This is a genomic window from Streptomyces sp. NPDC107581 (assembly GCF_055657175.1).
In genome coordinates, this window is record NZ_JBVKBH010000001.1 from 452,967 (window position 1) to 509,685 (window position 56,719).

Annotated in this window: 50 protein-coding genes and 2 pseudogenes (1 of these 52 running past the window's edge); 26 read left to right on the plus strand and 26 right to left on the minus strand. The window is 72.5% G+C overall.

What is annotated here, in order from left to right; all coding sequences use genetic code 11:
- Positions 1-222: 222 nt before the first annotated feature.
- From ACZ7P3_RS02060 to pdhA (ACZ7P3_RS02070), 3 genes are read right to left on the minus strand one after another with little or no spacing between them, the layout of a single operon-like run.
- Positions 223-1,632: a dihydrolipoamide acetyltransferase family protein gene (locus ACZ7P3_RS02060; RefSeq protein WP_472078429.1), complete on the minus strand. Its 1,410-nt coding sequence runs from the start codon at positions 1,630-1,632 to the stop codon at positions 223-225.
- A gap of 11 nt (positions 1,633-1,643) precedes the next feature.
- Complete coding sequence (locus ACZ7P3_RS02065) at positions 1,644-2,630, minus strand: alpha-ketoacid dehydrogenase subunit beta (RefSeq protein ID WP_472078430.1); 987 nt, start codon at positions 2,628-2,630, stop codon at positions 1,644-1,646.
- A 2-nt stretch (positions 2,631-2,632) separates the two neighbouring features.
- Positions 2,633-3,847 carry a pyruvate dehydrogenase (acetyl-transferring) E1 component subunit alpha gene (gene pdhA, locus ACZ7P3_RS02070; RefSeq protein WP_472078431.1) on the minus strand — a complete coding sequence of 405 codons (1,215 nt, stop codon included), beginning with the start codon at positions 3,845-3,847 and terminating at the stop codon, positions 2,633-2,635.
- A gap of 323 nt (positions 3,848-4,170) precedes the next feature.
- On the opposite strand from pdhA (ACZ7P3_RS02070), the pseudogene ACZ7P3_RS02075 reads away from it, so the two are divergent.
- Together ACZ7P3_RS02075 and ACZ7P3_RS02080 are read left to right on the plus strand one after the other, a co-directional pair.
- Positions 4,171-4,838, plus strand: a pseudogene (locus ACZ7P3_RS02075) (response regulator).
- Between the two features lie 130 nt (positions 4,839-4,968).
- Positions 4,969-6,012, plus strand: a complete 1,044-nt coding sequence (locus ACZ7P3_RS02080) for a phosphotransferase (RefSeq protein ID WP_472078432.1) — start codon at positions 4,969-4,971, stop codon at positions 6,010-6,012.
- 193 nt (positions 6,013-6,205) lie between these two features.
- Here ACZ7P3_RS02080 and ACZ7P3_RS02085 read toward each other — a convergent pair whose 3' ends face one another.
- On the minus strand, positions 6,206-7,807 hold the full coding sequence (locus ACZ7P3_RS02085) for a protein kinase domain-containing protein (protein ID WP_472078433.1): 1,602 nt from the start codon (positions 7,805-7,807) through the stop codon (positions 6,206-6,208).
- Between the two features lie 343 nt (positions 7,808-8,150).
- Here ACZ7P3_RS02085 and ACZ7P3_RS02090 point away from each other — a divergent pair, with 343 nt between their 5' ends.
- Positions 8,151-9,791 (plus strand): Stk1 family PASTA domain-containing Ser/Thr kinase, encoded by a 1,641-nt coding sequence (locus ACZ7P3_RS02090; protein ID WP_472078434.1) that lies wholly within the window; start codon positions 8,151-8,153, stop codon positions 9,789-9,791.
- 188 nt (positions 9,792-9,979) lie between these two features.
- On the opposite strand, the gene ACZ7P3_RS02095 is transcribed toward ACZ7P3_RS02090, so the two are convergent.
- On the minus strand, positions 9,980-10,525 hold the full coding sequence (locus tag ACZ7P3_RS02095) for a bacterial proteasome activator family protein (RefSeq protein ID WP_472078435.1): 546 nt from the start codon (positions 10,523-10,525) through the stop codon (positions 9,980-9,982).
- Between the two features lie 173 nt (positions 10,526-10,698).
- On the opposite strand from ACZ7P3_RS02095, the gene ACZ7P3_RS02100 reads away from it, so the two are divergent.
- Positions 10,699-11,403 carry a hypothetical protein gene (locus tag ACZ7P3_RS02100; RefSeq protein WP_472078436.1) on the plus strand — a complete coding sequence of 235 codons (705 nt, stop codon included), beginning with the start codon at positions 10,699-10,701 and terminating at the stop codon, positions 11,401-11,403.
- A 140-nt stretch (positions 11,404-11,543) separates the two neighbouring features.
- Here ACZ7P3_RS02100 and ACZ7P3_RS02105 read toward each other — a convergent pair whose 3' ends face one another.
- The 7 genes from ACZ7P3_RS02105 to pdhA (ACZ7P3_RS02135) are packed head-to-tail and all read right to left on the minus strand — an operon-like array spanning position 11,544 to position 19,495.
- The gene (locus ACZ7P3_RS02105; protein WP_472078437.1) at positions 11,544-12,524 is read right to left on the minus strand and encodes an NAD(P)H-quinone oxidoreductase; all 981 of its coding nucleotides are present in this window, start codon (positions 12,522-12,524) and stop codon (positions 11,544-11,546) included.
- 47 nt (positions 12,525-12,571) lie between these two features.
- Entirely contained in the window at positions 12,572-13,669 is a 1,098-nt protein-coding gene (locus ACZ7P3_RS02110) for a potassium channel family protein (RefSeq protein WP_472078438.1), read from the minus strand.
- A complete protein-coding gene (locus ACZ7P3_RS02115) occupies positions 13,666-15,018 on the minus strand; it encodes a molybdopterin molybdotransferase MoeA (RefSeq protein ID WP_472078439.1) in 1,353 nt (450 codons plus the stop codon). Before ACZ7P3_RS02115 ends, ACZ7P3_RS02110 begins: the two co-directional genes overlap by 4 nt.
- On the minus strand, positions 15,015-15,914 hold the full coding sequence (locus tag ACZ7P3_RS02120) for an NTP transferase domain-containing protein (RefSeq protein ID WP_472078440.1): 900 nt from the start codon (positions 15,912-15,914) through the stop codon (positions 15,015-15,017). Before ACZ7P3_RS02120 ends, ACZ7P3_RS02115 begins: the two co-directional genes overlap by 4 nt.
- A 46-nt stretch (positions 15,915-15,960) precedes the next feature.
- Entirely contained in the window at positions 15,961-17,349 is a 1,389-nt protein-coding gene (locus tag ACZ7P3_RS02125) for a dihydrolipoamide acetyltransferase family protein (RefSeq protein WP_472078441.1), read from the minus strand.
- Entirely contained in the window at positions 17,349-18,353 is a 1,005-nt protein-coding gene (locus ACZ7P3_RS02130) for an alpha-ketoacid dehydrogenase subunit beta (RefSeq protein WP_472078442.1), read from the minus strand. The genes ACZ7P3_RS02125 and ACZ7P3_RS02130 overlap by 1 nt, the downstream gene beginning before the upstream one ends.
- Positions 18,350-19,495, minus strand: a complete 1,146-nt coding sequence (pdhA, locus tag ACZ7P3_RS02135; RefSeq protein WP_472078443.1) for a pyruvate dehydrogenase (acetyl-transferring) E1 component subunit alpha — start codon at positions 19,493-19,495, stop codon at positions 18,350-18,352. Before pdhA (ACZ7P3_RS02135) ends, ACZ7P3_RS02130 begins: the two co-directional genes overlap by 4 nt.
- Positions 19,496-19,670: 175 nt before the next feature.
- Here pdhA (ACZ7P3_RS02135) and ACZ7P3_RS02140 point away from each other — a divergent pair, with 175 nt between their 5' ends.
- Entirely contained in the window at positions 19,671-20,171 is a 501-nt protein-coding gene (locus tag ACZ7P3_RS02140) for an Lrp/AsnC family transcriptional regulator (RefSeq protein WP_472078444.1), read from the plus strand.
- A gap of 95 nt (positions 20,172-20,266) precedes the next feature.
- Here the strand turns inward: ACZ7P3_RS02140 and ACZ7P3_RS02145 are convergent, their stop codons facing one another.
- Positions 20,267-20,854, minus strand: coding sequence for a TetR/AcrR family transcriptional regulator (locus ACZ7P3_RS02145; protein WP_472078446.1), 588 nt, complete (start codon positions 20,852-20,854; stop codon positions 20,267-20,269).
- Positions 20,851-22,365 carry a 3-hydroxyacyl-CoA dehydrogenase gene (locus ACZ7P3_RS02150; RefSeq protein ID WP_472078448.1) on the minus strand — a complete coding sequence of 505 codons (1,515 nt, stop codon included), beginning with the start codon at positions 22,363-22,365 and terminating at the stop codon, positions 20,851-20,853. Before ACZ7P3_RS02150 ends, ACZ7P3_RS02145 begins: the two co-directional genes overlap by 4 nt.
- 158 nt (positions 22,366-22,523) lie before the next feature.
- Here ACZ7P3_RS02150 and paaN point away from each other — a divergent pair, with 158 nt between their 5' ends.
- Complete coding sequence (paaN, locus tag ACZ7P3_RS02155; RefSeq protein ID WP_472078449.1) at positions 22,524-24,215, plus strand: phenylacetic acid degradation protein PaaN; 1,692 nt, start codon at positions 22,524-22,526, stop codon at positions 24,213-24,215.
- A gap of 103 nt (positions 24,216-24,318) precedes the next feature.
- On the opposite strand, the gene ACZ7P3_RS02160 is transcribed toward paaN, so the two are convergent.
- The 3 genes from ACZ7P3_RS02160 to ACZ7P3_RS02170 are packed head-to-tail and all read right to left on the minus strand — an operon-like array spanning position 24,319 to position 26,842.
- The gene (locus ACZ7P3_RS02160) at positions 24,319-25,074 is read right to left on the minus strand and encodes a TrmH family RNA methyltransferase (RefSeq protein ID WP_472078450.1); all 756 of its coding nucleotides are present in this window, start codon (positions 25,072-25,074) and stop codon (positions 24,319-24,321) included.
- Complete coding sequence (locus tag ACZ7P3_RS02165; protein ID WP_472078451.1) at positions 25,071-26,294, minus strand: HTTM domain-containing protein; 1,224 nt, start codon at positions 26,292-26,294, stop codon at positions 25,071-25,073. The genes ACZ7P3_RS02160 and ACZ7P3_RS02165 overlap by 4 nt, the downstream gene beginning before the upstream one ends.
- Positions 26,291-26,842, minus strand: coding sequence for a DUF5819 family protein (locus tag ACZ7P3_RS02170; RefSeq protein ID WP_472078452.1), 552 nt, complete (start codon positions 26,840-26,842; stop codon positions 26,291-26,293). The genes ACZ7P3_RS02165 and ACZ7P3_RS02170 overlap by 4 nt, the downstream gene beginning before the upstream one ends.
- Positions 26,843-26,848: 6 nt before the next feature.
- Here ACZ7P3_RS02170 and ACZ7P3_RS02175 point away from each other — a divergent pair, with 6 nt between their 5' ends.
- The 7 genes from ACZ7P3_RS02175 (at position 26,849) to ACZ7P3_RS02205 (ending at position 32,646) form a co-directional block, all read left to right on the plus strand.
- A complete protein-coding gene (locus ACZ7P3_RS02175) occupies positions 26,849-27,295 on the plus strand; it encodes a hypothetical protein (protein WP_472078453.1) in 447 nt (148 codons plus the stop codon).
- Positions 27,296-27,712: 417 nt separating this feature from the next.
- Complete coding sequence (gene paaA / locus ACZ7P3_RS02180) at positions 27,713-28,732, plus strand: 1,2-phenylacetyl-CoA epoxidase subunit PaaA (protein WP_472078454.1); 1,020 nt, start codon at positions 27,713-27,715, stop codon at positions 28,730-28,732.
- Entirely contained in the window at positions 28,729-29,016 is a 288-nt protein-coding gene (paaB, locus tag ACZ7P3_RS02185) for a 1,2-phenylacetyl-CoA epoxidase subunit PaaB (protein ID WP_472078455.1), read from the plus strand. Before paaA ends, paaB begins: the two co-directional genes overlap by 4 nt.
- Positions 29,013-29,732, plus strand: a complete 720-nt coding sequence (gene paaC, locus ACZ7P3_RS02190) for a 1,2-phenylacetyl-CoA epoxidase subunit PaaC (protein ID WP_472078456.1) — start codon at positions 29,013-29,015, stop codon at positions 29,730-29,732. The genes paaB and paaC overlap by 4 nt, the downstream gene beginning before the upstream one ends.
- On the plus strand, positions 29,726-30,253 hold the full coding sequence (gene paaD / locus ACZ7P3_RS02195) for a 1,2-phenylacetyl-CoA epoxidase subunit PaaD (RefSeq protein WP_472078457.1): 528 nt from the start codon (positions 29,726-29,728) through the stop codon (positions 30,251-30,253). The genes paaC and paaD overlap by 7 nt, the downstream gene beginning before the upstream one ends.
- Positions 30,253-31,317, plus strand: a complete 1,065-nt coding sequence (locus ACZ7P3_RS02200) for a 2Fe-2S iron-sulfur cluster-binding protein (RefSeq protein ID WP_472078458.1) — start codon at positions 30,253-30,255, stop codon at positions 31,315-31,317. Before paaD ends, ACZ7P3_RS02200 begins: the two co-directional genes overlap by 1 nt.
- Before the next feature lie 195 nt (positions 31,318-31,512).
- The gene (locus ACZ7P3_RS02205; protein ID WP_472078459.1) at positions 31,513-32,646 is read left to right on the plus strand and encodes an acyl-CoA dehydrogenase family protein; all 1,134 of its coding nucleotides are present in this window, start codon (positions 31,513-31,515) and stop codon (positions 32,644-32,646) included.
- 79 nt (positions 32,647-32,725) lie between these two features.
- Here the strand turns inward: ACZ7P3_RS02205 and ACZ7P3_RS02210 are convergent, their stop codons facing one another.
- The 5 genes from ACZ7P3_RS02210 to ACZ7P3_RS02230 form a co-directional block, all read right to left on the minus strand.
- Positions 32,726-33,055 (minus strand): rhodanese-like domain-containing protein, encoded by a 330-nt coding sequence (locus ACZ7P3_RS02210; RefSeq protein ID WP_472078807.1) that lies wholly within the window; start codon positions 33,053-33,055, stop codon positions 32,726-32,728.
- 49 nt (positions 33,056-33,104) lie between these two features.
- Entirely contained in the window at positions 33,105-33,917 is an 813-nt protein-coding gene (locus ACZ7P3_RS02215; protein WP_472078460.1) for a hypothetical protein, read from the minus strand.
- A gap of 150 nt (positions 33,918-34,067) precedes the next feature.
- Positions 34,068-34,544, minus strand: a complete 477-nt coding sequence (locus ACZ7P3_RS02220; protein ID WP_472078461.1) for a hypothetical protein — start codon at positions 34,542-34,544, stop codon at positions 34,068-34,070.
- Between the two features lie 40 nt (positions 34,545-34,584).
- A complete protein-coding gene (locus ACZ7P3_RS02225; RefSeq protein WP_472078462.1) occupies positions 34,585-36,009 on the minus strand; it encodes a DUF2252 domain-containing protein in 1,425 nt (474 codons plus the stop codon).
- A gap of 296 nt (positions 36,010-36,305) precedes the next feature.
- Entirely contained in the window at positions 36,306-36,893 is a 588-nt protein-coding gene (locus tag ACZ7P3_RS02230; protein WP_472078808.1) for a LuxR C-terminal-related transcriptional regulator, read from the minus strand.
- On the opposite strand from ACZ7P3_RS02230, the pseudogene ACZ7P3_RS02235 reads away from it, so the two are divergent.
- Positions 36,813-38,288, plus strand: a pseudogene (locus tag ACZ7P3_RS02235) (FtsX-like permease family protein); the annotation flags it as partial. The gene ACZ7P3_RS02230 and the pseudogene ACZ7P3_RS02235 sit on opposite strands and share 81 nt — an antisense overlap.
- Positions 38,289-38,494: 206 nt before the next feature.
- Here ACZ7P3_RS02235 and ACZ7P3_RS02240 read toward each other — a convergent pair.
- Positions 38,495-39,103, minus strand: coding sequence for a TetR/AcrR family transcriptional regulator (locus ACZ7P3_RS02240; RefSeq protein ID WP_472078463.1), 609 nt, complete (start codon positions 39,101-39,103; stop codon positions 38,495-38,497).
- A gap of 343 nt (positions 39,104-39,446) precedes the next feature.
- Here ACZ7P3_RS02240 and ACZ7P3_RS02245 point away from each other — a divergent pair, with 343 nt between their 5' ends.
- Positions 39,447-41,006 (plus strand): FAD-dependent monooxygenase, encoded by a 1,560-nt coding sequence (locus ACZ7P3_RS02245; RefSeq protein WP_472078809.1) that lies wholly within the window; start codon positions 39,447-39,449, stop codon positions 41,004-41,006.
- Between the two features lie 309 nt (positions 41,007-41,315).
- On the opposite strand, the gene ACZ7P3_RS02250 is transcribed toward ACZ7P3_RS02245, so the two are convergent.
- Positions 41,316-42,428 carry a hypothetical protein gene (locus ACZ7P3_RS02250; protein ID WP_472078464.1) on the minus strand — a complete coding sequence of 371 codons (1,113 nt, stop codon included), beginning with the start codon at positions 42,426-42,428 and terminating at the stop codon, positions 41,316-41,318.
- The gene (locus tag ACZ7P3_RS02255; protein ID WP_472078465.1) at positions 42,425-43,414 is read right to left on the minus strand and encodes a nucleoside-diphosphate kinase; all 990 of its coding nucleotides are present in this window, start codon (positions 43,412-43,414) and stop codon (positions 42,425-42,427) included. The genes ACZ7P3_RS02250 and ACZ7P3_RS02255 overlap by 4 nt, the downstream gene beginning before the upstream one ends.
- Positions 43,415-43,751: 337 nt before the next feature.
- On the opposite strand from ACZ7P3_RS02255, the gene ACZ7P3_RS02260 reads away from it, so the two are divergent.
- The 6 genes from ACZ7P3_RS02260 to ACZ7P3_RS02285 all read left to right on the plus strand — a co-directional run bounded on the left by ACZ7P3_RS02260 (position 43,752) and on the right by ACZ7P3_RS02285 (position 50,351).
- Positions 43,752-43,973 carry a hypothetical protein gene (locus ACZ7P3_RS02260; RefSeq protein ID WP_472078466.1) on the plus strand — a complete coding sequence of 74 codons (222 nt, stop codon included), beginning with the start codon at positions 43,752-43,754 and terminating at the stop codon, positions 43,971-43,973.
- Positions 43,974-44,081: 108 nt separating this feature from the next.
- Positions 44,082-45,314: a tRNA lysidine(34) synthetase gene (locus ACZ7P3_RS02265; RefSeq protein WP_472078467.1), complete on the plus strand. Its 1,233-nt coding sequence runs from the start codon at positions 44,082-44,084 to the stop codon at positions 45,312-45,314.
- Between the two features lie 22 nt (positions 45,315-45,336).
- Positions 45,337-47,367 (plus strand): FAD/NAD(P)-binding protein, encoded by a 2,031-nt coding sequence (locus tag ACZ7P3_RS02270; RefSeq protein ID WP_472078468.1) that lies wholly within the window; start codon positions 45,337-45,339, stop codon positions 47,365-47,367.
- Positions 47,368-47,381: 14 nt separating this feature from the next.
- A complete protein-coding gene (locus ACZ7P3_RS02275; RefSeq protein WP_472078469.1) occupies positions 47,382-48,692 on the plus strand; it encodes an LLM class flavin-dependent oxidoreductase in 1,311 nt (436 codons plus the stop codon).
- Entirely contained in the window at positions 48,689-48,901 is a 213-nt protein-coding gene (locus ACZ7P3_RS02280) for a hypothetical protein (RefSeq protein ID WP_472078470.1), read from the plus strand. Before ACZ7P3_RS02275 ends, ACZ7P3_RS02280 begins: the two co-directional genes overlap by 4 nt.
- Positions 48,894-50,351, plus strand: a complete 1,458-nt coding sequence (locus tag ACZ7P3_RS02285) for an amidase (RefSeq protein WP_472078471.1) — start codon at positions 48,894-48,896, stop codon at positions 50,349-50,351. The genes ACZ7P3_RS02280 and ACZ7P3_RS02285 overlap by 8 nt, the downstream gene beginning before the upstream one ends.
- Before the next feature lie 416 nt (positions 50,352-50,767).
- On the opposite strand, the gene ACZ7P3_RS02290 is transcribed toward ACZ7P3_RS02285, so the two are convergent.
- Positions 50,768-52,600, minus strand: a complete 1,833-nt coding sequence (locus ACZ7P3_RS02290; protein ID WP_472078472.1) for a M28 family peptidase — start codon at positions 52,598-52,600, stop codon at positions 50,768-50,770.
- A 201-nt stretch (positions 52,601-52,801) separates the two neighbouring features.
- Here ACZ7P3_RS02290 and ACZ7P3_RS02295 point away from each other — a divergent pair, with 201 nt between their 5' ends.
- The 5 genes from ACZ7P3_RS02295 to ACZ7P3_RS02315 all read left to right on the plus strand — a co-directional run.
- Complete coding sequence (locus ACZ7P3_RS02295) at positions 52,802-52,990, plus strand: hypothetical protein (RefSeq protein WP_472078473.1); 189 nt, start codon at positions 52,802-52,804, stop codon at positions 52,988-52,990.
- A 106-nt stretch (positions 52,991-53,096) separates the two neighbouring features.
- Entirely contained in the window at positions 53,097-55,295 is a 2,199-nt protein-coding gene (asnB, locus tag ACZ7P3_RS02300) for an asparagine synthase (glutamine-hydrolyzing) (protein ID WP_472078474.1), read from the plus strand.
- 14 nt (positions 55,296-55,309) lie between these two features.
- Positions 55,310-56,146, plus strand: a complete 837-nt coding sequence (locus tag ACZ7P3_RS02305; RefSeq protein WP_472078475.1) for a hypothetical protein — start codon at positions 55,310-55,312, stop codon at positions 56,144-56,146.
- Positions 56,146-56,430, plus strand: coding sequence for a PqqD family protein (locus ACZ7P3_RS02310; protein ID WP_472078476.1), 285 nt, complete (start codon positions 56,146-56,148; stop codon positions 56,428-56,430). Before ACZ7P3_RS02305 ends, ACZ7P3_RS02310 begins: the two co-directional genes overlap by 1 nt.
- A gap of 40 nt (positions 56,431-56,470) precedes the next feature.
- Positions 56,471-56,719: the 5' end (the start) of a diiron oxygenase gene (locus tag ACZ7P3_RS02315; protein ID WP_472078477.1), read on the plus strand. 888 nt of this gene lie beyond the right edge of the window; the window shows 249 of its 1,137 coding nt (coding positions 1-249); the start codon lies at positions 56,471-56,473; its stop codon lies beyond the right edge, outside the window.

Genomic DNA, 56,719 nt, shown 5'->3' on the forward strand with positions numbered 1-56,719 from the left:
AGGACCGGAAAGGCGGGGGCGGTCCGGAAGGACCGGAAAGGCGGGGGCGGTCCGGAAGGACCGGAAAGGCGGGGGCGGTCCGGAAGGACCGGAAAGGCGGGGGCGGTCCGGAAGGACCGGAAAGAGAGGGGGCGGTCCGGAAGGACCGGAAAGAGAGGGGGCGGTCGCAAGAAGAAGTTGCGGCCGCCCCCTTCAGCCTCAGAGGGTATCCGGCAAGTGCCGTCAGGCCCAGCTGATCAGCCGCTTGGGCTGCTCCAGGATGGCCGCCACGTCCGCCAGCACCTTGGAGCCCAGCTCCCCGTCCACCAGCCGGTGGTCGAAGCTCAGCGCCAGGGTGGTCACCTGTCGGGGCTTCACCTTGCCCTTGTGGACCCACGGCTGGAGCTTGATCGCGCCGATCGCGAGGATCGCCGACTCACCGGGGTTGAGGATCGGTGTACCGGTGTCGACGCCGAAGACGCCGACGTTGGTGATGGTCACCGTGCCGCCCTGCATCGCGCCGGGGGAGGTCTTGCCCTCGCGGGCGGTGGCCACCAGTTCGCCCAGTGCCTCGGCCAGTTGCGGGAGCGTCCGGTCGTGGGCGTCCTTGATGTTCGGGACGATCAGGCCACGGGGGGTGGCCGCGGCGATGCCCAGGTTGACGTAGTGCTTGAGCACGATCTCCTGGTTCGCCTCGTCCCAGGACGCGTTGATGTCCGGGTGGCGCTTGATCGCGACCAGCAGCGCCTTGGCGATCAGGAGCAGCGGGTTCACCCGCAGGCCCTGGAACTCCTTGTCCTGCTTGAGCTCCTCGACCAGCTTCATCGTGCGCGTCACGTCCACCGTCACGAACTCCGTGACGTGCGGGGCCGTGAACGCCGAGCCGATCATGGCCTGGGCGGTGGCCTTGCGGACGCCCTTGACCGGGACACGGGTCTCGCGGGCGCCGTCGTAGGCCACGACGGGTGCGGGTGCGGGGACGGCGGCCGGGGTCTCCAGGACGGCCGGCGCGGCGGCCTCGGCGGCCTTGGGGGCCGCCGCCGCGTGGACGTCCTCGCGGGTGATCACGCCGTCCGGGCCGGACGGTGTGATCATGGCGAGGTCGACGCCGAGGTCCTTCGCCAGCTTGCGCACCGGCGGCTTGGCCAGCGGGCGGGACCGGTCCTGGACGGCCGGGGCGCCGTGGCCGTTCAGCTCGGTCTGGATCGCCTGGGCGGCCGCCGGGACGGTGACCCCGGCGCCCTTGCGCGGGCGGCGCTTGGTGGAGGTGGTCGCCACGCCGTAGCCGACCAGGACCGGCTGGCGGGCCGCCGGCTTGGCCTCGGGCTCCTCGGGGGCCGCCTTCGGCTGCTCGGCCACCGGCTGCTCGGCCGGCTGCCCGGCGGGCGCGCCGCCCGCCAGGTCCACCGCGATGATGGCCGTGCCCACGTCCACCGTGGTGCCCTCGGGGAAGCGCAGCTCGCGCACCACACCGTCGTAGGGGATGGGGAGTTCGACGGCCGCCTTGGCGGTCTCGACCTCGCACACCACCTGGCCGTCGGTGACGGTGTCACCGGGCTGGACGTACCACTTGAGGATCTCGGCCTCGGTGAGTCCCTCGCCCACGTCGGGCATCTTGAACTCGCGTACGGATGCTTCCGTCATCGTCGTCACGAACCCTCTCCTCAGTACGCCAGGGCACGGTCGACGGCGTCGAGCACCCGGTCCAGACCCGGCAGGTACTCCTCCTCCAGGCGCGCCGGCGGGTACGGGGCGTGGTAGCCGCCGACCCGGAGCACCGGGGCCTCCAGGTGGTAGAAGCAGCGCTCCGTGATCCGGGCGGCGATCTCCGCGCCGGAGCCGAAGAACACCGGCGCCTCGTGGACGACGACCAGGCGGCGGGTCTTCTCCACCGAGGCCTGGACGGAGTCGAAGTCGAGGGGGCTGACCGAGCGCAGGTCCAGCACCTCCAGGGACTTGCCCTCCTCGGCGGCCGCGTTCGCGACCTCCTGGCACAGCTTCACCATCGGACCGTAGGCGGCCAGGGTGAGGTCCGTGCCCTCGCGCACGACCTGCGCCTTGTGCAGCGGGCCGGGGATGGCGTCGGTGCTGACCTCGCCCTTGTCCCAGTAGCGCCGCTTGGGCTCGAAGTAGATCACCGGGTCGTCGCTCTGGATGGCCTGCTGCATCATCCAGTAGGCGTCCGACGCGTTGGAGGGGCTGACGACCTTCAGGCCGGCCACGTGCGCGAACAGCGCCTCGGGAGACTCCGAGTGGTGCTCGACCGCGCCGATGCCGCCGCCGTAGGGAATGCGGATGACGACCGGCATCTTGACCTTGCCCAGGGCGCGGGCGTGCATCTTCGCGAGCTGCGTGACGATCTGGTCGTAGGCCGGGAAGACGAAGCCGTCGAACTGGATCTCCACCACCGGGCGGTAGCCGCGCAGCGCGAGGCCGATCGCCGTGCCGACGATGCCCGACTCGGCGAGGGGGGTGTCGATGACGCGGCTGTCGCCGAAGTCCTTCTGCAGTCCGTCGGTGACGCGGAAGACACCGCCGAGCTTGCCGACGTCCTCGCCCATGACGAGGACCTTGGGGTCCGTCTCCAGGGCGCGGCGCAGCGATTCGTTGATCGCCTTGGCCAGTGCCATGGTCTTGGTCTCGGCTGCCATGATCAGACCCCCTCTGCCTCTGCGTCCGCGAACGACGCCTGGTAGGCGGCGAACTGGGCTCGCTCCTCGTCGACGAGCGCGTGCCCGTCCGCGTAGACGTTCTCGAAGATGGCGAAGTGGTCCGGGTCCGGCATGGCACGGACCGCTTCGCGCACTCGCCTGCCCAACGCCTCGGACTCCGTCTCGAGTTCCGCGAAGAATCCGTCGTCCGTGTGGTTTGAGGCCTCCAGGAACCGGCGCAGGCGCAGGATCGGGTCCTTCGCCTCCCAGGCCAGCCGCTCCTCGTCGCCCCGGTAGCGGGTGGGGTCGTCGGAGGTGGTGTGGGCGCCCATGCGGTAGGTGTAGGCCTCGACCAGGGTCGGGCCCTCGCCGTTGCGGGCGCGCTCCAGCGCCCACTTGGTCACCGCGAGGCAGGCCAGCACGTCGTTGCCGTCCACGCGCACGCCCGGGAAGCCGAAGCCCTGGGCGCGCTGGTAGAGCGGCACGCGGCTCTGCTTCTCGGTGGGCTCGGAGATCGCCCACTGGTTGTTCTGGCAGAAGAACACCACGGGGGCGTTGTAGACGGCCGAGAAGGTGAACGATTCCGCCACGTCGCCCTGGCTGGAGGCGCCGTCGCCGAAGTAGGCGATGACGGCCGAGTCCGCGCCGTCCTTGGTGATGCCCATCGCGTAGCCGGTGGCGTGCAGCGTCTGGGAGCCGATGACGATCGTGTACAGGTGGAAGTTGTTGCCGTTCGGGTCCCAGCCGCCGTTGTTCACGCCGCGGAACATCCCGAGCAGGTTGGTCGGGTCGACCCCGCGGCACCAGGCGACGCCGTGCTCGCGGTAGGTCGGGAAGACGTAGTCGTCGTCGCGCAGGGCGCGGCCGGAGCCGATCTGGGCGGCCTCCTGGCCGAGCAGCGAGGCCCACAGTCCCAGTTCGCCCTGGCGCTGCAGGGCGGTGGCCTCGGCGTCGAAGCGGCGGGTGAGCACCATGTCGCGGTACAGGCCGCGCAGTTCCTCCGGGGTGATCCCGGCGACGTAGCCGTCGTACTCGGCGTTCTTGACCCGCTTGCCCTCGGGCGTCAGGAGCTGCACGAGGTCCGGGTCGGTGCTCTTCTTGGCGGTGGTGCGGGTGGTGCGCTTGGTGCCGGTGGTCCCGGCGCTGCTGCCGGTGGTGCCGGCCTTGCCTGCGGCGCTGCGTCGCGGCTTGCGCGCGGCACTGCTGTCCACGGTCACGTGTGCTCCTCCGTCGTTCCGGCCCCCGGGGTTGCCGGTAGGCCAGTGCGGCTCACCTGTTGTCGACCACCGGGCACGGGGTGGGTGCCACTCGGCCGGGAACAGGCGTGACAGGTGCCCCGGCGAGCGCCCTGCAACTTTTACGTTACCCAGTGCTCCACATTTCTGTGAAACCCCTCCTGACCTGCGTTTTTGCTTGGATTTCCAAGTAAATCCGCAAGGCTCGGAAGACCGCTGGTCACAGCCTTGCAGGAGGCCGGAGCTACGGCACGTTATCCCGGCGACCCCGGACACGGGAAGAGCCCTTGTGTGAGACTGACCTCGTGCACGAAGGCGGAAAAGTCCGGGTATTTCCACTCGACGGCCATGAGGTCGTCCGCCGCGGTGTCCACGAGACGCTGTCGGTCGAACCGGACATCGAGGCCGTCGGCGGGGCGGGGACGGCGGCCGACGCGCCGACGCGCGTTCCGGCCACGCGGCCCGACGTGGCGGTGCTCGACGTGCGGCTCCCGGACGGCAGCGGCGTTGAGGTGTGCCGGGAGATCCGCGCCCGCGACGAGTCGGTCCGGCGCCTGATGCCGACCTCGTTCGCGGACGACGAGGCCCTCTTCGACGCGATCACGGCGGGCGCCTCCGGGTACGCCCTCAAGGCGATCCGCGGCAATGAACTGCTGCGGACCGTGCACGACGTCGCCGCCGGAGGATCCCTGCTCGACCCGGTCGCCACGGCCCGGGCCCCGCAGCGGCTGCGGGAGGGGGCGGCGCGCGCACCGACGGCCGACCGGCCGCGCGCACCGAGCAGGAGCACAGGATTCTCGAACTGATCGGCGAAGGACTCATTGATCGCCAGATCGGCGAACGGCTCCGTCCCGCAGAGAAAACGATCAAGAATTACGTTTACGGACCGCTCGCGAAACTCGGCATGCAACGGCGTTCCCGGGCGGCCGCTTATGCGGCCCGAATGCAGGCGGGAAAATCCGCAAGTCACTGAGGGGCCGACGCATTTACGGCGCATCGTTTGACCGAATTTTTGACATGGTTCGTGACCGAAAGCGACCGTCGGCGACTACCTGTGACAAGCCCCAGCTCACGGGTCCTTTACGTGCCCTAACATCTGGCGCGTGCCGCGCTCATGTGTACCACCCCTGGTTTCCCACGCGCCCCCTCTGGGCGCCCTGCTGCGCCTGTACGCCGCCGGTAGCGCCCTCACCTGCGAACCGGTCGACCAGGGCCTGCTCAACCGCGGCTACCGGCTGCGCACCACGCGCGGCCGTTACTTCCTCAAGCACCATTTCGACCCGGACACCGCCGACCCGGCCGCCATCGAGCGCCGGCACCGGGCCACCCAGCGCCTGGCCGACCTCGGCGTCCCGGTCGCCCCGCCGCTCGCGCACCGCGAGGGCCGTACGGTCGCCGTCGTCGGCGGCCACGCCTACGCCCTGCACCCCTGGATCGACGGCCGGCACCGCCACGGCGGCCAGCTCACCCGCGGGGAGAGCGCACGCCTCGGAGCGCTCCTGGGCGCCGTGCACGCCTGTCTGGAGCGCGTGATGCCCCCCAAGGGGCGCACCCGCCCGGCCACGAGCCCCCATCCCGTGCGGAGCGCCGATCCGGCCGCCACCTTCGCCCTCATCGACGACCTGCTCGCCCACGTCCGCCGCCACCGCCCCGCCGACGCCTTCGACACACTGGCCCGCCGGCGGCTCCTGGAGCGCCGCGCCCTGCTGGAGCAGCACACGCACCGGCGCCCGCCGCGCGGCGGCTCGGTGGGCTGGGTGCACGGCGACTTCCACCCGTTCAACCTGCTCTACAAGGGCGACGCCCCGGCCGCCATCGTCGACTGGGACCGCCTCGGCGTGCAGCCGCGCGCCGAGGAGGCCGTACGCGCCGCCGCGATCTTCTTCCTACGGCCCGTCGGCGCGCTGGACCTGCCCAAGGTGCGGGCGTACGCGCGCGCGTACCGGCGCGCGGCCGGGGCCACGCCCTCGGAGCTGGCCGCGGCCGTGCACCGGGTGTGGTGGGAGCGCCTGAACGACTTCTGGATGCTGCGCTGGCACTACGAGCGGGGCGACACCCGCGCGGACTGCCAGTTCCCGGCCGCCTCGGCACTCGTGGCGTGGTGGACACGGGAGTACGACGCGGTGTGCGACGCCTTCGTCACGTAGGACCCTTCGTCGCCTAGGGCCCTGCGTCGCCTAGCTAGGGCCCTACGTTGCCTGGAGCCCTACGTCGCTCGGGGCCCGTAGCCGTCTGAGATCCCTCGTCACCCAGGACCCGTCGTCACCCAGGACCTGTCGTCGCCCAGGACCGTGCGGTTCTTCAGGGCGAAGCCGGGGCCGCCGGGATCGTCGGTGGCCTTCAAGTTCCGTCGCCGGCGGTGGCACCGCCGTCCGTGGCGCCACCGTCCGTGGTGCCGTCGGTGGCGCCCCCGTCCGCGCCGCCGTCGGCCGGGTCCGTCGGCTGCGTCGGCGTGGTCTCGGGATCCGTCGGCTCGTCGGAGGTCTCCGGGTCGGTCGGCTCGTCGGTCGGGCCGGAACTGAACGACGGGGACGGCGTGTACGACGGGGTGTACGACGGCGTGTAGTCGGAACCGGTGCCCGGGTCCGTCCCGGTGTCCGTGTCCGGGTCCGTGGGCTCGTCGGTGGAGTCGTCCGACGGCGTCTTGGAGGCCTTGTCGTCCTTGGTGGTCTTCGAATGGCTCGGGGTCGGACCGGTGTCGGTGCCGCTGCCGCCGGTGTTCTTGTGCTGGAGCGCGAGCGCGACACCCGCCGCGATCGCGATCACCGCGAAGACGGCGAGGATCCACAGCTTGCCGCGGCCGGTGCCGCCCTTGTTGCCGTGCCCCTCGAAGCCGCCGTCGTCCCCGTGCCCGTACCCGGTGGGCAGGATCGGCTGCGGGATCTGCGCGGTGCCCGCGCCGAAGTCGCCCGGGTGCTGCATCGCGGTCGTGCCCGCGAAGCCGCCCGCCGGGGTGCTGCGGCCGTCGTGCGTCTCGACCGGGCCGGTGTTCCAGGTGCCGGTGTGGCCTCCCTGGTCGTACAGCATCTGCAGGCCGTACTGGACCATGCCGCGCATCTCTTCGGCCGTCTGGAACCGGTCGTCGGGCTCCTTGGCGAGCGAGCGCATGACCATGCCGTCCAGCTCCGGCGGGCAGCCGTCGCAGAACCCGGAGGGCGGGGTCGGAATGTCCTGGACGTGCTGGTAGACCACCGACAGCGGGGTCTCACCGGTGAACGGGGGCCTGAGCGCGAGCAGTTCGTACAGCAGACAGCCCGTCGCGTACAGGTCGGAGCGGTGGTCGACGGCCTTGCCCAGCGCCTGCTCCGGGGAGAGGTACTGCGGGGTGCCCATGACCATGCCGGTCTGCGTCATCGTCGTGGACGCGCCGTGCAGGGCGCGGGCGATGCCGAAGTCCATGACCTTGACGGCGCCGTTGTGGGTGATGATGACGTTGGCCGGCTTGATGTCACGGTGCACGATGCCGTGCTGGTGCGAGTAGGCGAGCGCCTCCAGCACCCCGGAGACGATGATCAGGGCCTGCTCCGGGCCCGGCGCCTCGGCGTTCATCAGCAGGTCACGGATGGTGCGGCCCTCGACCAGCTCCATCACGATGTAGGGCACGGACTGGCCGCCCACGTAGTCCTCGCCGGAGTCGTACACGGCGACGATCGCGTGGTGGTTGAGCCCGGCCACCGACTGGGCCTCGCGCGTGAAGCGGGCCTTGGAGACCGGGTCCTCCGCCAGGTCGGCGCGGAGCAGCTTGACCGCGACGGTGCGGCCCAGGCGGACGTCCTCGGCGGCGAACACCTCGGCCATGCCACCCCGGCCCAGCCGGTGGGTCAGCCGGTACCGGCCGTCGCCGACGAGCCCTCCGTTGCCCCACATCTCCGGCGTGTCTGACATGCCGCCGCCAGTCGCCTCGGGGTCGGACGGGCCCTGGGCGCTGTGCGTCTGTGCCATCGGTCCTCGCCGTCGTTTCTGCCCGCGGTGCGCGCGGTGTTGTTACGGTCTCCGTCGGCCACGCTACAGCCTCCGCGCAAGCCTCCGGTCCGGGATCGGAACCTGGACCGGCCCGAGACGGACCGGCCATGAAACCTGTAGCACGCGCTGTCGTGCAAATTCCGTGTACCGGTCGTACGCCCGCTGTAACGCTTCCGCGACGCTTCTTTCGCGTACGGTCACGGAACGGGCACCGCGCTTGACGTGTCAGTGCCCTGGGGCAGACTTGGCCGGGAATGGGACATTCGATCAAGGCTTGTTCGCTCAATGACGGCGCCGGACGGCCAGTGGGGGACGCGGAGAGATGAGCCAGGACGGCGCACAGGGCCGGTACACGGGGTGGTCGCTGGCCGGCGGCCGCTACCAGCTGCGCGACTTGCTCGGTGAAGGCGGTATGGCCTCGGTGCACCTGGCGTACGACGCCGTGCTGGACCGCCAGGTCGCGATCAAGACGCTCCACACCGAGCTGGGCCGGGAGCAGGCCTTCCGCGAGCGCTTTCGCCGTGAGGCCCAGGCCGTGGCCAAGCTCACGCACACCAACATCGTCTCCGTCTTCGACACCGGCGAGGACGACCTCGGCGGCATGACGACGCCGTACATCGTCATGGAGTACGTCGAGGGCCGCCCGCTGGGCTCGGTCCTGGACGAGGACATCCGGCAGTACGGCGCGATGCCCGCCGACAAGGCGCTCAAGGTCACCGCGGACGTGCTGGCGGCGCTGGAGATCAGCCACGAGATGGGGCTGGTCCACCGCGACATCAAGCCGGGCAACGTGATGATGACCAAGCGCGGCGTGGTCAAGGTCATGGACTTCGGCATCGCCCGCGCCATGCAGTCCGGGGTCACCTCGATGACGCAGACCGGCATGGTCGTCGGCACCCCGCAGTACCTCTCGCCCGAGCAGGCCCTGGGCCGGGGCGTGGACGCCCGCTCCGACCTGTACTCGGTCGGCATCATGCTGTTCCAGCTGACCACCGGCCGGCTGCCGTTCGAGGCGGACTCCCCGCTGGCGATCGCCTACGCGCACGTGCAGGAGGAGCCGGTGGCTCCTTCGTCGATCAACCGCGCGCTGCCTCCGGCCGTGGACGCCCTGATCTCCCGCGCCCTGAAGAAGAACCCGAACGAGCGCTTCCCGACCGCCGAGTCCATGCGCGACGAATGCCTGCGGATCGCGGCCTCCCTCCAGGCGGCGGCGCCGAGCATCGTGCCGGGCTCCGGTCCGACGCAGAGCGGCTCGGGCGTCGGCTCCGCCGTGTTCCCTCCGGTCGACCAGTCGACGCCGGCGCCCACCGGCCCGGTCCAGACGCCGTACCAGCCCACTCCGGCTCCGGGCCCGTACGGCACCCCGGTGCCCGCCCCGGCCCCGGCCCCCGCGTACGGCTATCCGCAGCAGGGCGGCTACCAGACCCCTCCGGCGGAATACGGGCAGCAGGCGGCCGCGACACCGCCGCCGTACAACCTCACGCCCCAGCCCTCGGGCCCGTCCCAGGGCGGGGGCGGCGGCAAGAGCAACAAGCCGGTGGTCATCGGCTCGATCGTGGTGTCCCTGGTCGCGGTCGTCGGGCTGGTCGTCGCGCTGACGCTCAACAACGGCAGCGACGACGACCAGGGCGGCGGCGGCTCCAGCCCCTCGGCGTCGCAGCATCCCGCCGGCTACCGCGGCCCGGACACGACGAAGACGATCGACAAGACCGAGTGCTCGGAGCCCCAGGAGTCGTACAGCGACGCGAACAAGATCCGGCTGCCCGACTTCCGGTACAAGAACATCGACTCCGTGAAGGCCTGCTTCCAGGCCGCGGGCTGGAAGTACGAGATCAAGAAGGAAGACAACAACACCTGGGGCGACGGGACGGTCCTGGACCAGTTCCCCTCCTCGGGCACCGATCTCGATCCGAAGAGCATGCCGTCGATCGAGCTGAGCATCTCGACGGGCAATCCCGAATAGCGGACGGTCCCCGGCGGTCTCGACCGGCGATGCTGATGTGACAGAGATCACCACGTAGAGATCGCCGTACGGGGACCACCGCACGGGGATCACGACCTGCGCGAAGGGCCCGGCGGACGACCGCCGGGCCCTTCGTGTGTACGACTTGCGGACAGGGCGGACGATCGCCCGCCCTTCGGTTGTGCGGCTTACAGGTACGGTCCGCCCGTGCGGCCGACGGTCCGGGGGTCGTCCCCGTCCTCGTGGCCCCCCGTGCCCGGCGGGAGCGCACGGCGCATCTGCTCCAGCTGGGCCCGCGCGGCCATCTGCTGGGCGAACAGCGTCGTCTGGATCCCGTGGAACAGGCCCTCCAGCCAGCCCACCAACTGGGCCTGTGCGATGCGCAGTTCCGCGTCGCTGGGGGTCACGTCGTCCATGAAGGGGAGCGAGAGCCGCTCCAGCTCGTCGACCAGCTCCGGAGCGAGGCCGTCTTCCAGTTCCTTCACCGAACTGCGGTGGATCTCCTTGAGCCGGGCCCGGCTCGCCTCGTCCAGGGGGGCGACTCGCACCTCCTCCAGAAGCTGCTTGATCATGCTGCCGATGCGCATGACCTTGGCGGGCTGTTCCACCTGGTCCGTCACCGGCGTCTCGCGGGAGTCCTCGTCTCCGTTGCCGCCGCTGAGCGCCATGCCGTCCTGGCCCACGACCAGGATCTGCGGGTTCTCCGGCGACCGTTCGTTCCTCGGCATCTCCATGCCGCCATTCTCTCGCACCCGTACACCTCATCACCGTGGTGCCCCCTCTAGTGAGTGATCCACCGTTTGGATCCGACGGCCTAATAGGAAATGCCTGACTGATCCCGGAATGTGAGGCTGGATTCCGTCCGATTTTCGTCGGCACGGGGACTTGGCTCCGGGAGGTCACCGACGTGACTCCATGGCTGCGATGCACATGGCGCTTCGTGCGGCTGCTGCTCGTCCTGGCGACGGCGGCGCCGGTGTACGGCACGGCCGCCGCGTACGGCGCCGAGGCCGCCCCGCCGGATTCCCCCACGCCCGCGGCCCGGCTCGCAGACCGGCTCGCAGGCCATCCCGCGGACCGGCTCGTAGACCGGCTCGCAGACCGTCCCACGGACCGGCCCCTCGCGTCCGCCGCCCCGGCCGCTCGGGCCTCGGCCTCCGGTGTGGCACTGACCTCCGCCTCCGCCGCGGCTTCCCGTTCCGCCGCCACGTCCCGTCCCGTCGCCCCTGAGCCGTCACGGGCCGGGAGCCGGGCCGGTGAGGGCCGGATGCGGCCGGGCCGCCCGGACGGGCCGACCTCCGAGGAGGAGGGCGACGACGACACCGGCCCGGTCACGAGGGATCCGGAGGACGTCGACCCGGACGGCGCCTACCCGGAGGAGCCGGAGACCGCGGATGTCCCGGTCGGGCTCCCCACCCCCTCCGGCTCGCCCCGGGAGGCCGGGCTGGACCCCGCCCGGCCCGCGCTGCAGCCCGCGGACCAGAACGCCGTCCACCAGGGCGAGGCCCCCGCCGAGCCGACCCTGCGGATCCTCCCGCTGGGCAGCGGCCTGGTGCTCATCGGCCTGGGCCTGGGCCTCGCCCTCCTGGGACTTCGGGTACGCCGCAACTGACCCATCGGTTACGGCGGCCGGACCGATTGACCGGTCGGGCCGACGGCCTGATCCGCCGCCCATGGCAGCGGATCCGAGCCATCGGTCACGGCCGTGGATCCGAGCCGCCGGTCACGACAGCGGGGCCGGTCCGTCGTCGACTACGGCGCCACCAGCAGCACCTTGCCGATGTGGCCGCTCGCCTCCAGCACCCGGTGCGCCTCGGCCGCCTCCGGCATCGGCAGCTCGCGGTCGACGACCGGGCGGACCTGCCCGGTCGCGAGCAACGGCCACACGTGCTCGTGTACGGCTGCCACGATGGCCGCCTTCTCGCTCAGCGGCCGGGCCCGCAGCGAAGTCGCGCTGACGGCGGCCCGCTTGTTCAGCAGGGTCGCGATGTTCAGCTCGCCCTTGATGCCGCCCTGCATGCCGATGATCGCGAGACGCCCGTTGACCGCGAGGGCCTGCACATTGCGGTCCAGGTACTTGGCACCCATGTTGTCGAGGATGACGTCGGCACCCGCGCCGCCCGTGGCCTGCGCGACCTCGGCGACGAAGTCCTGTTCGCGGTAGTTGATCAGCACGTCCGCGCCCAGCCCGGCGCAGTACTCCAGCTTCTCCTTCGTCCCGGCGGTCACCGCGACCTTGGCACCGACGGCCTTGGCCAGCTGAATCGCCATCGTGCCGATGCCGCTGGACCCGCCGTGCACCAGCAGGGTCTCGCCGGGCCGCAGATGGGCGACCATGAAGACGTTGGACCAGACCGTGCAGACCACCTCGGGCAGCGCGGCCGCCTGCTTCAGGTCGACGCCTGCGGGCACGGGCAACAGCTGCCCGGCCGGAACCGCGACCTTCTCGGCGTACCCACCGCCCCCGAGCAGCGCGCACACCTCGTCTCCGACGGTCCAGCCGGAGACTCCGGAGCCGATTGCGGTGATCCTGCCGGAGCACTCCAGGCCGGGGTACGCGGACGCCCCGGGCGGCGGGTTGTAGAAGCCCTGCCGCTGCAGGATGTCGGCACGGTTGACGGCACTGGCCACCACCTCGACCAGCACCTCTCCCTCACCGGGCACCGGATCGGGGACCTCGTCCCACACCAGCGCCTCGGGCCCACCAGGTTCGGGAATCGTGATCGCATGCATGCACGGGACGCTACTCCCCGCCCATGCCCTCTTCCGGGCAGGCCCGCTCAGTCGTGGAGCAACGGGCGAGGATGCGGGGTGACCCGGGCACCGGGGGTCGCGCGGACGATGGTGATCAGGCGGTCCGTGAGCTGGAGGGTGCCGATGGACGGGTCGTCGTAGCCGAGCACCCGGTGGCCGCGTACGACGCTCACCACGAGGTCGTGCGTCTCGCGCGGGGACTTGCCCGCCTCGGCCCGCACCACGGGCCGTTCGATGAGGTCGAGGCCGCTGCCCTGCTGGATCAGGTCCTCCATGACCATGCCGGCGGCGGGGCTGAGCACGGAGAGGCCGAGCAGCCGGCCGGCCGCGCCGGAGCTGGTGATGACGGCGTCGGCGCCGGACTGCTTGAGCAGCGGGGCGTTCTCCTCCTCGCGCACCGCGGCCACGATCTTCGCGCTCCGGTTGAGCTGCCGGGCCGTCAGGGTGACGAGGACGGCGGTGTCGTCGCGCTGGGGGGCGACGATGATCTGCCGTGCCCGGTGGACCTCGGCGCGTTTGAGGACCTCGCTGCGGGTGGCGTCGCCCATGACGCCCGCGTAGCCCTCGGCGGTCGCCGCGTCGATCACCTTGGAGCTGGGGTCGACCACGACGACCTGCTCCTTCTTCAGCCCGGTCGCGCAGACGGTCTGGACGGCGGACCGGCCCTTCGTGCCGAAGCCGATGACGACGGTGTGATCGCGCAACGTGGCCCTCCAGCGGTTCAGGCGCCATTCCTCCCGGGTGCGTTCGGTGAGGACCTCCAGCGTGGTGCCGACCAGAATGATCAGGAACAGCACCCGCAGGGGCGTGATGACGAGGATGTTGATGAGCCGGGCACCGTCGCTGACCGGGGTGATGTCGCCGTACCCGGTGGTGGAGAGGGTGACGGTCGCGTAGTAGAACGCGTCGAGGAGGTCGACCGGGCCGTCGGAGCTGTCGCGGTAGCCCTCGCGGTCGGCGTAGACGATCAGCGCCGTGGCGACCAGCACCGCAAGGGCCATGAGCAGCCGTTTGCCGACCTGGCGGATCGGCCGCTCCACCACCTTCCTCGGGAGTTTCACCCGATGGGTCACCAGGTGTTCGTCCGCCTGGCGGGCGATGGCGTCATGGCCCGGAAGTTTCACGTGAAACACACCCCGATTCCGGCCGCCGCCCACGGCAGGTCCAGCAGCTCGGCCTCCTCCCCCTGCCGGGCCCCGCCCGGCGGTACGACGGCGAGCGCGTCGGCGGCGGCGATCCCCCGCAGCATGGCCGGGCCGTTGTAGTGCAGCGGCACGGCACGGTCGCCGCGCAGCACCACCGGAATGAGCCGGGTGTCGTACGGATGCCCCTGCACCGCCTCCCTGAGCGGCAGCGTGTACGGCTCGGGCGCGGGGCGGGCGGCGAGGGTGCGCAGCAGGGGCTCGGCGAGGGTGAGCAGGCCGGAGACGGCCGCGAGGGGGTTGCCGGGCAGGCCGACCAGGTGCTGGTTCTCCTTGGTGCGGGCCAGCAGCATGGGGTGGCCGGGGCGCACCTTGACGCCGTCGACGAGGAGTTCGGCGCCGAGGCGTTCCAGGGTGGGATGGACGTGGTCGACGGGTCCGGCGGCCGTGCCGCCGGTGGTGACGACGAGATCGGCGTCGGAGGCGGCGAGTGCCTTGCGCAGGGCCCTTGCGTCATCGCCCAGTCGGCGTACGGCGGTGACCTCGGCGCCCATCGCGCGCAGCCAGGGCGGCAGCATGGGGCCGAGCGCGTCCCGGATCAGTCCGTCGTGCGGGAGTCCCTCGGTGAGCAGTTCGTCACCGAGGACGAGGACTTCGGCGCGGGGGCGGGGGACGGCGGTGACGGTGTCGTATCCGGCGGCCGCGGCGAGGCCCAGGACGGCAGGGGTGACCAGGGTGCCGACGGGCAGCAGCTGGTCGCCGTTGCGGCACTCCTGGCCGCGCGGGCGGATGTCCTGGCCGTGGCTCACCTCCCGGGTGGCGTGGAGGCGGCCCTGAGCGTCGGTGCGGCCGTGCTCGGTGCGCAGGACGGCGGTGGTGTCGGCCGGGATGCGGGCGCCGGTCGCGATACGGACCGCCTGGCCGTCGGTCAGCGGCTCGGGCTGACCATGTCCGGCGAGCACTCCCTCGTCCCGTACCTCCCAGGGGCCGGGTCCGGCCACGGCCCAGCCGTCCATCGCGGAGGTGTCGAAGGAGGGCAGATCGGTGAGGGCGTCGAGGGGGGCGGCGAGGGCCAGGCCGAGGGCGTCGGCCAGGGAGACGGACACGGGGGTGCGGCGGCCGCCCGAGCGGGCGGCGCGGGCGGCGGTCTCGCGGGCCCGGGGCCAGGGGGTGGCCCTGTGCTCCTCGTGCCGATCGCCCGGGGCGGCGGGGGCGGGCACCGGTCCGCCGCTGCCGTCCGTGGGTTCCCTGACGAGGGCCAGGGCCTCCTCGACGTCCAGGTCGTCGCTGTCCTCGGTACTCGCCCCGGTCCGGGTGCCGGGGGCGGTCATCCGGCGTCCCGGCCGGAGGGGCCCGAGCCCTTCTCTGCGTCCTCTTCCTCCCAGCGCAGGGCCAGTGCGGTGGCCTTGCGGGCGGCCTCGGCGACCGCCTCGGGACCGCCCTTGCCCTGGGCGGCGGCATAGCCGACGAGGAAGGTGGTCAGTGGCGCTGCGGGCCGGGCCACCGAGTGCGCGGCGTCACGGGCCAGGTCGAGCAGGACGCCGGTGTCGACGTCCAGGTCGATGCCCAGCTCGTCCTTGACTGCGGAGATCCATTCATCCAACACGTGCCCATGCTCCCTGATGCGTGCCCTGGCGTTGGCGATGTCGTCCCAGGTGTCGCAGTCGAAGGAGGCGAGCGGGTCCGGGACGCGGGTGAGATCGAGGGCGCCGGTCAGCCGGCGCAGGGGCAGGCCGGTCAGACCGTCGGACGCGGCCGACAGGGCCGCAAGGGCGCGGCGCAGCGAGGCGGTGCGGTAGGCGGCGACGAGCGGCTGGTCGCGGCCGTCGGCGTCGGTGAGCAGCGCGCCGTCGGCGCCGGTGTCCCGCAGGGCGGCCAGCAGCCGTTCCAGGGTGGCCGTTTCGAGGAACGGCAGGTCGGCGGAGAGGACGACGGCGTGCTCGGCCGTGGTGAGCCGAAGTCCGGCCTCCAGGGCGGCGACCGGTCCGGCGCCGGGCGGTTCCTCGCGTGCCCAGCGCACCGGGCGGGCGGTGGACCGGGCGCCGGCCACGACGACGGTCGTGCGGGCGCCCGCGCAGGCTGCGAGCACCCGGTCGAGCAGTGCCCGCCCGCCGACGTGCAGTCCGGGCTTGTCCGCCCCGCCGAGCCTTCGCGCGGCACCGCCCGCCAGCACCACGGCGTCGTACGGCGTGGCGGTCCCGGGAGCGGCGGGCGGGCTGTCGGTCACCTCCCGAGTATGTCCTGCCTGCCCGTGCTCCAGACCCCCGCGGAGGTCACAGAGTGCGTAGCAGGACCGCCGGCTGCTCCACGCAGTCCGCCACGTACCGCAGGAAGCCGCCTGCCGTGCCGCCGTCGCACACCCGGTGGTCGAAGGTGAGCGAGAGCTGGACGACCTGGCGTACGGCCAGCTCGCCCTCGTGCACCCAGGGCTTGGGGACGATGCGGCCGACGCCGAGCATGGCCGCCTCGGGGTGGTTGATGATCGGGGTGGAGCCGTCGACACCGAAGACGCCGTAGTTGTTCAGCGTGAACGTCCCGCCGGTGAGTTCCCCGGGGGTCAGTGTCCCGGTCCGGGCGGCCTCGGTGAGCCGGGCGAACTCGGCGGTCAGCGACTCGACGTCGCGCGCGTGGGCGTCCCGGACGACCGGCACGACCAGTCCGCGTTCGGTCTGGGCGGCGAACCCGAGGTGCACGTGGTCGAGCTGGACGACCTCGCGGGCGTCGGTGTCCACGTAGGAGTTCAGCTCGGGGTGGCGTGCGAGGGCCGCAGTGCAGATGCGGGCGAGCAGGGCGAGGAGGGAGATCTTCGTCCCCCCGGCCGCGTTCATCGCCGCCCGTGCGCGCATGAGTTCCGTGGCGTCGGCGTCGACCCAGCAGGTCGCGTCGGGGATCTCCCGGCGGCTGCGGGAGAGCTTGTCGGCGACGGCGCCGCGGACGCCCTTGAGGGGGGTGCGGATGCCGTTGCGCACGGGGGAGACACGCGCGGGCGGTGCCTGCGGCACGGGGGCCGTGAGCACCTCGGTGGTGTGGGCCGCCTGCGTCCTGAGGACGTGCTCGACGTCCGCGCGCAGGATCAGTCCGTCCGGTCCCGAGCCCACCAGGTGGCGCAGATCCACGCCGCCCTCGCGGGCGAGGCGCCGGACCAGGGGGGAGATCACGGGAACGGGCCCTGCCGCCTGGGCCAGGGCCACGCGCGCGGTGGACAGGCCGGCGGGGGCCGCCGGCCGGCCCGGCAGTGCCTCGGCGCCCTCGGACGGCGCGTTCGCGGTCCGTGGCCGGTGCGCGCCGGTTCGCCCGTTCGCGGTGACCGGCCCCATGGGTGCCGGCCGCACCCGGCGCCGGCGCGTCGGCGCGTCCGAGGTGCCGTACCCGACCAGTACGTTGCCCGACCCCTCGCTCTCCCCTGCGGGGGCCGGCGGGCCCACCGCCACCGTCAGCAGCGGTGCGCCCACGGGCAGTTCGGTGCCCTCCTCGCCGAAGCGGGCGGTGATGACACCGCCGTAGGGGCAGGGGACCTCGACCATCGCCTTGGCCGTCTCGACTTCCACGACCGGCTGGTCGACGGCGACGACGTCACCGACCTGCACCAGCCACCGGACGATCTCCGCCTCGGTGAGACCCTCGCCGAGGTCGGGCAGCTTGAACTCCAGCACCTGTGCCATCAGCCCTCGGCCTCCCACTGCAGGCGCGCCACGGCGTCCAGGATGCGGTCGACTCCGGGCAGGTGGTGCCGCTCCAGCATCGGCGGCGGGTAGGGGATGTCGAGGCCGGCCACGCGCAGCACCGGCGCCTCCAGGTGGTGGAAGCAGCGCTCGGTGACCCGGGCCGCGATCTCGCCGCCCGGGCCTCCGAACCCGGTCGACTCGTGCACGACGACCGCGCGGCCGGTGCGCCGTACGGCCGCGCAGACCGTCTCGTCGTCGAACGGCACCAGGGAGCGCAGGTCGACGACCTCCAGGTCCCAGCCCTCCGCCCGTGCGGCCTCGGCGGCCTCCAGGCAGACGGGCACGGACGGGCCGTAGGTCAGGAGGGTGGCGCTGCGGCCGGGGCGTCGCACCACCGCGCGGCCGATGGGCTCGACATCCGTGGGGTGCTCGGGGTTCCAGCTGTCCTTCGACCAGTAGAGCCGCTTGGGCTCCAGGAAGACGACGGGGTCGTCGGAGGCGATGGCCTGGCGCAGCAGACCGTAGGCGTCGGCGACGGTGGCGGGCATCACGACATGAAGGCCCGGGGTGGCCATGTAGTAGGCCTCGGACGAGTCGCTGTGGTGCTCGACGCCGCCGATGCCGCCGCCGTAGGGGACCCGGACGGTGATCGGCAGCGGCATCCGGCCCCGGGTGCGGTTGCGCATCCGCGAGACATGGCTGATCAGCTGCTCGAACGCCGGGTAGGCGAAGGCGTCGAACTGCATCTCCACCACCGGGCGCAGGCCGTACATGGCCATGCCGACGGCGGTGCCGAGGATGCCCGCCTCGGCCAGCGGGGTGTCGGTGCAGCGGTCCTCGCCGAACTCCTTGGCGAGCCCGTCGGTGACCCGGAAGACACCGCCGAGGGTGCCGACGTCCTCGCCCATGACGTGCACGGTGGGGTCGGCGGCCATCGCGTCGCGCATCGCACGCGTGAGGGCCTGCGCCATGGTGGCGGGCTTGACGGCGACGGTGGTCATCGGAGGTCGCCTTCCTGGTCGTCCTGCTCCGCCTCCAGCTCGGCGCGCAGCAGGGCGCGCTGCTCGCGCAGTTGCGCGGTGGTCTCGGCGTAGACGTGGTCGAAGAGGTCCATCGGGTTGAGCTCGGGGTCCTGGTTCATGCGCTCGCGCAGGTCGGCGGCCATCGCCTCGGCGTTCTGCCGGGCGGCTTCGATGCCGGCGTCGTCGAGCAGCCCGCGCGCGGTCAGCTCGCTCTCCAGCAGCTGGACGGGGTCGTGTGCGCGCCAGGCCTCCACCTCGGCGTCGCCCCGGTAGCGGGTGGCGTCGTCGGCGTTGGTGTGGGCCTCGATGCGGTACGTCACCGCCTCCACCAGGGTCGGGCCGCCGCCCGCGCGTGCGTGCCGTACGGCGTCGCTGAGGACCTCGTGCATGGCGGCCGCGTCGTTGCCGTCGACCAGCCTGCCCGGCATGCCGTATCCGACGGCCTTGTGGGCCAGGGAGGGTGCGGCGGTCTGCTTGGCGAGCGGGACGGAGATGGCGAAGCCGTTGTTCTGCACCAGGAAGACGACCGGTGCCTGCCAGACGGCGGCGAAGTTCAGCGCCTCGTGGAAGTCGCCCTCGCTGGTGCCGCCGTCGCCGACCATGGCGAGGGCGACCACGTCGTCGCCCTTGAGGCGGGCGGCGTGCGCGAGACCGACGGCGTGCGGCAACTGGGTGGCCAGCGGGGTGCTCAGGGGCGCCACCCGGTGCGCGAGGGGGTCATAGCCGCTGTGCCAGTCGCCGCGCAGCAGGGTGAGGGCCTCCACAGGGTCCACGCCCCGGGCGACGACGGCGAGGGTGTCGCGGTAGCTGGGGAAGAGCCAGTCGCGCTCCTCCAGGGCCAGGGCTGCGGCGACCTCGCAGGCCTCCTGACCGGTGCTGGACGGGTAGACCGCGAGACGGCCCTGCTTGGTCAGCGCGGTGGCCTGAATGTTGTAGCGGCGGCCGCGCACCAGCTGGGCGTGGAGCCTGCGCAGCAGGTCCGGGTCGGCCTTGGCGGCCGCTTCGGTGCCGAGGACGCGGTAGGGCTCGGCGTCGGGCAGCAGCGGCGCGGGGTCCATACGGGGCTGCCAGGCGGGCGGCGGCGAAGGCCGGTACGCGCCCCGCTGCTCCATGACCGTCATGACGGCACCTCCTCGTGGGAGTGGCTACGGGAGGCGCGTCGGCTGTGACTCGCCTCACCAACCGATTGTTCGGTCGTCGGCACATTTTGGCTACAGGCCCCGTCAGGCTGTGGACAAACGGTTCTCCACAACCTGGAATGAATGCAGGACGTCCACGGCGATGAAGCGGGGGGACATGGCAGCTGAACAAATGGCCGAAGGGCAGCAGGACGGACCCTCCCTGCCACCGGCCCGCCCGCTGGACGCCATCGACCAGGACATCCTGAAGATCCTCCAGGCGGACGGCCGCTCCTCGATACGCTCGGTCGCCGAACGCGTCCACGTCTCCCGGGCCAATGCCTACGCGCGCATCAACCGTCTCGTGGAGGACGGCGTGATCCGGGGCTTCAGCGCGCGCGTCGACCACGAGCGGGCAGGTCACGGCACCTCGGCGTACATCACGCTGAAGATCGTCCAGAACACCTGGCGCACGGTCCGCGAGCAGCTCAGACAGCTGCCCGGCGCCTCCCACATCGCTCTGGTGGGCGGCGACTTCGACGTTCTGCTCCTGGTGCACACGCCCGACAACCGGACGCTGCGCGAGCTGGTGCTCACCCGGCTCCAGGCGATCCCCGAGGTGCTCAGCACCCGCACGCTGCTGGTGTTCGAGGAGGAGGACCTGGAGCCGGAGACCTGACACCGGGGCCGGCGCGGCACCGAGAACGCCGGCCGCCTGGAAACCCGACGTCAGGGCCGACGCGGCACCGACGCCGGCCGCCCGGAAACCCGACGTCAGGCCCGGCGCAGTCCCGAGAAGGCCAGCCGGACCACGGCGTCGGCCACCTCGCGGCCGCTGGCACCGCGCGTGTCGGGCCGGTACCACTCCACGATCGAGTTGACCATCCCGAAGACCAGCCGGGTGGCCAGGCGCACCTCCACGTCGCCGCGTATGTCTCCCTCGGCGGCGGCGGCCTTCAGCAGCTCGGCGACCCGGTGGTCGAAGTCGCGGCGCCGCTCCAGGGCCCAGCGCTCGGTCTCCGTGTTGCCGCGCACGCGCAGCAGCAGCGTCACGTACGGCAGTTCGGATATGAGCACCTCGACCATGCGCCGTACGACGTGTTCCAGACGGTCCGCAGCGGGTCCCACGCGCGCGCGCTCCTCCTCCAGGATCCCGAACAGTCCCTCCAGCGCGCGGCTGACGGCCCGGCGCAGCAGCTCCTCCTTGCCGCTGACATGGTGGTAGATGGACGACTTGGAGATGCCGGCCGCCTTGGAGAGGTGCTCCATGGAGGTGCCGTCGTAGCCGCGGTCGTTGAACACCTGGACGGCGACGGAGAGCAGTGTCTCGGGGGTGTACGTGTCGCGCTTGGCGGTGGTCATGGGGTGCCCTCCCGCTGGTCGGTGGCGTACGCGTGGCGGTAGAGCGCGAGGGACGGCGCGTACCGGCCGGAGGGGTCGCGCAGGTGCAGGTCGTCCAGCAGGTCGTAGGCCCAGCCGCGGCCGAGCCTGCGGCTCCACTCGAAGGGGCCGAGCGGGTAGTTGACGCCGAGGCGCATCGCGGTGTCGATGTCCTCCTCGGTGGCCACGCCCTTGGCGACGGCGTCGTGCGCGAGGTCCACGATCCGGGCGACCGTGCGGGCGACGATCATGCCGGGGACGTCGCCGATGACGCTGACGTCCTTGCCGAGCGCCTGGAAGAGGCCGGTGGCCTCGGCGAGGGTCGCCGGCGCGGTGTCCTGGGAGCCGGACAGGGCGATACGGGTGGCCTTGCGGTAGTCGAAGGCGAGGTCGAAGTAGACGACGTCGCGGAACTCCACGGAGGTCTGGCCGTCGGCGAGCACCAGCTGGCCGCCGCTCGGCAGCACCAGCCGGGTGCCCTGGTCCTCGTCCTCCTCGCGGATCTGGATGCCCGCCTCGCGGATCAGCGCGAGGAGTTCGGCCGCGGGGCCGAGGCTGCCCTCGGCGACGACGTAGGCGGGCGGCTGCGCCTTCTCGGCGGTGTGCGGCTCGGGGCGCTCGGCGTCCTCGGCGTAGTCGTACCAGCCGTGCCCGGACTTGCGGCCGAGCCGCCCGGACTCGACCAGCCGGCGCTGGGACAGCGAGGGCGTGAAACGGACGTCCTGGAAGAAGGACTGCCACACCGAGTGGGTGACGGACTCGTTCACGTCCTGCCCGATGAGGTCGGTCAGCTCGAACGCGCCCATCCGGAAGCCGCCCGACTCGCGCAGCACCGCGTCGATGGTGGCCGGCTCGGCGGCCTGGGCCTCGTAGACGGCGAGGGCCTCGGCGTAGAAGGGGCGGGCGATGCGGTTGACGATGAAGCCGGGGGTGTCCGCGCAGGCCACGGGTGTCTTGCCCCAGGCGCGGGCGGTCTCGTACGCGCGCGTGGCCGAGGTGACGTCGGTGGCGAAGCCGGAGACGACCTCGACCAGCGGCAGCAGCGGGGCCGGGTTGAAGAAGTGCAGGCCCAGGAAGCGGCCGGGGCTGCGCAGGGCGCCGCCGATGGCCGTCACCGACAGGGACGAGGTGTTGGTGGCGAGCAGACAGTCCTCGGCGACGATCTCCTCCAGCTCGCCGAAGAGCCGCTGCTTGACGTCCAGCCGCTCCAGGACGGCCTCGACGACCAGCGCGCAGTCGGCCAGGTCGGCAAGGCTGTCGGCGGGCGTGAGCCGGGCGTGGGCCGCGTCCCGGTCGGCGGCGCCGAGCCGGTCCTTGGCCACGAGCCGGTCGAGGCGGGCGCCGATCGCCGCGGCCGCCTCCTGGGCGCGCCCGGGAACGGCGTCATAGAGCCGCACCGGATGGCCGGCGACCAGCGCGACCTGGGCGATGCCCTGGCCCATGGTGCCGGTGCCGACGACGGCCACGGGGCTGCTGAGGTCGAGTGCTGTCATGTGCGCGATCCTCCCGCACGGCGTTTTCCACAGATGCGGCGGACCCCCTTGTCCCGACCGATCGTTCGGTTACTCTAGCTCTGACTGCCTGTTCCCGCCTCTGTTTCCGCCCAGGTCGAACTCGACGAAGAGTTCTCCAGACGAGGAGTTGGTCCCGCATGGCCGCCCAACTGACCCCCCACGAGCTGATCGCGAAGCACCGGCCCACGCTCGACCAGGCACTGGAGGCGATCCGCACCCGCGCGTACTGGTCGCCCCACCCCGAGCACCCCAAGGCCTACGGCGAGCACGGCAGCCTGGACGCGGCGGCGGGCAAGGCCGCCTTCGACGCCCTGCTCGGCACCCGCATCGACCTCGGCCAGCCCGGCACGGACGACTGGGTCGGCGGCGAGGTCTCGCCCTACGGCATCGAGCTGGGCGTGACCTACCCGCATGCGGACATCGACGTGCTGCTGCCCGCGATGAAGGCGGGTCAGCGCGCCTGGCGCGACGCGGGTGCGGAGGCCCGCGCGGTGGTCTGCGTGGAGATCCTCAAGCGGATCAGCGACCGGACGCACGAGTTCGCACACGCGGTCATGCACACCAGCGGCCAGGCCTTCATGATGGCGTTCCAGGCGGGCGGCCCGCACGCCCAGGACCGCGGCCTGGAAGCGGTGGCCTACGCGTACGCGGAGCAGGTCCGCACGCCCGAGACGGCGGAGTGGACCAAGCCCCAGGGCAAGCGCGACCCGCTGGCGCTGACCAAGCAGTTCACTCCGGTCCCGCGCGGCATCGGCCTGGTCATCGGCTGCAACACCTTCCCGACCTGGAACGGCTTCCCGGGCCTGTTCGCCTCGCTGGCGACCGGCAATGCGGTCCTGGTCAAGCCGCACCCGCGCGCGGTGCTCCCGCTCGCCCTCACCGTCCAGGTCGCCCGGGACGTGCTCGCCGAGGCCGGCTTCGATCCGAACCTGGTCGCGCTCGCCGCCGAGCGCCCCGCGGAGGGCATCGCCAAGACCCTCGCCACCCGCCCCGAGATCCGGATCATCGACTACACCGGCTCGACGTCCTTCGGCGACTGGCTGGAGGCCAACGCCCGCCAGGCCCAGGTCTACACGGAGAAGGCCGGCGTCAACACGGTCGTCGTGGAGTCGACCGACAACTACAAGGGCATGCTCTCCAACCTGGCCTTCTCGCTGTCCCTGTACAGCGGCCAGATGTGCACCACCCCGCAGAACCTGGTCATCCCGCGCGACGGCATCCGCACCGACGAGGGCCCCAGGACCTTCGACGAGGTCGTCTCCGACCTCGCCCGCGCGGTCGACGGCCTGCTCGGCGACGACGCCCGGGCGAACGCCCTGCTCGGCGCGATCGTCAACCCGGACGTCAAGGCCCGCCTGGAGGCGGCCGCCGGCCTCGGCGAGGTCGCCCTGGCCTCGCGGGAGATCAGCAACCCCGAGTTCCCGGGCGCGGTCGTCCGCACGCCCGTGATCGTCAAGCTGGACGGCGCCAAGCCGGACGACGAGGCCGCCTACATGAGCGAGTGCTTCGGCCCCGTCTCCTTCGCCGTCGCGGTCGACTCGGTCACCGACGCGGTGGAGCTGCTGCGCCGCACGGTCCGTGAGAAGGGCGCGATGACCGTCGGCGCGTACACCAGCGACGCCGAGGTCGAGCAGGCCGTCGCGGAGGTCTGCCTGGAGGAGGCCGCCCAGCTGTCGCTCAACCTGACCGGCGGGGTGTACGTGAACCAGACGGCCGCCTTCTCCGACTTCCACGGCTCGGGCGGCAACCCGGCGGCGAACGCGGCCCTGACGGACGGCGCGTTCGTGGCCAACCGCTTCCGGGTGGTGGAGGTCCGCCGGGAGGCGTGACGTCCCGCCCGCTACGGCCGGACGGCCGGCGGCACGGCCGCCGGCCGCCGGTGGCGGGGCCCGCCCACGCGGCGGATCCGCACACCGGCACAGCCACGCCCGCCTAAGGGGTGCGCCGCGCCCCCTCGGTCGCGCTCCAGTGGTAGAGCGTCATGGCCACGCTCGTGGCCAGGTTGTAGCTGGAGACCTGGGGGCGCATCGGCAGGCGCAGCAGGTGGTCGGCCCGCGCGCGCAGCTGCGGCGACAGGCCGCTGCGCTCCGAGCCGAACGCCAGCACGGCGTCGTCGGGCAGCTTCGTGGCCCGGATGTCCTCACCCTCGGGGTCGAGGGCGAACAGCGGCCCGGCGGGCAGCTCCTCGGCCTCCAGCCGTTCCACGGCGGTCGCGAAGTGCAGCCCCGCCCCGCCGCGCACCACGGTGGGATGCCAGGGGTCGAGCGTGCCCGTGGTGACCACTCCGGTCGCCCCGAACCCGGCGGCCAGCCGGATCACGGCTCCGGCGTTGCCGAGGTTGCGCGGGTTGTCGAGGACCACGACGGGCGCGGTGCGCGGGGTGTGGGCGAGCGCCCGCAGACTGGCCTCGCGCGACGGCCGTACGGCCAGGGCGGCCACCCCCGTCGGGTGGGTGCGTGGCACGAGCGAGGCGTACGTCTGCTCGGGCACCTCCGCCAGGAGCGTGTCCAGCGCGTCCTTGACGTCCCCGGCCAGTTCGGCGGCGAGGGCGAGCGCCGCCCGCCGGTCGGTGGTGACCGCCACCGGGACCTCGGCGCCGAAGCGCAGGGCGTGCTTGAGAGCGTGGAAGCCGTCGAGCAGCACGGCACTCCCGGCACACGCGCGCCAGCGGGTCACGGGGTCGCTCATGCAGTGAACCCTACGCGGCCGGGCCGGGCCTCCTCCGCAGAGCGCGGCGACGGCAGCGTACGGTCGCCGTCTCCGTCGCCGCGCCGCAACAGCCGGCCCCGCGCGCGTGCCGCCCACCCGCCGAGCAGCAGCAGGAACGACGTGGGCAGGAAGACCGCGTCCGCGGTGATCATCGCGAGCGAGAAGAACGGCAGCCCGAGGACGACCGCGATCACGGCGTGCTCGGTCATCATCAGCACCAGCAGGACGTTCTTGACCCGCCGGTTGAACAGCGTGAACGGGAAGGCGACCTGCACGATGACCGTCCCGTAGGTCACGATCATCATGATCGTGCCGCTGGAGGACATCAGATCGGCCAGGCCCGGCCAGGGCGAGAAGTAGTCCAGGTGGAGCGGGTAGTAGACGGCGGTGCCGTCCTGCCAGCGCGAGCCCTGGATCTTGTACCAGCCGGCCGTGGCGTAGATCAGACAGGCCTCCGCCATGATCACGAACATGGCGCCGTTGTGCAGGACGTTGGCGATCACGTCCAGCAGGATCCGCGGCTCCTGCGACCTCGCCCACCGCTGCACCGCCCCCCACAGGCCGAGCACGGCCCACGCCGTCCACAGCAGCGCGGGCACCAGCCAGCCGTTGTCGAACCGGCCCGCCAGCGTCACACCGCCGAGCACGAGGCCGAGCACCGCCCACAGCAGCGGACCGACCCGGTCCGCACGGACCCGCTCCCCACGCGCGCGTGCCGCTTCCCCACGGGCCGCCCGCCGCGCGTCGAGGGACCACACCTGAGCGCAGCGCGTGAACACCAGGTAGAAGGACATCAGGTGCAGGACGTTGTCGCCGCCGTCCCCCACGAAGACGCTGCGGTTCTGCAGCGACAGCACGCCCACCATGAACAGCACCGACGCGGTCCGGGTGCGCCAGCCCAGCAGCAGCGCCGCGCTGGAGAGGATCGCCAGCAGGTAGAAGACCTCGAACCAGGCCTGCCCGTCGGACCACATCAGGGCCGAGAAGGCGTGGTTGTCGGAGGTCAGCTGCTGGGCGAGGTCCCAGCTCCAGGGGCCGTCCGGGCCGTACAGCTCCCGGCGGTGGGGAAACTCGCGCAGCAGGAAGAGCAGCCAGGTCGCCGCGAAGCCTATGCGGATCACGGCGCTCTGGTACGGGCCGAGCGCCGACTCGGTGACGCGCGCGATGCCGCGCGAGAGGGTCAGGGAGAGACGGTTCACCGCACACCCCCCGTGGCCTCGTCGGCCGACACCGTCCACCAGGGCAGCACACGGTAGAAGGGCCTGTCGGAGATCTTCTCGCGGCTCCACTTGGGCGGCTGCACATTGGTGGTGCTGGAGCGGACCTGTACGCGCTGGATGACGCCCTCCCGGCTCGTGCCCTCCCGGTTCAGGCGCATCACGACGATCCGGCGCACGTACTGCTCGGAGAGCGCGCCGCGCATGCCCACGGGCCGGTTGTCGGGGCCGTGCGTGGCGACGAAGAAGTCCCAGGCGCGGCGCAGCTCGTTCTGCTGGGTGTGGCTGGGCAGCAGACTGCCGTCGATGGCGGCACCGTCCCGGGCGGAGAGGTCGTCCCAGCCGGTGGTGCGCGTGCTGCCGTCCTTCATCCGCACTTCGGCGCGCACCTGGACGGCGATGTTCTGCTGCAGCGGGTTCGGCGCGAACAGCTTCCAGTTCTGCTCGAACTCGGGGTACACCCACTCCTCGATCGCCTTGCCGTGCTGCTTGGTCACCGTGTTCGCCGGCGCGAGGCTGAGGAACACCATCCCCAGGTGGACACAGGCGGTGACGGCGACCACCGCGAGCGCTATGGCCGCGCCGAGCTGGTAGCGGGGGGAGAGGGCGGCGACGCCGGTGCGCGGCGACGCCGGGAGGGGCAGGGAATCGGGCGGCGGAGAGCCGGCCGGGCCGCCGGAGGTCTTGCGGGCGAGGGCGCCGCCGGGCCCGCCGGCGCCCTCGCGGGCAGGAGGACCGTCGGGATCGCCCGATCCCTCTCCCTCTCGCGCACGAGAGGCGTCAGGATCGCCGGAGCCGACCCCGGAAGGGAGACGGTCAGGATCTCCGGAGCTGTCCCGGGAAAGGAGACCGTCAGGATCGCCGGAACCGTCCCGGGAAAGGGGACCGTCAGGATCGCCGGAGCCGACCCGGGCGGAAGGACCGTCGGAATCGCCGGAATCGCCGGAGCCGTCCTGGGAAAGGAGACCGTCAGGATCGCCTGACCCGTCTCGGGCAGGGGGACCGTGGTCCCCCGGATCCTGCGGGCGACGCGCCCCGGTCGACCCGTCAGGCCCGCGCTGGGCCTGCGAGTCCTCGTCGTACGCGTCCATTCCGCCCCGTCCCCCGCTTCCGCTCCGTCGTCCGGCCGCCGTCACAGGCGCCTCGCTCTTCCCGAGCGCCACTCCTCGGCACTCGCACGGAACGGTACTCAGCCCCGGCCGCTCGGCGCAGCCCCGGGTACGGCCCGGATCAGTGGCCCTCACCACGCCACACCGCTCGCCCACGGTTTTCCACAGGCTCACCGCCGGGTTTTCCACAGCGGTTGACACCCGAAGCGCCCCAGCACACCATTGATGACGCACGGACCGAACGATCGGTCGGGACCGTGCTCAAGGAGAGCCCGAGGTCAGGGGGACCGCATGGCCACAGCAGCCGCGCACCGCACGGCAGGCACGAAGCCGGACGGCGCACCGCAGACCGCCGCCGACACGGCGGCGTACCAGCGCGCCTTCGACACGGCCGTGGCCGCCGACGAGCGCATCGAACCGCGCGACTGGATGCCCGACGCCTACCGCGCGACGCTGGTCCGGCAGATCGCCCAGCACGCGCACTCCGAAATCATCGGCATGCAGCCCGAGGCCAACTGGATCACCCGCGCACCCAGCCTGCGCCGCAAAGCGATCCTCATGGCCAAGGTCCAGGACGAGGCCGGCCACGGCCTCTACCTGTACAGCGCGGCCGAAACCCTCGGCACCGGCCGGGACGAACTGCTCGACAAGCTCCACAGCGGCCGTCAGAAGTACTCCTCGATCTTCAACTACCCGACGCTGACCTGGGCCGACGTCGGCGCCATCGGCTGGCTGGTGGACGGCGCCGCGATCATCAACCAGGTCCCCCTGTGCCGCTGCTCCTACGGCCCCTACGCACGCGCGATGGTGCGCGTCTGCAAGGAGGAGTCCTTCCACCAGCGCCAGGGCTACGAACTGCTGCTGGCCCTCAGCAAGGGCACCCCGGAGCAGCACGCGATGGCCCAGGACGCGGTGAACCGCTGGTGGTGGCCCTCGCTGATGATGTTCGGCCCGCCCGACGACGAGTCCCAGCACTCCGCGCAGTCGATGGAGTGGAAGATCAAGCGCCACTCGAACGACGAGCTGCGCCAGCGCTTCGTCGACATCTGCGTCCCGCAGGCCGAGTCCCTCGGCCTGACCCTCCCCGACCCGGACCTGCGGTGGAACAAAGAACGGGGACACCACGACTTCGGCGCCATCGACTGGACGGAGTTCTGGGAGGTCCTCAAGGGCAACGGCCCGTGCAACGAACAACGGATCACCCAGCGCAGGCGCGCACACGACGAAGGCGCATGGGTACGGGAGGCGGCCGCGGCATACGCGGTCAAGCACACCGGCACCACCGGTGGGACGGGAGAGACGCGAGCATGACGAACACCGACTGGCCCCTGTGGGAGGTCTTCGTACGCTCCCGCCGCGGCCTCTCCCACACCCATGCCGGCAGCCTGCACGCACCGGACGCGGAGCTGGCCCTGCGCAACGCCCGTGACCTGTACACCCGGCGCGGCGAAGGCGTCTCGATCTGGGTCGTCCCGGCCGCCTCGATCACCGCCTCCTCACCGGACGAGAAGGACCCCTTCTTCGAGCCGGCCGCCGACAAGCCCTACCGGCACCCGACCTTCTACGAGATCCCGGAAGGGGTGAAGCACCTGTGACCGCGACCGTCCCCGCGACCGCCGCGCTCGCCCTCGGCGACGACGCCCTGGTGCTCTCCCACCGCCTGGGCGAGTGGGCCGGGCACGCTCCCGTCCTGGAGGAGGAGGTCGCCCTCGCCAACATCGCCCTCGACCTGCTCGGCCAGGCCCGTGTCCTGCTGTCGATGGCCGGTGACGAGGACGAACTGGCCTACCTGCGCGAGGAGCGGGACTTCCGCAACCTCCAGCTGGTCGAGCAGCCGAACGGCGACTTCGCCCACACCATCGCCCGCCAGCTGTACTTCTCCACCTACCAGCAGCTGCTCCACACCGCACTGGCCGCGGGCGAGGGCCCGTTCGCACCGCTGGCCGCGAAGGCCGTCAAGGAGATCGCCTACCACCGCGACCACGCCGAGCAGTGGACCCTGCGGCTCGGCGACGGAACCGAGCTCAGCCGGGAGCGGATGCAGCGGGCATGCGACGCGCTGTGGCGGTTCACCGGGGAGATGTTCCAGCCGGTGGAGGGCCTGGACGCCGACTGGGCAGGCATGGAGAGCCGCTGGCTGGAGTCCGTGACGGCCGTGCTCCTCCGGGCCGGCCTGAGCGTGCCCGAGGGCCCGCGTTCGGGCGCCTGGACGGCGGGCGCCGGCCGGCAGGGCCTGCACACCGAGCCGTTCGGACGGATGCTCGCCGAGATGCAGCACCTGCACCGCAGCCACCCGGGAGCGTCATGGTGACGGCCACCGCCCTGGAAGCGGAGCTGCTGGAACTGGCCGGCTCGGTGCCCGACCCCGAACTGCCCGTGCTCACGCTCCAGGAACTGGGGGTGCTGCGCGCGGTGCATGTCACCGACAGCGGCACGGTCGAGGTCGACCTGACCCCGACCTACACCGGCTGCCCCGCCGTCGAGGCGATGAGCACGGACATCGAACAGGTGCTGCACGCCCACGGCATGCGCGAGGTCACCGTCCGCACGGTGCTCAGCCCGGCCTGGTCGACCGACGACATCACCCCCGAAGGCCGCCGCAAGCTCCAGGAGTTCGGCATCGCTCCCCCGCGCATGCGCCACGACCCGGGCCCCGTGCCCCTGTCCCTGGGCGCGACCCGCACCCTCGCCGAGGACACCGACCCGGTCCGCTGCCCGAACTGCGGATCCGCCGACACCGAACTGCTGAGCCGGTTCTCCTCCACCGCGTGCAAGGCACTGCGCCGCTGTCTGTCCTGCCGTGAACCCTTCGACCACTTCAAGGAGTTGTGATGGCACGCTTCCACCCGCTCCCCGTGGCCGCGGTCGACCGGCTCACCGACGACTCCGTCGCCCTCACCTTCACCGTCCCGCCCGATCTGCGCGAGGAGTACCGGCACGCACCGGGCCAGCACCTCGCCCTGCGGCGGCAGGCGGACGGCGCCGAGATACGGCGGACCTACTCGATCTGCTCCCCGGCCCCCGACCCGGCCGGCGAAGGCCCGGGCACGCTGCGGGTCGGAGTGCGGCTGGTCGAGGGCGGTGCCTTCTCCACCTACGCGCTCAAGGAGGTCGGCGTCGGTGACGAACTGGACGTGATGACCCCGGCCGGACGCTTCACCCTCGAACCGGCGCCCGGTCTCTACGCGGCGATCGTCGGCGGCAGCGGCATCACCCCGGTGCTCTCGATCGTCTCCACGCTGCTGGCTCGTGAGCCCGCGGCCCGGTTCTGCCTGATACGCAGCGACCGTACGGCCGCCTCGACGATGTTCCTGGAGGAGGTCGCCGACCTGAAGGACCGCTACCCGCAGCGGTTCCAGCTGGTGACCGTGCTCTCCCGCGAGGAGCAGCAGGCGGGCCTGCCGTCCGGGCGGCTCGACCGGGAGCGGCTCGCGGGGCTGCTGCCCGCGCTGCTGCCGGTGGACCAGGTCGCGGGATGGTTCCTGTGCGGGCCGCTTGGGCTGGTCGAGGGCGCGGAGAAGGCCCTGCGCGAGCTGGGCACCAGCCGGACCCGTATCCACCAGGAGATCTTCCACGTGGACGGAGGCGTGGCTGCCGCGGCCACGGTCCGGTCGCCCGCGCACAGCACCGTCACCGCCCGGCTCGACGGGCGCGGCGGCAGCTGGCCGGTGCAGGACGGCGAGTCCTTGCTGGAGACGGTGCTGCGCAACCGGCCCGACGCGCCCTACGCCTGCAAGGGCGGGGTGTGCGGCACCTGCCGGGCCTTCCTGGTCTCGGGCGAGGTCCGCATGGACCGCAACTTCGCGCTGGAGGCGGAGGAGACGGAGGCCGGCTATGTCCTGGCCTGCCAGTCGCACCCGCTGACCGAGACGGTGGAGCTGGACTTCGACCGCTGAGGCGTGCCTCGACGATGGGTGGGGTGGGGCTGGGGGGAGGGGAGGGAGGGGGAGGGGGACCCTCAGAAGCGATCTCGAGAAGCAACCTCGAACACGCCGCCCCTCCCTCCCCGTTCCCTTCTCCTAGAACCTGTTCTATCTTGACGCCCCGTCAGACGAACCGTCGGACGAGCGGACTCGCCGGGAGGACAGGCCGTGGACTTCACCTTCACCGAGGAGCAGCTGGCGGCGGCCGAAGCGGCACGGGGGGTGTTCGCCGGGGTGGCACCGGACGCGGTGCCGAGCCCGGCCCTCACCACCGGCGCCGTTGCCGAGGGCTTCGACCGGGAGCTGTGGTCCCGGCTGGCCGGGGCCGACCTGGTCGGCCTGCTGCTGGACGAGGAGTACGGCGGGGCAGGTCTCGACGCCATCGCGCTGTGCCTGGTGCTGCGCGAGTCCGCCAAGGTGCTCGCCCGGGTGCCGCTGCTGGAGCACAGCGCGGCCGCGATGGCCGTACAGGCCTACGGCGGCAAGGAACTGCGCGGGCGGCTCCTGGCCGGGGCGGGGCGGGGCGAGCCGGTGCTGACCGTCGCCGCGCACGGCCGGACCGGTCACGACCCGGCCGGCCTGGCCGTCACCGCACGGCGGGACGGGCAGGCGTGGGTGCTGGACGGGGTGCAGACGGCGGTGCCGTGGGCGTACGACGCGGACCTCGTCCTCGTCCCCGCGCACACCGGCGCCGACCGGACCGTGCTCGCGCTGGTGCCGCGGGGGCAGGAGGGGCTGGTGCTCACCGAGCAGATCTCCACCAGCGGGGAGCGGCTGGCCGAGCTGCGCCTGCGGTCGGCGCGGATCGCGGCGGGCGATGTCATCGAGGCGCAGGGTGCCTGGGAGTGGCTGCATGCGCTGCTGGCCACCGGCACCTGCGCGCTGGCGCTCGGCCTGGGCGAGCGGGTGCTGAAGATGACCGGCGAGTACACCGGCAAGCGGGAGCAGTTCGGGCACCCGATCGCGACCTTCCAGGCGGTCGCCGTCCAGGCCGCCGACCGGTACATCGACCTGCGTGCCATGGAGGCCACCCTCTGGCAGGCGGCCTGGCGGATCGCCTCGGGCGCACCGGGGGCGCTGCCCGCCGCGGGAGACGTCGCCGTGGCGAAGATCTGGGCCGCGGAGGGGGTGCGCCGGGTGGTGCAGACGGCTCAGCATCTGCACGGCGGGTTCGGCGCGGACACCGATTACCCGCTGCACCGGTATCACGCCTGGGCCAAGCACCTGGAGCTGGCGCTCGGCCCGGCGGCGGCGTACGAGGAGACGCTCGGCGACCTGCTGGCGGCCCACCCGCTCAGCTGACCGGGCTTCCGCTGCCCGGGCTTCCGCTCAGCCGAGCGTGCTCCGGCGGCGGGGCTGCGCGTGCTGGGGTCCGTCGGCTCTAGACGACGGCGCCCGGTGCCCCGGCGGCGGTGACCACCGGTCGGCCCGCGGCTTCCCAGTGCTGCATGCCGCCGGCCACGTTCGCGGCGTCGATGCCCTGCTGGACCAGGTACATCGTGACCTGGGCCGAGCGGCCGCCGGAGCGGCAGATGACGTTGACCCGGCCGTCCTGCGGGGCGGCCTCGGTCAGCTCGCCGTACCGGGCCACGAACTCGCTCATGGGAATGTGCAGCGCCGCTGCGACGTGGCCTGCCTCCCACTCTTCGTCCTCGCGGACGTCCAGCAGGAAGTCGCCGTCCTTGAGGTCCGCGACCTCGACCGTGGGCACACCAGATCCGAAATGCATGTCTTCGACGCTACCGGAAGGGCGGCGTGGTTCACCCCTCCCCCAGCAGGCCCGCCAGCTCGGTCTCCCGCTGCTGGATGTCGGCGCGCAGCCGGTCGGCGATCTCGCCGAGCAGGGCGTCGGGGTCGTCCGGGGCCAGGCGCAGCATGCCGGCGATGGCGCCCTCCTCCAGTTCGCGGGCGACGAGTGTGAGCAGCTCCTTGCGCTGGGCGAGCCATTCGAGGCGGGCGTACAGCTCCTCGGCGGGGCTCGGGCGCCGCTCCGGCGGCACCGGGCCCGCCGCCCATTCCCCGGCCAGCTCTCTGAGCAGCGTCTCGTCGCCGCGGGCGTAGGCGGCGTTGACCCGGGTGATGAACTCCTCGCGGCGTCGGCGCTCCTCTTCCTCCTGTGCGAGGTCGGGGTGTGCCTTGCGGGCCAGCTCGCGGTAGAGCTTGCGGGCCTCCTCGCTGGGCCGTACCCGCTCGGGGGGCCGTACCGCCTGGTCGGTGAGCATCGAGGCGGCCTCCGGGAACAGGCCGTCCCCGTCCATCCAGCCGTGCAGCAGTTCCTCGACGCCGGGCATCGGCAGCACGCGGGCGCGGGCCTCCTCGGCGCGGCGGAGGTCCTCGGGGTCGCCGGTGCGGGCGGCCCGCGCCTCGGCGATCTGCGCGTCCAGCTCCTCGATGCGGGAGTAGAGCGGGCCGAGTTTCTGCTCGTGGAGCCGGGAGAAGTTCTCGACCTCGACGCGGAACGTCTCCACGGCGATCTCGTACTCGATCAGCGCCTGCTCGGCGGCCCGTACGGCCTGTTCCAGCCGTTCCTCGGGCCGCGGTGCCTGGGACTGCTCAGCTTCCGGGGTCGTCACGGGACCAGCGTAGGCCACGGCCGGAACCCGACGCCCGGGGCGGCACGGCTCGCGCCCGGGACGGCAGGGCTCATGCCCAGGACGGCGGGGATCATGCCCGGGCAGCTCGGCTCGCCCCCGGGATGACGCGCCCCGCCCCGGCGGTGCGGGTCAGTCGGCCGGGCGGGCGTCCGGGCAGTTGGCGGGTATCCACTCGGCCTCCAGGTCCCGGCAGGCGACCACGAGGGTGCCGGGCCGGCAGGCCAGCTCATGGGTGCAGCCGCCGGGGTGCGGAAGGATCTCGTCGAGGATCACGTCGCCGAGGGAGGCCGGGTCGCAGACGTCCAGGACGTCCGACTGGAAACGGGAGACGCCCGAGTAGCGGACGAGGAGGTCCTCGTCGTGCTTGAAGCAGTTGTGACGGAAGCGGATCTCGAGGTCCCCGTCGCCGGTGCGGCGTACCTGGGCGGGCTGGAGGTCCTTCACGCACCGCTTGCCGCCGAAGTCGTAATGTCCGGGGTCGGTGGCGAACGCGCGGGCGCCCGGCGGCAGTTCGGCCGCGATTCCGGGAAGCTCGGCGAGGTAGGGCCGGGGGTCCATGAATCCCGGTTCCTCGCCCTCGCCGCCGGTCAGTTCGACGTACTTCACTTCACCACCGCCTCTGCCCTCGCCCTTCCGGCTTCCGCCGTCACACCCCCGTCTCCGCCGCGATCCGGCCCGACCGCACCGCCGCCACCAGCTGTGCGTGGTCCGCCTCGGTGCGGTCGGCGTAGGCGACGGCGAAGCCGGCTATCGCCTCGTCCAGTTCCTCGTTCTTGCCGCAGTAGCCGGCGATCAGGCGGGGGTCCGCGCTGTGCGCGTGGGCGCGTGCCAGCAGAGCGCCGGTCATCCGGCCGTAGTCGTCGATCTGGTCGGCGGTGAGGGCGGCCGGGTCCACGCTGCCCTTGCGGTTGCGGAACTGGCGCACCTGGAACGGCCGCCCGTCGACCGTAGTCCAGCCGAGCAGGATGTCGCTGACCACCTGCATCCGCTTCTGCCCGAGGACCACCCGGCGTCCCTCGTGCTCCACCGGGGACGCCTCGAACCCGGCCGTGGCCAGGTGCGGGACCAGTACCGAGGGGCGGGCCTCCTTGACCTGGAGCACCAGCGGCTGCCCGCGGTGGTCGAGGAGGAGCACCACGTAGGACCGCGTGCCCACGCTGCCGGTGCCGACCACCCGGAAGGCCACGTCGTGGACCGCGTGCCGGGCCAGCAGGGGCAGCCGGTCCTCGGAGAGCGTCGCAGCGTACGACTCCAGGGCGGCGGCCACGGCCGTCGCCTCCGCGTCCGGGACCCGCTGCAGCACGGGTGGTGCGTCGACGAAGCGCCGGCCGCCGTCGGCCACCTCTTCGGTCGCCTTCGCGGCGAACCGGCCGCTGGTGTTGGACCGTGCCTTCTGCGAGACCCGCTCCAGCGTGCCGAGCAGGTCATGGGCGTCGGTGTGGGAGACCAGTTCCTCGTCCGCGATGGCGTTCCAGGCGTCCAGCACGGGGAGCTTGGCCAGCAGCCGCATGGTGCGCCGGTAGGCGCCGGCCGCGTCCTGGGCGGCCTTGCGGCAGGTGTCCTCGTCGGCGCCCGCCTCCCGCCCGGCCAGCACCAGCGAGGCCGCGAGCCGCTTCAGGTCCCACTCCCAGGGGCCGTGCACCGTCTCGTCGAAGTCGTTGAGGTCGATGACCAGGCCGCCGCGGGCGTCGCCGTAGAGGCCGAAGTTGGCCGCGTGGGCGTCGCCGCACAGCTGGGTGCCGATCCTGGTCGTGGGGGTACGCGCCAGGTCGTACGCCATGAGTCCGGCCGAACCGCGCAGGAAGGCGAAGGGGGTGGCTGCCATCCGGCCCACCCGTATCGGTGTCAGCTCGGGTATGCGGCCCGCGTTGGAGTCCTCCACCGCGCTGATCGCGTCCGGGCGGGATCCGTCCAGGTCGAGGGTGCTGTGCACACTGCGCGGCACGCTCGTCCTGAGCGCCTTGCCCTCCTCCTTGGGCGAGCCCGGCGGCGGCCAGTGGGCGAATCCGCGCACCCGGGGCAGCCGGCCCACCGCCGCCCGCTCCGCCTCGTCCACACCAGCCTCGGTCACCGCGACCGCCTCCCCCGAACACCCGCTCGCACGAAGATCGACTCGAACATCAACTCGTGCAGACCGTACAGCCAGCGGCCGAAACGCGTCAGATCCTGTGGACAACTCGGCACTTGTGGAAAACTCCGGACCGCATGACGGCGGCGTGCCACGACCACGGCCTCACGCGCCCCGCCTCACGCGCCCCGCCCTCACGCGCCCCGCCTCACATTCACCGCCCCCACACTCACCCCCTCCCCACGCACCCCGCCTCACGCCACCACTTGTCCCCCCACCCCCCACCTCGCCCCTCCGCCTCACGCCCGCAGAAAGGCCAGCACTGCCAGCACGCGTCGGTGCGTGTCCTCGGCGGGCGGCAGGTCGAGTTTGGTGAGGATGTTCCCGATGTGTTTGCCGACGGCCGCCTCGGAGACCACCAGATCGCGGGCGATCGCCGCGTTCGACCTGCCCTCGGCGACCAGCGCCAGCACCTTCCGCTCGCGCGGGGTGAGCCGTTCCAGCGGGTCGCGGCGGCGGCGCAGCAACTGCCGTACGACCTCGGGGTCGACGACCGTGCCCCCGGACGCGACCTCGTCCAGTGCGGCCATGAACTCCTCGACCTGGCCGACCCGGTCCTTGAGGAGGTAGCCGACGCCGGTGCCGTCGCCGGAGTCCAGCAGATCGGAGGCGTAGGCCCGCTGGACGTACTGGCTGAGGACCAGCACGGGCAGCGTGGGCCGGCGGGTGCGCAGCCGGACGGCGGCGTGCAGTCCCTCGTCCTGGAAGCCGGGCGGCATGCGGACGTCCGTGACGACGACGTCCGGGCCTTCTGGACCGGTCTGCTCGTCGCGTTGTGCGGAGTGCTGGCGGCGTCCTGGCGGGCGGGCCGCACCGGCCCGCTCCAGGCGCTGAGTGAAGCCGACGTGGACGCCCGTGCGACGACGTGGGGCCGGCGGTTCGCCGGTACGGCGCTGTTGCTGACGGCCGCCGTCACCCTCGCGACGACGCTGGTCGGTGACCCGGGCGAGCTGCTGCACCGCAAGTCGTACGTGAGCCGCCCGATGCTGCTGACCGGTGCGGTCGCGCTGCTCGCCCCGGCTCTGGTGCGGCCCTTGGTGCGTGCGCTGGTCCGGCTGCCCGGCGCCATGGGTCTGCTGGTCCGGGAGAGTGCGTCCGGCGCCGTGCGGCGCACCACGGCGGTCGCCGCTCCGGTGCTGGTCACGGTCGCCCTCGCGGCCGCGCTGCCCGGCAGCACGGTGATGCTGGAGGCGGCGAGGACCGCTGAGACGCGGGCGCGGACGACGGCCGCGTTCGTTGTCACCCCTGCGTCCGGGGCGGGCTTCGACGCGGCGGCCCTGCGCCGGCTGCGCGCGGTACCGGGCGCAGAGGTGTCGCCGACCGCGTCGGACGAGGTGTTCGCGGTGGAGGACGGCGTGGCCCTGATCAGGTCCGAGGCCCGGGCCGCCGATCCGGCCGCGCTCGCCGCCACCGCCCGCCTGCCGCTCACCGCCGGAAGGATCACCGCGCTGGACGACGACTCGATCATCGTCAACGAGGAGTGGCAGCGGCACACCGTGGGCGAGCACGTCACCGTGCGACTCGGCGACGGCACCCGGCGCAGCCTGCGGATCGCCGCGGTCATGGCCACGGGAACCGGTGACAACGGCGTCTACGTCACCCCGCGCAACGCACCGGGCGCCCCCGTGGACCGGGTCGATGTCACCGTCGCGGAGGGCGCGGAGCGGGCCGTCGTGGCGGCCGGACTGCGCGCGGCCGTACGCGGCGTGCACGCACGCGTGCTGACCGGGGATCAGTGGATCAGGGCGAGTCACCCGGCGGACGACCGCACCACCCGGCTCGGGCTCCTCCTGGTGCTGGGCATCGCTCTTCTCTACACGGGCATCTGTGTGGCCAACACCATGGTGATGGCGAACGCGGACCGGCTGCGCGACCTGGCCGCCCTGCGGCTGGCCGGTGCGACCGGGGGGCAGTTGCTGCGGCTGGTGGCCCTCGAAGCGCTGACGGTCGTGGCGGCCGGCACCGTACTGGGTCTCCTCGCCGCCGCGCTGCATCTGGCGGGGCTCGCCGCCGCACTGCACCTGCTGTCGGCGCCGGTCACCGTCCGCGTCCCCGGGCCTGTGATCGGCGGCACGGTGGCGGTGTGCGCACTGCTCGCCGTGGTCGCGGCCACGGTCCCGGCCGCCCTCGCGCTGCGCCGTCGCACCCCCAGACCTCGAAGGATGGACCGCAAAGGGCAGACCTCGAAGGACACATCTCGAAGGGCAGACCTCGAAAGGTAGAACTTGAAGGGCAGAGAAGGGCGGACCTCTAAGGTCAGGGGCCGTAGATGTCGGTGACGGCGCGCCACTGCGGGACGGGAGAAGGGCCCGTGAGGAATCGGATCATCCGGACGACATGGTCGCTGTCTCCCTGGCAAGGGAGTGCGACACCAGGATGACGTCCTTGGCGGCGTTCAGTCGGGTCGGTCCCGCCGCGCTCTTCTCCGTCAGTTCGGCGCGGGCGCCGCGCCGTCGAGGACGAGGTCGACGATCCGCCGGCTCGCCCGTTCCGGATCGAGCCGGTCGGGGCTGCCCGATGCCATGCGGGCGAGGAGCGGGGAGACGAGGAGGTCGGAGATCAGGTCGGGGTCGACGTCGGAGCGGATCTCTCCTCGTTCCACTCCGCGCCGCAGGACACGGTTCATGGCTTCCCGGCGGGGAGCGACGATCTCCTCGAAGTAACGGCTGTGCAGCCGGGGGAAGGTTGCGGCCTCGGCGTTGAGGGCGCGCAGCATGCTGCTGGCCCGTTGGTCGGCGACGCGCTCGGCCAGGGCCTGCAGCAGGACCACGAGGTCGCCGCGGGTGTCGGCGTCGACCGGCGAGGGCCGCGGTTCGTTGATCGTCTCCAGTACGTCGAGGTAGAGCTCGTCCTTGTTCTTCCAGCGCCGGTAGACGCTGTTGCGTGAGACCCCGGCCTGCTTGGCGATGGTCACCAGCGACAGGCCGGTGAGGGTGGCGCCAGCGGCGACCATGTCGAGGACCGCGTCGATGATGGCCGAATCGGTGCCAGGGTCACGCTGCCGGCCGCCGCGACGGCTGGGGAGTTCCGTGCTCACGCCGGTAACGATACAACCCTGTTGCGTTTGGGTGCCGCTCCGAGGCAATAATGGAACAGACCTGTTCTGTTTCCTTTGGGGGTTTCCCATGTCCTCCCTGCCCGGTCCCCTCGGCGTTCCATCCACCCGAGCCGACAGTAAGGCCGCAACGACCACTGCCGCTACGGCCGTTGCCGCCACGACCGCTGCCGCTACGGCCGTCGTTGCCGCTACGACTATTGCTACTCCTGCGGTTGCTGCCGCTACGGCCGCTGCCGCTGCTCCTCCTGCCGCTGCCGCCCCTGCCGCTGCCGCCGCCGTTGCCGCTTCACCGCCACCCGCCCACGTCCACGTCCCCGTCCTGATCGTGGGCGGCAGCATCGTGGGGGCTTCGGCCGCCCTGTTCCTCGCGGCCCGGGGCATCACCCCCGTCCTGGTCGAGAAGCACTCCGCGGTCTCGACCAGGCTGCGCGCCAAGCTGTTCTATCCGCGCACGATGGAGGCATACCGCTCGGTCGGGGCCGACCAGGACGTCTACGCCGTCCAGCACCGGCTCCCGCCGGCCGACCACGCCGCGGTGGTCGCCTCGCTCAGCGGCCCGGAGCTACGGCGCTGGCGGCTGCCGGCCGCGGAGGACTTCAGCAGCGTCTCGCCCTGCCCCAGCGCCCTCGTCAAACAGGCCGACCTGGAGGAGGTCGTCCGCGCGCACGCCCGTGCCGCCGGCGCCGACCTGCGCCTCGGTCACCGCCTCGTCGGACTGCGCCGTCACGACGACCACGTCGTGGCCCGGATCCGCGGCGTCGACGGCGCCGACTACACCGTGTCCGCCGACCACCTGCTGGCCGCGGACGGAAACGGCAGCCCTGTCCGCGAGCACCTGGGCATAGGCCGCAGCGGCACCGAGGCGGTCGCACAGGTCATGGAGATCGGCTTCGAAGCCGACCTGCGCCGGGTGCTCGACGGCCGACGGCTCGCCCTGGCCTTCACCGGCCCGCCCGAGCGGGCGTTCCTGAGCTGGAACACGGCGCAGGACCGCGGGACGGTGTCGGTGACCTACGACCCCGCGACCGAGGATCCGGCCGCGTTCGACGTCCAGCGCCGCCGCGGCATCGTCTCGCGCGCGCTCGGGCTGCCGCCGTCGCACTTCGCGCTCACCGGACATCGGCCCTGGCAGATGAGCGGCTGGCTGGCCGATTCCTACCGCGCCGGCCGCGTCTTCCTGCTCGGCGACGCGGTCCACGTCACCCCGCCGACCGGCGGATTCGGCGCCAACACCGGCATCCAGGACGCGTGGAACCTCACCGCCAAACTGGTCTCGGTCCTCCGCGGCCACGCCGACCCGCGGCTGCTGGAGGACTACGAACCCGAGCGCCGCGCGGTGGGCCGGATCACCGTGGAGCAGGCGCTGATGCGCGCCCGCGACCGCGTCCGGGTCCCCATCGAGGACCGCCCGCTGCTCAGCGAGGCGGCAGTGGCCATCGGCTACCGGTACCCCATGCCCGGCGACGACCCGGCCGCCGGACTGCCGGCCGCCGACGAACCGGACCGCTGGCGCGGCGAGCCCGGCACCCGGCTGCCGCACCTTCCGCTCCCCGGCGGGAACGGGCCCCGCTCCACGCTCGACCTGGTCCGCGACGGCCGCTACCTGGTTCTCGCCGGCCCCGAAGGACACCCCTGGACCCGAGCCGCCCGCGAGCTGGATCCGCAGGGCGCCTTCCTCGACACGGCGCTCCTGCCCGGCCGGATCGCCGCCGCACCGGCACGGCCCGCCGACACCTGCGGCATCGGCGACCACGGCGCCCTGCTGGTCCGCCCCGACCACGTGATCGCCTGGCGTACCGCCGACGCCGCCCCGAACGCCCTCACGGTCCTCACCGCCGCCATGCGTCGGGCGTCGGGAGCCGACCGCCCCGCAGCACACTGAGGGCGGCTACGGCCGACCGCCATGACCACGCGGCGAAGCAGGCGTGAGGCATCGGGCCGTCTCAGCATGAGGCCTCCGGCCGGTCTCAGGGCGAGACGTCCGGCCGCCCCGGCGCGAGACCTCCGGCCGTCTCAGGGCAAGGCATCCGGCCGTTCCAGCGCGAGGAATCCGGCCGTCCCAGTCCGAAGCCTCCGGCCGTCCCGGCGCAAGGCATCCGGCCGTCCCAGCGCGAGACCTCCAGCCGTCCCGGCGCAAGGCATCCGGCCGTCCCAGCGCGAGACCTCCAGCCGTCTCAGGGTGAGGCAGGGGTCAGCGGTTGGCGTCTGCCCGCCACTCGGCCGCGGAGCTGGGGGGCAGCAGGTCTGCGGAGGCCGGGCGGTCGGCGTCGAGGACCTCCGTGGCGATCCGGACGAAGTCCCAGACGTCGACCGCAGGGTCCGCCGGATCGAGCAGCATGCCCAGCTCGTCCCAGCTCAGCCGCGTGCCACCGGAGACGGCGAAGCGGAGGCGGGCGAGCGCGTCCGGCACGGTGGCCGGCTCCACCCGCTTGAGCGCCGCCTCCAGGTCGAAGTCGCTCGCCGGGAACCGGGCCTCCAGCCGGGCCACTTCCGCATGGGCCCGCCGGGTGGCCGCCTCCGTGTCGGCCGTCCGCACCTCGGTGAGCAGCGCGCGGCGTTCGGGCCGGTCGAGGAAGATGCCGGCCTCGCGGACGATGTCGGCCGGCTCGTCGGCGACGTGCACAAAGTTGATGATCTTGTTGGGCGGGTCGAGCACGGTCCGCAGGTGCTCGGGGCCGCGGGCCTCGGGGTCGGCCGAGCCCTTGAGGTCGGCCAGCCGGACCGAGCCGGGCACGGCCGGGTCGTGCCGGTCGTCGCGCACGATGAGCAGGAGCGAGTCGGTGACGCTGTGCATGAGCGTCATGAGCGCGAGCCGGTCGGTGGTGTAGACGTGCCAGTTGTAGCGCCACAGCTCGCGCATCGAGTGCCGGTTGTGCCGGATGGGCGCGCTGGCGAGGATGCTGAAGCCCTGGTCGGCGAGGTAGCGCAGGGTCCGCCCGGCACGGCGGGCGGCCATGCCGTCGCACTTGAAGCTCAGCAGGCCGAGGGGGGCGAGTGCGTCGGCCGCGGCCCGGGCGCGGTCGGCTCCGGCCGCCGGGTTGGCGTCCGGGGTGCCTGCCGGGGCGGTGCCCGCCGGAACGGTGCCTGCCGGGGCGGTGCCCGCCGGTACGGTGCCTGCCGGGGCGGTGCCCGCCGGGGCATCCGGCGCGCCGGGGGTGCCGAGGATGTCGAGGGCGTCGGACCAGCACTCGCGGAAGTAGAGGTCCTCGGCGAACAGTTCGGTCTTGGTGGCCGACACGGTCAGCGAGCGCCACAGCTCCGCGTCCGGCATCCGGCTGTCGCGGGCAACAGGTGCGCTGGTCATACGGTCTCCCTCCGCCGGCTCTGACCGCCGGCGCTCAAGTGCGGCTGCGGGGCGGACGCCCAGGACCGGGGATCGGGGTTGGTCAGCATCTTGGGCTGCCCGGGCTCGTCGTACACGATGACGTAGGTGCCCAGCACGGCCAGGTCCCAGCGCTCGGGGCGGGCACCGCAGGCGGTGAGATCCGCGAGGAACGGCCGCCACTCGACGCGCTCGCCCCGCACCATCCGTTCCAGCCGGTGCCGCGCGGCGTCGGCGGCCGGCCCGGGGGTGGCCGCCTCGACCGCCCGGGTCACCCGGTCCAGTGCATCGGCACGGTCCAGGGACCGGCTGGGGGAGGCGAAGCGTTCCCGGGCACGGTCCAAGGTGTCCGCGTCCTCGGTGGAGAGGCGGCCGTCGGCCAGGCTGCCGAGCAGCGCACGGCGGGTGGTGGCGTCGAAGAGCAGGCCGAGTTCGCGCAGCAGGTCCGCCGGTTCGTCGGCGACGTGGACGTAGCTGAGGACGCGGTTCGGCTGGCCGAGCAGGGCGCGCAGGGTGCCGGGCTTCTGCGCCTCCAGGGTGGCGGAGCCCTTGAGCGTGGACAGCCGCACGGTGCCGGGCAGCGGGTGCCCGGGCTCGCTGCTCAACAGCAGGAACAGGGCGGGACCGGCGCCGAGCAGCAGCTCGTTGACGGCCAGCCGGTCGAGGGTGGCCGAGGTGAGCTGGTAGCGCCACAACTCCCGCCAGTGGAAGGGCTGGAAGGGGAACTCCCGGGCGGCGGTCACGGTGAAGCCGTGCTCGCCGAGGTAGTCGAGGACGGCGTGCAGCCGGCCCGCGGCCAGGCCGTCCGGCTTGACCATCAGCAGGGCGCTGTCGCGCAGGGCGGCGGGCAGCTGTCCGGCCAGGACCTCCTCCGCGTCGCTCAGACCCTCGCGGAAGTAGGTCTCGCGGGCGTACAGATCCCTTTTCGTCTGGCTGCGGGTCAGTGCCGACCAGTCGAGCGTTGCCATGAGGCCTTCCCCCGTGCCGGTTCCGTTTTCTGGCATCGGCTGGATGCTAGCAGGTCCGTAATTCGGGACGGGATCACGTGAGACGGGATTTGGGAATTCACCGAGGCCGGGTCCCCAGCTGAGACAGATACCGCACAACAAGCGTCCCGCGATCCCGACAGAAGGGGTATTTACGGTTCAATTCGGACAGGTTTAGAGGGCCTCCAGGGCGGTTCGGTAAAGAAAAACCGCAGGCCTCCGCATTCTATGGCGCCCAGCACACCCTTGACGGCCTCGGCCGGCATCCGGCTAATCTCCGGACTGCGGGAAATTCCTCCCGTCTAAACCGATAAGGAGGGTGGTCGACATGCGTGAAGCTGTTTCCACCGCTGTGCAGAGCAGCAACTTCAACCTGAAGAATGAGGTTGTTGAGCTCATTCCTTCCGGTGTTGCCGCCGGGCGCGCCGTCCTCGGCATCCGCGAGCTGGAGGCCTTCCGTGCCGCCGGTTCCTTCGTGCCGGCCTCGAAGCACGGCCTCGAGGTCATCACCGGCGCGAGCTGCGAGACCGGCGCCCAGTAGTGCACGGCCGGGTGGGCCCGCCCTTTCGGGCGGCGCCCACCCGGCGTCTTTCCCGGGCACTCGCCCTCCTCCTTTCAACCATCACATCCGACGTCGGAGGAAAAGGTCATGACCGACACCCCGTCCCGCGCACTTCCCACGGTTTCCGTTGTGACCTCGCACGGCCGGCAGCCGCTGAGTGGCGCAGCCGACGAGCGCCTCATCGACATCCTCAACCGGAATCGCGTCCCGTGGTCCGCGGTCGCGGCCTATGTGATGCCGGAATCCGGCGGGGACCCGGTCCTTTCCCCCTCGCTCGACCGCACTCTGGCCGAATTCGAGGACGCCTCCGAAATCCTGCTGTACTTCAACCGGAACGTCAATCCGTTCAATTTCTCGATCGAAGACTTCAAGACCATCGAGAGTGACAATCCGGGGGCGGAGGCCACCGAATACGTCTATCAGCGTCTCGACAACGAGTCCGGGACGGCGGAGTCGTTCCTGAAGAAGCTGAGCCCCGAGGAGTGCCGGCAGATCATCGCGGACCGGGTCGGCGACACCATCCGCGCGCACGTCCCGGAGGGCGCGGACCTGGTCGTCGGCGTCAGCGGCGGCGGCGACAGCAACGCCCTGCTGTACGGCCTGAGCCAACTGTCCGACCACGGCATCACCGTCCACCCGGTGATCCTCAAGGGCATTCCCGACTGGGACGCCGGTGTGCCCCGGGCGCAGGCGCTGTGCGAGAAGTACGGTCTGGAACTCACCGTCATGGAGGCCGACGAGGTCAAGGAGCTGCTGGGCATTCCGGCGGACTCCGTCGACCTGATCGACCGGTTCGAGCGCGAATTCCAGGGCGACGACTTCGAGTTCCTCGGCACGCTGCTGATCCGGCTCGCGCTCTCCAAGGCCGCCCGGGACATCGGCACCTCGTACATCGCCACCGGTGTCAACCTCGAGGACATCGTCTGCGAGAACCTCTACCGGGTCACCACCGGTCTGAAGCCGGCCGCGTTCCCCGCCCGGCAGATCGGCGAGACCACGCTCGTGCTGCCGCTGTGGCTGTGCCCCAAGCGCATCATCGACGGCTGCTTCCCGAAGTACTCGCTGGAGAACTACGACGCCCGCTACCCGTGCTTCTCGCTCGGCCGGAACCTGTACTACAGCGTCGTCTACGCGCTGCAGTCCCAGTTCCCCGGCTACCTGGAGCAGGTGGCCCGCGGTCTGTCCCAGCTGAGCATGAAGGACCCGGTCGAGTACACGTACAACGAGCAGCTCGGCTTCCACGTCGAGCGCACGGTTCCCTTCCCGCTGCTGCGCCGGTTCCAGAAGATGCTCAGCGGCGCACAGCCGTCCGCCGGCTGACGGGGAGCGGGAGGTGGGCAGCATGACCGCGCACTGTGTGGTCGTGGTCGGCGGTGGCCCCATGTGCACGTACGCCATGGCACATCTGGCGGCCGTGCTTCCGGAGGCGCCGCCGGCCCGGCCGGTGCGGATCGTGGTCTTCGAGCGGGGCGGCCGCGCGGGCGCGGGCGAGGTGCACAGCGACATGCAGCCCCCGACCGGCTATCTCAACCGGGTGGCCGGGCAGATCGCGTTCGCCCCGGACGAGTCGAGCGATCCGCCGCGCAAACTGCTGCCCGGCGCCCTGCGGCCCACCTTCCAGGAGTGGTGCGCCGCACAGCACGCCGCCACCGGCCGCACCGACTTCGACCTGCGCCCGCACGACGTGCCCAAGCGGTACGTCCACGGGCTCGCGCTGCGTGAGATGTTCCGGCGCTACACCGACCGGCTGCGGGCGGTGGCCGGCGTCACCGTCGAGGTGCGGGCGGCCGAGGTCGTCGAGGTGCGCCGCACCGGCGACGCCGGCGACGTCGAGGCCGGCCGGTTCCTGGTCCGCTCCGCGGACGGCGGCGGCCTCGTCGCCGACGAGATCCTGTTCGTCACCGGGCACTCCTGGAACGCACCCGCCCCGGGCAGCGAGGAGGAGCTGCTCGCCGCGCACCCGGGCTATGTGCCCACGCCCTACCCGCTGGCCGGGCTGCCGGGCGAGCAGGCGCTGCCGTCCGGCCGGCCCGTGGCGGTGCGCGGGCTCGGGCTCACCGCGATCGACGTCCTGCTGCAGCTGACCGAGGGCCGCGGCGGCACGTTCGTCGCCGACCCCGACGCGGCCCCGCAGGGGCTGCGTTACGTACCGGCCGGCCGGGAGCCGTCGGTGATCGTGGCCGTCAGTCCCAGCGGGGTGCCCGTCTCGGGCCGGCCGCGCAACGACAAGGTCGGCGATCCGGCCCGGCTGGAGCACAGGGGCGAGTTCTTCACCGTCGACGCGGTGCGCACGCTGCGTTCACGGGTCGGCGCACCCCTGCCGGACGGGCGCCGGCCGCTCGACTTCGACCTGCACCTGTTCCCGCTCGTCGCCCTGGAGATGGCCTGGGTGCACCACCGCACCCTGCGGGACGGGACGGCCGTACGGCGGCTGCGCGCGGCGGTGGAGCCCGCGCACCGGGATTTCCTGGCCGGGCAGGGGAGTTGGGGACAGGCGGGCGCGGACGCGCTGATCGCGGCACTGGAGGCCCCGCTCGGCGCGGCGGAGCCCGGCCGGTTCGACTGGCGGGCGCTGCTCGACCCGCTGCCCGCGGCCTCGGCCCGGCGTGACGACGACGGCGCCGACTGGTCCCGGCGCTGCATCGACCACCTGCGCCGGGACCACGTCGACGCGCTGGAGGGCAATCTGCGCAGCGCCGGCAAAGCGGCCTGCGACGGCGTCTGGCGGGATCTGCGGGCCGTGTTCGGCGAGGCCGTGGACTTCGGCGGCCTGACCCCCGACTCCCACCGCCGCTTCGTCCGCACCCACCTGCGCCACTACAACCGGCTCTCCAACGGCGCGGGCCTGGAGCCGATGCGGAAGGTGCTGGCACTGCTCGACGCCGGTCTGCTCGACCTCTCGGTCGGGCCGGAACCCTCGGTGCGCCCGGCCGGGGACGGCACCGGCGAGTTCACCGTGACCGGCGGCCGGACCGGGGTCGTACGAAGAGTGGACGCCGTGATCGAGGGACGCGTCCACCCCTTCGACCCCCGGCGTGACGGCCTGCCGCTGTACCGCTCGCTGCTGGACGCCGGCCTGGTGCGGCTCTGGCGCAACCGGGGGCCGGCCGGCACCGACGACTACGTGCCGGGCGCGCTGGACCTCACGGACGGCTTCCACCCCGTCCTTCCCGACGGCTCCCACGAACCCGGGCTCACGTTCCTCGGCGCTCCCGCCGAGGGGCTGCGGGTCTTCCAGCAGAGCGCGGCCCGCCCGCACTCCAACAGCTCGGTCCTCGCGGTCGCAGCGGACTGGGCGGAGGAGGCGGTGCAGCGCATGTCCCGCCCGGCCGGGCCCCCGACCCCTACGCAGCAAGGATGGTTGACGCGTTGACTCGGCACTCCCCCATGAGGCTCGGGGCCTTCCTGTACCCGACCGGCTATCACGTGGCGGCCTGGCGTCATCCCGGCGTGCCCGCGGACGCGGGGGTGAACTTCGCGCACTACGCCGAGCTGGCGCGGACCGCCGAACGCGGCACGCTGGACTTCCTCTTCCTGCCGGACAGTTCCGCGATGCGCGGGTCCGACCTGACGGAGCTCAGCCGTACCGCCATCCGGTACGTGGCCCAGTTCGAGCCGCTCACGCTGCTGGGCGCGCTGGCCGCGGTCACCGAGCGGATCGGGCTGACCGCCACGGTCTCCTCCACGTACAACGAGCCGTACCACACGGCCCGGATGATCGCCTCGCTGGACCACATCAGCGGGGGCCGGGCCGGCTGGAACCTGGTGACCTCCCAGAACCCTTACGAGGCCTACAACTTCGGCCTGCCCGAACACCCCGAGCACGACGCCCGTTACCGCCGGGCGAACGAGTTCGCCGAGGTCGTCAAGGGGTTGTGGGACACCTGGAGCGACGACGCCTGGGTCCGGGACAAGGAGTCCGGCCGCTTCTTCCACCCGGAGCGGATCCGGCCCCTGGACCACCACGGCGAGCACTTCTCGGTGCGCGGGCCGCTGAACATGCCGCGCAGTCCGCAGGGGCACCCCGTGACGTTGCAGGCGGGCTCCTCCGGGATCGGCCGCGACCTGGCCGCCGCCACCGCCGACGTGGTGTTCACCGCGCAGCACGACAAGGACGACGTACGCGCCTTCACCGAGGACGTGCGGGCGCGCGCCGAGAAGCTCGGCCGTGACCCGTCCTCCGTGCTGGTCCTGGCCGGGGTCTTCCCCTTCGTCGGCCGGACGCAGGCCGAGGCCGAGGAGAAGGTGGAACGGCTGCAGGACCTGATCGATCCCGAGGTGGGGCTCGCCCTGCTCGCCAGTGAACTGGGGCATGTCGACCTCTCCGGCTGCGACCTGGACGGGCCGCTGCCCCAGCTGCCGCCTTCCAACTCGGGGCAGAGCAGGCGGGATCTGCTGGTGCGGATGGCGGCCGACGAGGGACTCAGCATCCGGCAGCTCTACAAGCGCGTGGCCGGCTCCCGGGGGCACCGGCAGGTGGCGGGCTCGGCGGAGTCGGTCGCCGACGAGCTGGCGGACTGGTTCGAGAGCGGGGTGGTCGACGGCTTCGTGGTGATGCCGCCGTCCCTGCCCGACGGCCTGGACGACTTCGTCGACCTCGTGGTGCCCGAGCTGCGGCGCCGCGGACTGTTCCGGAGCGCGTACGAGGGCACGACGCTCCGCGAGCTGCTGGGGCTGGAGAGGCCGGGCCGCCGGTGACCGGGCGGGAGCAGCGGGAGCGGGCGGCCGAGTTCGACCGGGTGGCGCAGCGTGCCGGGCTCACGGTGCCGCCGGAGTGGCGGGCCGGGACCGTCGCGTCGTACACGGAACTCATGGCGTTCGCCGACCAGTTGCGCGATCCGGCCCGGCCGGCCGGGCACGAGCCCTCGGCCGTGTACCGCGTCACCGTGGAGGACGACGATGCGTGAACCGGGCGAACTGAACGAACTGTCCGTCGCCGCGGCCGGTGCGCTGCTGCGTTCGGGCGCGCTGACCTCCTCCGAACTGACCCGGGACACGCTGGCGCGGATCGCCGCGGTCAACCCGGTGCTGCACGCCTTCGTGACCGTCACCGAGGAGCGGGCGCTCAAGGACGCCGACCGGGCCGACCACGAGCTGGCGGCCGGGCTCGACCGTGGCCCGCTGCACGGCATCCCCTACGCCCTGAAGGACATCTTCGACACCCGGGGCATCCGCACCACCAGCCACTCCTGGCTGATGGCGGAGCATGTGCCGGACGAGGACGCCGAGGTCGAGGCGCGGCTGCGGGCCGGCGGGGCGGTCCTGGTCGGCAAGCTGGCCACACATGAGTTCGCGCTCGGCGGCCCGAGCCCCGAACTGCCCTTCCCGCCGGCCCGCAACCCCTGGCACACCGAGCACTTCACCGGCGCGTCCTCCACGGGCGCGGGAGCGGCGGTGGCGGCGGGGCTGGTCCGGGTCGCCATCGGCTCCGACACCAGCGGGTCCGTGCGCGGCCCGGCCTGCCACTGCGGCACCGTGGGCCTGAAACCCACCTACGGCCTGGTGTCCCGGCGGGGCGCGTTCCCGCTGTCGTACGCGCTCGACCACATCGGTCCGCTCGGCTGGACCGTCGAGGACACCGCGCTCGCCACCCAGGTCGTCGCCGGGTACGACCCACGGGACCCGGGCAGTGTCCGACGGCCGGTGCCGGATCTGACGGCGGGCCTCGGACAGGGCGTGCAGGGGCTGCGCATCGCCTACTCGCCCTGCTGGTTCCGGGACGACCCCGTGACCTCGCCGGAGGTCACCGCGGCCATCGAACGGGTGCTGGCGGAGCTGGCCGGGCTCGGGGCCACCGTGCACGAGGTGGAGCCGCCGCCCTACGGACGGTTCAACGCGTGCGGGCGGGTCATCATGGCCGCCGAGGCGTACGCCGTCCACGAGGCCGACCTGCGGGAGCGGCCCGGCTCCTACGGCCGCTACACCTACCAGCGGATCGCGGCCGGGGCGGGGCTGAGCGCGGCCGACCTGGTGCAGGCGCACCGGCTCCGGCAGGAGCTGGCCGACGCCGTGCAGCGCACGGTCTTCGACCGGTACGACGTGTGGGTGACCGCCACCGGGCTCGCCCCGGCGCCCCGGCTGGACGCCTTCCCGGTCGACTGGCCGCCGCCGCGGGAGCTGACCGCCATGCAGACCGTTCCCTTCAACGTCACCGGCCACCCTGCCCTGGCCCTCCCCGCCGGCCGGTCGGCGACCGGACTCCCGCTGGGCCTGCAGATCGTGGGCCGGCCCTTCGACGAGGTGACGGTGCTGCGGGCGGGCGCCGCGGTGGAGGCGATCACCCGGCACCCGGAACACAGGCCGCCCGGCTTCACCGCGCAGACGATGCCGACGGCGCAGACGGAACCGCGAACCTGAGCCGGCCGGCTTCGCCACGCAGACGACGCAGACGGGACCGCGGGCCCGAGCCACCCGGCCCAGGAGCCGGGAACGGGCTGCGGGCCTGAGCCGCCCGACTTCGCCACGCAGACGACGCGGACAGGACCGCGGGGCTGAGCCACCCGGCTTCGCCACGCAGACGACGCAGACGGCGCAGACGGGACCGCGGGCCCGAGCCGCCCGGCCCAGGAGCCGGGAACGGGCTGCGGCCTGAGCCGGCCGGCTTCACCACGCAGACGACGCGGACAGGACCGCGGGGCTGAGCCACCCGGCTTCGCCACGCAGACGACGCAGACGGCGCAGACAGGACCGCGGGCCCGAGCCGCCCGGCCCAGGAGCCGGGAACGGGCTGCGGCCTGAGCCGGCCGGCCCGGGGCCGGGAACGGGCGGCGGGGTCAGGCCTGCGCCAGCCAGCCGGACTCCAGCAGGGCGTCGAACAGCCTGGCCGTGGTGGCCGGGTCCAGGGGGCGGCGCAGGCCGTACGACGTCTCGGTGACGATCCGCTCGCGGTCCCGGGTGCCGTCGGCGCGGATCGCGAGGTTGAACAGCACCGACAGATGGTGCTTGTCCTCGGCGATCATTCCCCCCAGCACCGAGCGTGTGGCGGGCGGGAGTTCGCCGAGCATGGCCCGCAGGTTGAGCGGGCCCTGCCAGCACCGGCGCACCGGCCGGCCGGCCGGGGCCTGGGCCGCCCCGGCGAGCCTGCGGGCCTCGGCGTCCGGCGCACCGGCGGCCAGCGCCAGCAGGGCCGTGTTCCGGCGCGCCACGTGGTCCACGAGGCCGCGGGCCCAGGCGTCGTCCCCGCCGCCGTCCCGGACCAGCCGGGCCGCCGCCTCCTGCTCGCGCCGGCACCAGCGCTCCACCACGGCGGTCCGGGCGGCCGGGTCCGGCCCGTCCGAGGCGAGCAGGTGGGCCAGGGCGGCACCGGCCACGCAGGAGCGCGTCATCTCCACGGGAGAGACCTTGTCCGGGGAGTCGCCGGCCGAGTGGTTGAAGCGGTCGGCCGGGTGGCAGAACTGGACGGCGGGCCGGTCCACCGAGGGATCGGCGTACAGCGCGTGGTCGGAGAAGCCGAGGAACGAGGACGGCTGCCAGCTGCCGGGGCTGTCGGCAGTGGCCGCGAACACCTGCTCCACCACGTGCTCGGCCAGGGGCCCGAGCAGGGTCGGTGTGGTCTCCGGCGGCCGCTCGACGACGAACGGCGAGCGGCACAGCGCCTGGTCCTCGCCGACCATGTCGAGGTTGATCAGCGCCTGCGGGAGACCGCCGCCGCCCGGCTGTGAACGCCCGTGCAGCACCGCCGCGTTGCCGAGGAACTCGGCGCCCCAGAAGAACCGGATCGGGCGCCGGGTGCCGTAGCGGGCGTCCGCCTGCCGGAGCCGGGCCAGGGTCCCGGCGATGCCGAGCAGCGCGGCGACCCCGGAGGCGTTGTCGTTCGAGCCGGGGCGCGGATGGCACAGGTGGCCGGTGAGCCAGATCTCCCCCGCCTGGTCGTCACCCGGCAGCACCCCGCTCACCAGGGGCATGGCGGCGCTCCGGTCCACGGTGACCTCGGCGCGCGCGACCGCGCCCCGGTCCGCGGCGGCACAGGCCGACCGGAACGCCTCGGGGGTGAGGCTGAAGCCGAACAGGGTGCTGTCCGGGGGCAGTTCGATACGGCCGGCGTACGGTGCCGCCCCGGTGCCCTTCCACGGCGCGTCCGTGACGAGACCGAGCGCGCCCGCCGCGGTCAGTTCGGCGAGCAGCGAGCCCCGCACGAAGGCCGCCCGGTCCACCACCGCGACCGCCCCGGTCACGGCGGCACCGACCGGATCGTCGCCGCGGACGGGGACCAGCGGGGCGACCACGCCCCCCTGCGGGGTGGCGGCGGAGTAGGTCGCCACGGTGAAGGGCTGTTCGGCGTGATCGGTGCGGAGCACCACCGGGGTGTCCGGGCCGGGACCGGCGAACACGGTCAGGCGGGCGTCGAGCGGGGTCCAGGCGACCGGCGCGCGGAAGGTCCACCACTGCGGCTCGCCGTCGGCGGGGAAGCGCTGCACGCCCACGTCGGCCAGCCCGGCCGCCTCGGCGGCCTCGGCCACCAGCTGTGCGGCGTGTTCGAGGCCGAGCGAGGCCTGGTAGCGGTCGTGGGCGCTCACCCGGGCGACGTGGCCCATGACGTCGTCGATGCGCACCGAGCGCAGGAGCCGCTGGACCAGAGAATCGTCCGAAAACTGTGAATCGCCCATGGAAAATACTCCGAAAGAAATCGGCTCGGCTACCGGCACCCCCATCTTTGCAGAGCCCGGTCGGGGGTCGGCAATCACGAACTTGTCTCACGTCGTGCTCGTTTTCCCACGGGCGCCGGAGCCGGAACGTCCCGCCGGAATGGGGGCTCACCTGCGAGAACGTCAACTCGCCCGGCCCAGTTGAACAGTTGACTGTCTCATGTGGACCTTGACGGGGCCACCGAGCGGCTTGTTGCATTCCCGTTGTCGGAAACCGGGAATCGCGATGGCGACTTTCTCGCCGTCACCACTCCCGATGATTTCACAGGGGAGGTGAATGCAATGCGCAAGTACACCAAGCCGGCTGCCAAGGAGGTCACCTCCGGCACCGTTCTGAAGATGGTCGTCTGAGTGTTCTCGGACGCCACTGCTTGCCGCGCCCGGCACCGGCCGGGCGCGGCATGCCCGGCACCGATCCCGGCGTGAATCCAGTCTCCGCAGCGAGCGAGGTAGAGGTATGTGTGGCCTGTCCGGCATTGCTCGGGTCGACGGCCGTCCCGTGGGGGAGGAAGCGGACGCCCTGCTCCGCCGGATGGCACGCGCGGTGGCTCACCGGGGCCCTGACGACGAGACCTACTTCCGCTCCGGCCCGCTGGGGCTCGGCTTCGTCCGGCTCTCCCTGGTCGACCCGGAGGGCGGCGCCCAGCCGCTCGCGACGGACGACGGCTCCCTGGTGCTCATCGCCAACGGCGAGATCTACAACCATCGTGAGCTGGCGGCCGGTCTGCCCGCCGGCACCCGGCTGCGCACCCGCTCCGACTGCGAGGTGCTGCTCCATCTCTATCGCCGCGACGGTCTGCGCTTCCTCGACCGGGTGCGCGGCATGTTCTCGCTGGTGCTGTGGGACCGCGACCGCGACCGTCTGGTGTTCGCCCGCGACCGGTTCGGCGTCAAGCCGCTCTTCTACCACCTCAACCGCGAACGGGTCGTCTTCGCCTCCGAGATCAAGGCGCTCTTCGAGGACCCCGACTGCCCGCGCGAGCTCGACTGGGGCACGGCACTGAGCGACCAGCTGCTCAGCATGGCACCGGTGACCGACGACAGCCCGGCCCACTCCTGGTTCAAGGACATCGAGCTGGTGCCCGCCGCGTCGATCGTCACGCTCGACCTCACCGACGGCTCCAGGTCCACCCACCGCTACTGGGACTTCCCCTCCTTCGAGGGAGACGCGGCGGCCTCCGAGTCCCAGCTCGTCGCCGACTACGGCCGGATCCTGGCCGAGAGCGTCCAGGACTGCCAGATGGCGGACGTCGAGATCGGGCTGTTCCTGAGCGGCGGCATCGACTCGGCGGCCGTGGGGGCACTCGCCTCCCTCAAGCCGCGTACGTTCACCGCGCTCAACGGCAGCACCCTCGCCAACGGCGACGCGGAGTCCGCGCACCACATCGCCGGTGTCCTGGGCCTGCACAACCACCAGGTGCTGCTGGACACCGCGCAGACCCCCTCGGCCGAGGAGTGGAAGCGGCACCTGTGGCTGCTGGAGACGCCGCTCGCGGGTCCCGAGACGTTCTACAAGTACGAGATGTACCGCTACGTCGGCGCCCACGCGCCCGAGATCAAGGCCATGCTGCTGGGCGGCGGTGCCGACGAGTTCAACGGCGGCTACTCCAAGACCATGGCCGAGGGCGGCGAGTGGCCCGACTTCGTGCGCAACGTCGCCGGCCTCGGCGCCGCCCGGGACCGCGCCGTGCGCCCCGACCTCGGCGCCTGGTGGGACGGAGCCGGCCGTTCGATGGTCAGCGCCCGCTATCTGCGCGAGGCGGCGGCCCGCCCGGCGAACGACCCGTACGCGGAACTGTTCCGCTGGAAGTACCGCGATGTGCAGCTCTACAACTGCTGGCACGAGGACCGCACCGCGGCGGGCAACGGCATCGAGGCCCGGGTGCCCTTCCTCGACCACCGGCTGATCGAGCTGGTGGCGGCGGTGCCGGAGCCGCTGCGGGCGAGCCTGGTGTGGGACAAGCAGATCCTGCGCCGCGCCATGGTGGGCGTCCTGCCGACCGAGATGGTCAACCGCCCCAAGGGCCCCTTCTTCTACGGCAGCGGCGAGCACCACACCTATCGCACCTTCCTGCGGATGCTGGCCCAGAACGGCGACCAGCTGCTGGAGGAGGCGCTCAGCTCCGAGGCGGCCCGCCACCACGTGGACGCCGACCAGGCCCGCGCCCAGCTGCGCCGCCTGGAGAACGACCCGTCGGCCGGCCATGTGGAGCTTCTGCTGCGCGTGGTCAACCTCGGCCTGCTGGAGCGGATGACGCACGATCTGCCCACCCCGCACGTCGAGTCCCGCAGGGCGCCGGTGCCGCAGGGCGTCCCGGTGACCGACTGGGCGGCCGAGCGGGAGGCCGTCGAGGCGCGAGTGGTGCACCACCGGGACATCACGCCGGAGCAGGTGCTGGAACTCCCCGAGAACGTCCTGCTGCTGCACTCCGCCGACGAGCCCGCCGTGTGGTACCTCGTGGTCGACGGCAGCATCGAGTACGTGCTGGACGAGCTGGAGAACCCCGACTGGCTGCGGTTCCTGCACGCCCTGGACGGCAAGCAGCCGTACGGCGAGCTGGTCGCCGGGCTCGGCATCGACGCCGCCGCCGTGGCCCCGCTGGTCTCCGAGGCCGTGGAGCTGGGACTGCTGTCGTCGGTGGTCCGCGCGGAATGACGGGGCGTGGCCCGGTGAAGGATCCCGACGCCACCCTGGTGCACGGCCCCTGGGAAGCACCGGCGGTGAAGGCGGGCCTGCTCGGCTGCCTGGAGGGACTGGAGGACATCGGGCTGCTGCCCGCCGACCACCTCGCCGTGACCTGTGTGGGGTCCGTCGCCCGCGGCTGGGCGAACGACGGCAGCGACTACGACTTCAACGTGGTCGCCGCCGGACCCTGGCACGGTCCGGCCGTACGCACCATCCCGGTGCCCCTGCGGCCGGCTTCGGTGCCCGCGGTGGTGGAGTACGTCGACGGACGCCGCTGGGAGGTCAAGTACTGGCTCGACACCCAGGTCGACCAGATGCTGGCCAAGGTGTCCTGGGAGCGGTTCGAGGAGCGCACCGTCGCGTCCGACGTGCTGACCGAGACCGAGGAGCTCTTCCTGGAGCGGCTGGTCACCTGCCTCACGCTCAGCGGCACCTGGTGGGTCCGCGGCCGGCGGCTGGAACTCGACGCGACCGCCTTCCGGGCGTTCGTGACGACGCGTTCGCTCGCCGAGGCCGACGCCTCGATCGAGGACGCCCTCGGGCAGCTGGCCGCCGACGACACCGACAGTGCCGTGCTGTCGGCCCGCAAGGCGTTCGGGCACGTGGTGGACGCACTGCTGGAGAGCCAGGGGGCGTTCGGCTCCCGCATACCCAAGTGGCGGGCCCGGCGCTTCCACGAGGTACGGCCCCGGCAGCTGTCGTACGAGGACTACTGGGCGGTGGAGACCATGCGCGACCTCCCCCAGGACCGGCCCGGGGTCTGGGTGACCCGGGTCGTGCAGCTGTGCAGAGATCTGTCGATCGACGTGGAGATTCACTGATGGCCGATACGGAGTTGCAGCCGGGCAGCGTGGTGCGCCGCCGCATGGAGGCGCGTACCCGCAAGTACCGCGGCAAGTTGTACATAGCGGTCCAGGACCAGGCCCTGGAGCTGGACGAGGTCGCACAGGCCATCTTCCGCCGCATCGACGGCACTTCGACGCTGAGCCAGGTGGCGGCCGGGCTCGCGGAGGAGTACGGGGTCCCGGTCGACGAGGCGACCACCGACACCGTGGACTTCGCCGTCCAGCTGCTCGGGCACGGAGTCGTGGAGGTCGTGGCGTGACCGCGCTCGCGCGCGGTGGCCGTGCCGGGAAGGGCATGGCATGTGTGGGACCGTAGGAATGTTCGTCGGCTGCTCGGCCCTGTCGTACTGTCCCCGGCGCCTGCTGCGCGCACCCTCGCCGGATGCGGAGGAGGCGGAGGGCGACGAGACCGACGCGGCCTCCGGGTCCGCCGAGACCGGCCAGACCGGCGGTGTCCTCGGTGCCGGCGGTGCCGCCCGGGCCGCTGACGGTGCCGGGCCCGCGCCGTACCGCAGCCCCTTCCGCAGCTGGTACGAGCGCTCCAGCGTG

Bases quoted from the DNA above. Each gene is read 5' to 3' on its own strand.
- ACZ7P3_RS02095 (WP_472078435.1), bottom strand. From the start codon at position 10,525: ATGGAGATGCCGAGGAACGAACGGTCGCCGGAGAACCCGCAGATCCTG.
- ACZ7P3_RS02250 (WP_472078464.1), bottom strand. From the start codon at position 42,428: ATGACCAGCGCACCTGTTGCCCGCGACAGCCGGATGCCGGACGCGGAG.
- ACZ7P3_RS02090 (WP_472078434.1), top strand. From the start codon at position 8,151: ATGAGCCAGGACGGCGCACAGGGCCGGTACACGGGGTGGTCGCTGGCC.
- ACZ7P3_RS02115 (WP_472078439.1), bottom strand. From the start codon at position 15,018: ATGACCGCCCCCGGCACCCGGACCGGGGCGAGTACCGAGGACAGCGAC.
- ACZ7P3_RS02130 (WP_472078442.1), bottom strand. From the start codon at position 18,353: ATGACCACCGTCGCCGTCAAGCCCGCCACCATGGCGCAGGCCCTCACG.
- ACZ7P3_RS02125 (WP_472078441.1), bottom strand. From the start codon at position 17,349: ATGGCACAGGTGCTGGAGTTCAAGCTGCCCGACCTCGGCGAGGGTCTC.
- ACZ7P3_RS02270 (WP_472078468.1), top strand. From the start codon at position 45,337: ATGACCGCGCACTGTGTGGTCGTGGTCGGCGGTGGCCCCATGTGCACG.
- ACZ7P3_RS02150 (WP_472078448.1), bottom strand. From the start codon at position 22,365: ATGACAGCACTCGACCTCAGCAGCCCCGTGGCCGTCGTCGGCACCGGC.
- paaN (WP_472078449.1), top strand. From the start codon at position 22,524: ATGGCCGCCCAACTGACCCCCCACGAGCTGATCGCGAAGCACCGGCCC.
- ACZ7P3_RS02285 (WP_472078471.1), top strand. From the start codon at position 48,894: ATGCGTGAACCGGGCGAACTGAACGAACTGTCCGTCGCCGCGGCCGGT.
- ACZ7P3_RS02085 (WP_472078433.1), bottom strand. From the start codon at position 7,807: ATGGCACAGACGCACAGCGCCCAGGGCCCGTCCGACCCCGAGGCGACT.
- ACZ7P3_RS02145 (WP_472078446.1), bottom strand. From the start codon at position 20,854: ATGACCACCGCCAAGCGCGACACGTACACCCCCGAGACACTGCTCTCC.
- asnB (WP_472078474.1), top strand. From the start codon at position 53,097: ATGTGTGGCCTGTCCGGCATTGCTCGGGTCGACGGCCGTCCCGTGGGG.
- ACZ7P3_RS02290 (WP_472078472.1), bottom strand. From the start codon at position 52,600: ATGGGCGATTCACAGTTTTCGGACGATTCTCTGGTCCAGCGGCTCCTG.
- paaD (WP_472078457.1), top strand. From the start codon at position 29,726: ATGGTGACGGCCACCGCCCTGGAAGCGGAGCTGCTGGAACTGGCCGGC.
- ACZ7P3_RS02200 (WP_472078458.1), top strand. From the start codon at position 30,253: ATGGCACGCTTCCACCCGCTCCCCGTGGCCGCGGTCGACCGGCTCACC.
- ACZ7P3_RS02065 (WP_472078430.1), bottom strand. From the start codon at position 2,630: ATGGCAGCCGAGACCAAGACCATGGCACTGGCCAAGGCGATCAACGAA.
- ACZ7P3_RS02310 (WP_472078476.1), top strand. From the start codon at position 56,146: ATGGCCGATACGGAGTTGCAGCCGGGCAGCGTGGTGCGCCGCCGCATG.
- paaB (WP_472078455.1), top strand. From the start codon at position 28,729: ATGACGAACACCGACTGGCCCCTGTGGGAGGTCTTCGTACGCTCCCGC.
- ACZ7P3_RS02160 (WP_472078450.1), bottom strand. From the start codon at position 25,074: ATGAGCGACCCCGTGACCCGCTGGCGCGCGTGTGCCGGGAGTGCCGTG.
- ACZ7P3_RS02140 (WP_472078444.1), top strand. From the start codon at position 19,671: ATGGCAGCTGAACAAATGGCCGAAGGGCAGCAGGACGGACCCTCCCTG.
- paaA (WP_472078454.1), top strand. From the start codon at position 27,713: ATGGCCACAGCAGCCGCGCACCGCACGGCAGGCACGAAGCCGGACGGC.
- ACZ7P3_RS02275 (WP_472078469.1), top strand. From the start codon at position 47,382: ATGAGGCTCGGGGCCTTCCTGTACCCGACCGGCTATCACGTGGCGGCC.
- ACZ7P3_RS02255 (WP_472078465.1), bottom strand. From the start codon at position 43,414: ATGGCAACGCTCGACTGGTCGGCACTGACCCGCAGCCAGACGAAAAGG.
- ACZ7P3_RS02170 (WP_472078452.1), bottom strand. From the start codon at position 26,842: ATGGTGTTCCTCAGCCTCGCGCCGGCGAACACGGTGACCAAGCAGCAC.
- ACZ7P3_RS02265 (WP_472078467.1), top strand. From the start codon at position 44,082: ATGACCGACACCCCGTCCCGCGCACTTCCCACGGTTTCCGTTGTGACC.
- pdhA (WP_472078443.1), bottom strand. From the start codon at position 19,495: ATGACGGTCATGGAGCAGCGGGGCGCGTACCGGCCTTCGCCGCCGCCC.
- ACZ7P3_RS02105 (WP_472078437.1), bottom strand. From the start codon at position 12,524: ATGCATGCGATCACGATTCCCGAACCTGGTGGGCCCGAGGCGCTGGTG.